A 52973-nucleotide genomic window follows, 5' to 3' on the forward strand; every position below is an offset into this window, starting at 1 on the left:
TTCACCCGGTTCGAAGGGGTGTCGATCGACCCCAAGCCGGTGCAGCCGGGCGGCCCGCCGATCTGGATCGGCGGGCGGTCGGACGCCGCCCTGACGCGGGCCGGGCGCCAGGGTGACGGGTGGGTGTCCTATGTCGTGACACCGGAGCGCTATGCCCAGAGCCTGGACAAGATCCGGGCCGCCGCCGCCGCCCACGGACGCTCGCTCGACGGCTTCGCGACGGCGCATCTGACGTTCATCACGGTGGGGCGCGATTACGAGCGGGCTCGGGCGGGGTGGGTCGCCCGGCTCAGCAAGCGCTACGCCCAGGACTTCGGACCGCTCGTCGACCGCTACGGGGTGGTCGGCACGCCCGCGCAGTGCATCGAGCGCCTGGAGGCGTTCCGGGCCGCCGGCTGCCGCCACTTCCTCCTGAACCCGATCTGCGAGCCGCCCGAAGAGCGGGAGCAGCTGGAGACGATCGCCGCCGAGATCCTGCCGCGCTTCCGAAGAGACTGACGTATCTCTTCGGGGGCGTTTCAGGCTCCGCCCCGCGGACTACAATGGGCGTGGGAGGCCAGGCGGCATGGGGCAGTTCTTTGTGCCTGTTCGGCTCACCGGGCCGACCGGGCGCACCGAGCAGGTCGAGTTGCTCGTCGACACGGGCGCTACGCTCGTGGTTCTGCCGCGTGACCTGGCCGGCCGGCTCGAAGTCGCCGTTCACCGAATGCAGCCGATCATCGTCGCCGGCGGGACCGAGGCGACGTGGCCAGTCGGCGAAATCCGGATAGCCATCGACGGGCGTGAAGTCACCACGCCGTGCTTCATCGCTCCGGATGGTCCCGCGCTGCTCGGCGCGGTCGCTCTCGAGAGCCTCTTTTTCGCCGTCGACCCCGTCGCCAAGCGGCTCGTTCCGACCCGGGGCCTGGTGGTCTGAGGACCACGCATGGCCGAGCCGACGGGCGGCGAGCTGGTCGCGAGGGTCCTCGAGCGGGCCGGCGTGGGGCACGTCTTCACCCTGTGCGGCGGACACGTGCTGCCCATCTACGACGGCTGCCTCGGCGAAGGCATCCGGGTGATCGATATGCGGCACGAGCAGGCCGCCGCCCATGCCGCCGACGCCTACGCGAGGCTCACCCGCAACATCGGCGCGGCCGTCGTGACGGCCGGGCCCGGGGTGACGGACGCCGTCACCGGGGTGGCCAACGCGCAGTCGGCCCGGAGCCCGCTGCTGCTCATCGGAGGCGCCGCCCCACTCGGGCTGCGGGGCCAGGGCGCCCTGCAGGAGATGGAGCAGGTCGCGCTCCTGCGGCCCATCACCAAGGGGGCGTGGTCGGTGACCGACACCCGGCAGATCCCGGAGGTGCTGACGGCGGCGATCCGGACGGCGCTCACGGGTCGACCAGGTCCGGTCTTCGTCGAGATACCGGTCGATCTGCTCATGAACCGCGTCGAGGATCGCCTGGCGCCCATCCCCGCGGGCTCGGTGCACCGGTCGGCGACGCCTCCGGATCCCGACCTGGTGGTCCGTCTCGCCCACCTGCTCGCGAGCGCGCAGCGTCCGGTGGTGATCGCCGGCGGCGGCGTGTGGTGGGACGAGGCGGCCAAGAGCCTGACGGTCTTCGCGGAGGCGGCCGGGGCTCCCGTCTTCATGAACGGCGCGGGCCGCGGGTGCCTGGCCTGGGACCACCCGCTGGCCTTTCCCCAGGCGAGGGGCTGGGCTCTGGCCAATGCTGATTTCGTCCTCGTCCTGGGCACGCCTCTGGACTTCCGACTGGGCTACGGTCGCTCACCGACGTTTGCCGAGGACGCGACCGTCGCCATGATCGACTGCGACCCGGCCGAGCTGGGACGCAACCGTCTCCTGCAGGTGGGGCTGTCCGCGCACATCGGGCGCGCCCTCGAGGCGCTGACCGACGCGCTACCGGCGGCGCTCGCCGGGCGGTGGGAGGGGTGGCGCCGGCAGGTCGCCGGCAAGGAGCGCGAGGGCCGGGACCGCCTGGCCGCCCTGTGCGCCTCCGACCAGGTGCCGGTGTCGCACTACCGCTGGGCGGCGGAGATCGCTCGCGTGGTGACGCCGGAGACCATCGTGATCGGCGACGGCGGCGACGTCGTCGGCTGCGCGGCGAAGGTCGTGGCGCTGTCCCGTCCCGGGCAATGGCTCGACCCCGGCCCGTTCGGGTGCCTGGGTGTCGGCCCCTCGTTCGCCATCGCGGCCAAGCTGCTTCACCCCGATCAGCGCGTGCTCCTGGTCGCCGGCGACGGCGCCTTTGGTCTGAATGGCATGGAGATGGAGACGGCGGTGCGCTTCGGGCTGCCGATCACCTGCATCGTGGGGAACGACGGCGGCTGGGGACAGATCCGGAATCCCCAGCTGGCCTTTTTCGGTGAGGCCCGGGCCGTGGCGACCTCGCTCCCCGTCACGCGCTACGACCTGATGGTGGAGGCCCTGGGGGGGCGGGGCGTCCTGGTCAGCGATCCCCGGCAGATCGCGCCGGCGCTGGAGCGCGCGCTGGCCTCCGATGACGTCTGGTGCGTCAACGTGCCGCTCGATCCGGCCGCCTATCGCCGAACGGGCCAGGTCTCGATGGCCATCTGACGCCGGAAGCGGAGCGCTAGTCCGTCGCCGGTGCTTCCGGGGAATCGAGCGACCCGGGGTCGAGCCGCGAGGTGAGCGACTGCAGCTCACTCTCGACTTCGCGGAGGCGACCCGCCAGCCGGTCACGCTCGTCTCGCAAAGAACGGGCCAGCGTGACGACCGCCTCGATCAACAGCCGTTCGCGATCGTCGAAGGCGGCGTTGCCGCTCTCGGTCTGGCCCGGGTCCGCGGGCTTCGTCCATCGCGCCTGTTGTCTCACGCCGGACTGGCTGAGCAAGAAGGGTGCCCGGGGTCAAACCTCTGACAGGACAGGGCGAATCGCTCCGCCGGTGTACATCGATTGACACCGGCGAGTCAGAGTGTCGGGCATCGAGACACTTCCCGCTGGTGCTAAGATTGCCTTCGCATGCCGATCTACGAATACGAGTGTCGGGACTGTCGTCGGGTGGTGAGCCTGCTCGTGCTCCGACCCAGTAGTGCGACCGCTCCAAGCTGCCCTCGCTGCGGAGGCTCCGCTCTGACCCGCCTGATGTCGCGCTTCGCCAGCCCCAAGTCCGAAGAGGCCCGCATGGAGGCCATGGCCGATGCGGCCAGCTTCGGCGACCTCGACGAGAACGATCCGGCGAGCGTGGCCCGCCTCATGAAGCGCATGGGGCGGGAGATGGGAGAAGACCTCGGCGACGACTTCGAGGAGGCCGTCGACGAAGCGATGGAGGAGTCGGAGCACGCCGACTCCGCCGACGAGTCCCCGGCAGCGACCGACTCCGTCTCGACCGACGACGCGTGAAGGTCCTCTCTCATCCCGGCTTCGACGGCGTCGGGGCGACCGCGTGGTCGCGCCTGCATGCCGGCAGCCGCCTGCGCTCGCCGTTCCTGACCTGGGCCTGGCAGACGGAGTGGGCGCGCGCGTTCGCTCCGGGCCGGCCGCTCGAGATCTGGCGCGTCGAGGACACTGACGGCCTGGTGGCCGTGCTGCCCCTGTGGGAGCGCGCGCCCGGCGTGCGGGAGCTGATCGGCGGCGCCGACATCTCGGACTACCTGGATCTGCTGGCCGCGGCCGGACGGGAAGAGGAGGCGTGGACGGCGCTGCTCGGCGCGCGGGCGGCGGCGCCGGTGACCTGGGAGCTGCACGCCGTGCCGGCGGCGTCCCCGACGGTGGGCGCGCTCCCCACGCTGGCGGCGGCGTTCGGGCTCCAGGCGGCGGTCGCGGTCGAGGAACGCTGCCCGGTGATCACGCTGCCCGGGTCGTGGGAGGCCTACCTGGAAGGCCTGACGAGCAAGCAGCGGCACGAGCTGACGCGAAAGATGCGGCGCCTGGCCCGGGAGGCGCCGGACGCCCACGTGACCCGGCTCGCCAGGCGGGACGAGATCGAGCTTCGCCTGGGTGACTTCCTGGACCTGCACCGGCGAGCCCGCACCGGCAAGGCGAAGTTCATGGACGCCCGCATGGAGGCCTTCTTCCGCCGGATCGTGGCGGCGTTCGGCGAGCTGGACATGGTCCGCCTGTGGCTGCTCGACAGCGCGGGCGGGCCGCTGGCCACCTTCCTCGTCCTCGAGTGGGACGAGACGGTCGGCGTCTACAATTCCGGCTTTCATCCCGAGCGCGCGTCGCTAGCCCCGGGGCTGGTCCTGCTGGGGCACATGGTCCGCGACGCCATCGCCCGCGGCAAGCGCCGCTTCGATTTCCTGCGCGGCGAGGAGCGGTACAAGTACGATTTCGGTCCGACGCCCGAGGACGTCTACCGCGTGGCCCTGGCGCCGGTCGGAGGCGCCCATGCCTGAGACGATCCGCGTGGCCATGTTGAGCGTGCACACCTGCCCCCTGGCGGCGCTGGGCGGCAAGGAGACGGGCGGCATGAACGTCTACGTGCGCGAGCTGAGCCGCGCGCTGGGACGCATGGGCCTGGAGGTGGACGTCTACACCCGCTCGCAGAACCCGGACATCCCGCGGGTCGTGCCGATGGGGGAGGGGGCCCGGGTCATCCACGTGGCGGCGGGCCCCGAGGCTCCGCTGTCGCGGCCGGTGGTCCACCGGCACCTCGAGGAGTTCCGCGAGGGGGTCGAGAGCTGGCGCATCGCCCGGGGCGTGGACTACGACCTCATCCACGCGCACTACTGGCTGTCCGGGGCCGTGGCCCTGGCGCTGCGGGAGCGGTGGGCCGTCCCGGTCGTCCAGATGTTCCACACGCTGGCCCGCCTGAAGAACGACGCCGCGCGCACGTCCCAGGAGCGAGAGCCGGAGCTCCGGCTCGCCGAGGAGGCGCGTATTCTGAAATCCGCCGACCGGATCGTGGCGGCCGCCCCCGCGGAGGCCGAATACCTCGCCCGCTACGGCGCCGTGGACCGCAGGCGGATCGCGGTGGTCCCGTGTGGCGTGGACACCGAGCTCTTCCGCCCGGGAGCGCAGATCGAGGCCCGGGCGGCGCTGGACCTGTCCCCCGGACCGGTGATCCTCTACGTGGGCCGGATCGCGCCGGTGAAGGGGCTGGACACCTTGCTCGATGCCGTGGCGCGCCTGCGCGATCGCGGGCGCGCCGTGCAGCTCCTCATCGTGGGCGGTGACGCGGACGAGCCGCTGGATGGCCACGAGGCCGCGCTGCGCCACCGGGCCGAGCGGCTGCGGGTCGGTGATCGCGTGCGCTTCGTCGGCGCCCGGACCCAGCCCGTGCTCCGCACGTATTACGTGGCCGCGGACGTCACCGTGCTGCCCTCCTACTACGAGTCGTTCGGCATGGTGGCGCTGGAGGCGATGGCCTGCGCCAGCCCGGTGATCGCCTCCCGCGTGGGCGGGCTGGTGACCACCGTGCGGGACGGCGTCACCGGCTATCTCGTCGCCGACGGTGACGCCGATGCCCTGGCCGGCCGGATCGACGCCGTGCTGGGCGACGCCGATCTGCGCTGGCGCCTGGGCCACGAGGGCGTCCGGTGGGCGGCGCGGCATCGCTGGGCCTGCATCGCCGAGGCGATCTGTCGTGAGTACGCGCGCCTCGAGCCGCGGGCCGGCGCCCATCTCGACGCGGCGCACTGCGCGTAGTCCGGCGCTGTCCCGATGTCGTGATAAACTCGCGCGGAAGTGGCGAAACTGCTCGACGTTCGCTCCCTGACGACCCAGTTCTTCACCAGCGCCGGTATCGTCCGCGCCGTCGACGGCGTGTCGTGGGACGTCGACGAAGGCGAGACGGTGGCCCTCGTGGGCGAGTCCGGCTGCGGCAAGAGCGTCAGTGCCCTGAGCATCATGCGGCTGGTGAGCGAGCCTGCCGGGCGGATCGTGTCCGGGGAGATCCTCTTCAAGGGCCGGAACCTCCTGGCCCTCTCGGACGAGGACATGCGGCACATCCGCGGCCGCGAGATCGCCATGATCTTCCAGGAGCCGATGACCTCGCTGAATCCGGTCCTCACGGTGGGCCGCCAGGTCACCGAAGGGCTCGAGATCCACCTGGGCATGACGCCGGCAGCCGCCCAGCAGCGCGCGGTGGAACTGCTGGCCATGGTCGGCATTCCGGATTCGGCCCGCCGCCTCCGCCAGTATCCGCACCAGTTCAGCGGCGGCATGCGCCAGCGGATCATGATCGCCATGGCGCTGGCGTGCAACCCGGCGCTCATCCTGGCCGACGAGCCCACGACGGCGCTGGACGTCACCATCCAGGCCCAGATTCTGGAATTGATGAAGGAGCTCTCGCGGCGGCTCGGGGTCGCCATGCTGGTGATCACCCACAACCTGGGCGTGGTGGCCCGCTACGCCGATCGGGTCAACGTGATGTACGCGGGGCGGATCATCGAGCGGGCCAGCGCGCGCGAGCTCTACGCCAACCCCCGCCATCCCTACACGCTCGGGCTCCTGCGCTCGGTTCCGCGTCTGGACGAGCCCCGGCGCGAGCGGCTGGCGCCCATCGAGGGACAGCCGCCCGACCTCACCCGGCTGCCTTCCGGCTGCGCTTTCGCGAGCCGCTGCGTGTTCCAGGTGGAGCGGTGTCTGCGCGAGGTTCCGCCCCTGCGCCCCCTTGGTGCCGACAGTCATGTCAGCGCCTGCTGGGAGGCCGAGCGAGTGAAAGCCCATGCGCACTGAGGCCCCGACGGCGGTGACCGGGCGAGCGCCCACCGCGGGCCCCGAGGTGCTCCTGGAGGTCCGCGATCTGGTCAAGCACTTCCCGGTCGGGGGTGGGGTCTTCACCGGTCCGCGGGCGGTGGTGCGTGCCGTCGATGGGGTGAGCTTCACGATCCGGCGTGGCGAGACGCTCGGCCTGGTGGGGGAGTCCGGGTGTGGCAAGACCACCACGGGACGCTGCATCCTGCGGCTGGAACGGCCCACGAGCGGCAGCGTCCTGTTCGAGGGGCGAGACCTCACGACGGCCGACGAGCAGGAGCTGCGGGGCATGCGCCGCAGGATCCAGGTGATCTTCCAGGATCCCTACAGCTCGCTGAATCCCCGCATGACCGTGGGGCAGATCATCGCCGAGCCCCTGGCCGTTCACGGGATCGTTCCCAGCGCCCCCGCCCGCCGCGCCCGGGTCACCGAGCTGCTGCGCCGGGTGGGGCTCCTGCCCCAGCACGCCAGCCGCTATCCGCACGAGCTGTCGGGTGGGCAGCGCCAGCGGGTGGGGATCGCCCGCGCCCTGGCCATGGAGCCCGCGCTCATCGTCTGCGACGAGCCGGTCTCCGCGCTGGACGTCTCGATCCAGGCCCAGATCATCAATTTGCTGGAGGACCTGCAGGCGGACTTCGGCCTCACGTATCTCTTCATCGCCCACGACCTGGCGGTCGTGAGGCACATCTCGGATCGGGTCGCCGTGATGTACCTGGGCAAGATCGTCGAGCTGGCCGACCGCAAGGCCCTCTACGAGGACCCGCTGCACCCTTACACGAAGGCCCTGCTGGCCGCCGTGCCGATCCCCGACCCCGAGCTGGAGGCCCGCCGCGCCCGGGTGGTGCTGAGGGGTGAGGTCCCGAGCCCGCTCAATCCCCCGTCAGGCTGTGTCTTTCACCCCCGCTGCCCGATCGCCATCGACCGGTGCCGGGGCGAAGTTCCCGCCCTCCGCGAAGTCAGGCCGGGCCACTGGGCCGCCTGTATCCTGGCTTGACAGGTCGGCGCACGCTCTTTAAGGTGGCTGGAACCTAAAGGGTTGCGAAACTTTCTGCCGTCGCTGCGGTTTTCAATCGAAACACCTGGAGGTGACTGATGCGCCGCGTCACGATGCTCCTCGTCCTGCTCGTCGTTGGTGCGCTGGCCCTGCCCGCTCTGGCTCAGGAGAAGCCGCGCCACGGTGGTGAGCTCGTCTTCCCCGTGCCCTCCGAGCCCCCATCCTACGACGGTCACCGGGAGGAGACCTTCGGGCTCATTCACCCCTTCGCGCCCTTTTACAACACGCTGCTCCGGGTCGATCCCAACGATCCTTCGGGCACCAAGCCGGTCGCGAGCTTGGCCGAGAGCTGGACGATCTCGAAAGACGGCCGCACCTACACCTTCAAGCTCCGGAGCGGGGTGAAGTTTCACGACGGCAGCCCGATGACCTCAAAGGACGTCAAGGCCTCGTACGACAAGATCATTTCCCCGCCTGCGGGTGTGGGCTCGAGCCGCAAGGGCCAGTACTCCGTGGTGGAGGCCGTCGAGGCGCCCGATCCCCAGACCATTCGTTTCCGCCTCAAGTGGCCCTCCGGCGCTTTCCTGACCTCCCTCGCTTCGCCCTGGAACTTCATCTACAAGGCCGACATCCTGGCCAAGGACATGCACTGGTTCGAGAAGAACGTCATGGGCACCGGCCCGTTCACCTTCGTAGAGCACGTCAAGGGTTCTCACGTGGTCGGCAAGAAGAACCCGGACTACTGGGATAAGGGCAAGCCGTATCTCGATGGATTCCGGGCCCTGTTCGTGCGGGATTCGGCCGCCCAGGTGGCGCTGGTCCGCGGCGAACGCGCCCACATCCAGTTCCGCAGCTTCACGCCCAAGGACCGGGACAATTTGAAAGCCGCGCTGGGCGACAAGATCACGGTCCAGGAGAGCCCCTGGGACTGCATCCTGCTCGTCGCCATGAACCACGAGAAGAAGCCCTTCGACGACAAGCGGGTTCGCCGGGCCCTGACCCTGGCGGTCGACCGATACGAGGGCTCGAAGGCGCTCTCGCAGATCGCCATCGTGAAGGCAGTAGCCGGGGTCCAGGTGCCGGGCACGCCGTTCGCGACACCGCCGGAGGAGCTCGAGAAGATCGCCGGCTACTGGAAGGACATCAAGAAGTCGCGGGCGGAGGCCAAGCGCCTGCTGAAGGAAGCCGGGGTCCCGGAAGGGTTTTCGTTCACGTTCAAGAACCGCGGCATCCCCATGCCCTATGAGCCGCTGGCCGTGTGGCTCATCGACCAGTGGAGGCAGATCGGGCTCAACGTGAAGCACGAGGTGGTGGAGTCGGCGGCCTACTTCGGGCAGGTGGTACGGCCGGGGAACTTCGAAGTCGCCATGGACTTCCAGTGCGGCTACATCGTCGAGCCCGACCTCGACCTCTACAAGTTCGTTTCGCGGGACAAGAACCCCGCGAACTACTCTCGCTACACGGATCGCGCGCTGGATGAGCTGTATGACAAGCAGTCGCGGGCGACCGATCCGGAGGAGCGGAAGAAGCTGATCCGCCAGTTCGAGAAGCGGCTGCTCGACGAAGAGGCCCGGTACATGATGACGCTCCAGTGGCACCGCATCGTGCCGCACTCGGCCAAGGTTCGGGGCTGGCAGATCACGCCTAGCCACTATCTGAACAACACGCTCGATGTGGTGTGGCTGGCCGAGTAACGGAGCAGCGGTAGTCACGGCGCTGATCGGGTGGTGAAGAAGCGCCGCGCGCGGTTCCGGCGGGGCATGGGCGGGCGGGAGCCCGGCCGCCCATGCCCTGTCCGATGATCATGCTGAAATACATCGTCAAGCGGTTCTTCCTGATGATCCCCACCCTGCTAGGCGTGGCGATCTTGACCTTCTTCCTGCTCCGGGTCGTCCCCGGCGACGTCGTGGAGGCCCGCTTCGTCGGGGCGGGCCAAGGACAATTCGTCGATCACGAGCTCTTGGCCATGGAGCGGGCCAAGCTCGGACTCGATCAACCGCTGTGGAAGCAGTTCGTCGATTTCATGTGGGGACTGGTTCGCTTCGATTTCGGGCTCTCGATGTGGACGGGGGCGCCGATCACGGAGGAGATCAGGCTGCGCTTCGCCCTTTCCCTGCAGCTCGCCCTGATGGCGACCATCGTGGCGACGCTCCTGGCCATCCCGCTGGGCGTGGTGGCGGCCCTCAAGCAGGACACCTGGGTAGACTACGCCGTTCGCGTCTTTTCCATCGCCGGCCTGGCCACGCCGTCGTTCTGGCTCGGGATCCTCATGATTCTGGCCTTCCTCATCATCTTCAAGTGGCTGCCCCCCATGGTGTACACGCCGTTCTGGGTCGATCCCTGGGCGAACCTGGCCCAACTGATCTGGCCGGCGCTGGCCGTGGGATACCGGTACTCCGCGGTGGCGACGCGGATGACGCGCTCGGCCATGCTGGAGGTGCTGCGCGAGGACTACATCCGGACGGCCCGGGCCAAGGGGCTCTGGCTCAAGCTGATCCTGGTCCGCCACGCGCTCAAGAACGCCATGCTGCCGGTCGTCACGGTCATCGGCTTGGAGTTCGCCTTTCTCCTGGGGGGCCTCGTCGTCACCGAGCAGGTGTTCAACCTGAACGGCATCGGCTTGCTCTTCGTGGAAGCGATCGCCCGGCGAGACTACACGCTCACCCAGGCCCTCGTGCTCCTCACCGCGTCGGCGTTCATCGTCGTCAACTTCCTGATGGACGTCATGTACGCGTGGCTGGATCCGCGGATCCGCTATCGCTGAACCCATGGCCGTCACCCGACCCGCCGAGCGCGCCGCCGATCTGCCGGAGGCCTCATCCCGCCGGGCCTGGCTGGCGTCCACCATGGACTTTGCCCAACGCCGCCCCCTGGGCGCGATCGGGGCGGCGATCGTCCTGCTGATGCTGGTCGTGGCCACCACGGCGACCGCCATCTCACCCTACGACCCGCTGGCCGTGGACTTCGGAGCCATGCTGGCGGCGCCGTCTGCCGACCACTGGCTGGGCACGGATGCCTTCGGCCGTGACGTCCTCTCCCGCCTGATCTATGGGTCTCGAACGGCGCTGATCGTGGGGTTCGGCGCCGCCTTCTTCGGCGCTACGGCGGGGGCGGTTCTCGGCGTGGCCAGCGCCTACTTCGGAGGCCGCATCGACCTCTACCTGCAGCGGGTCATGGACGTCTTCATCTCGTTTCCGCTGATCATCCTGGCCCTGGCCATGGTGTCCATCCTCGGCAACAACCTCCCGAACCTGATCACCGCCATCACCATCCCGATGATTCCGCGCGCCGCGCTCGTCATCCGCTCTAGCGCGCTGAGCGTGCGCGAAATGCCGTACGTGGATGCGGCGCGGGCGGCCGGGTTCGGCAATGCGAGGATCATCCTGCGTCACATGTTGCCCAACGTGATGGCGCCGTACCTGATCATCCTCACCGCGTTCCTGGGGCAGGCGATCCTGCTCGAGGCCTCCCTGTCTTTTCTGGGGCTGGGAGTGCAGGAGCCAATCGCGGCCTGGGGGCTCATGCTGCGTGGCGCGGCCGTGCAGTTCGCGGAGACGGCGCCGTGGATGGCCATCTTTCCCGGTCTGGCGATCAGTCTCTCCGTCTTCGCCTTCAATCTCTTCGGTGACTCGTTGCGCGACGCCCTCGATCCGAAACTGCGCACGCAGTAATCGCGACCGGGGGTCTGGTGCGCTGCCGCCAAACCCGCGTATTGGTTGACACGACGCAGGAAGTCATGTACAAATCCTCTCTGGTCTGACCGCAACTCAACCAGGCGCAATTACAGGGGGATTCGATGCCGTACATCATCGCTGAGCCGTGCATCAACGTGAAGGACAAGGCCTGCGTCGAGGTGTGCCCGGTCGATTGCATCTACGAAGGGCCGGACATGCTCTACATCCACCCTGACGAGTGCATCGACTGCGGAGCCTGCGAGCCCGTGTGCCCGGTGAAGGCGATCTTTGCGGAAGACGAGACCCCCGAGCAGTGGAAGCGCTTCATCGACGTCAACAAACAGTTCTTCAAGGACAATCCCGGCGTCCAGCCGGCGAAGAAGAACTGACGGCGGCGCGGCACTTTTCTTACCATCGAGGGCCCGGTTGCCGGGCCCTTTGCTTTTGCACAGCCCTCGGGGCACGGCGCTTGTTTCTCTGGGCAGCGCCAGCTCGAAGCGGCACTGCAATCGAGGGAAATCTCTAGCGTGAGGCGTGGCACAGCGGTTGCCTTTCCGACCGGGCATGGATATGACATCGCGAGCCAACGGAAGCGAGCCCTCCCAGGACCCGGCCGACCGCTCGTATCATGGCGCTGTCTGCGCGTTCAAGCGCCGGCTGATCGAGGCCACGCTGCACCAGGCGCACGGCAATCGGACCCATGCGGCCCGTACGTTGGGGCTGCAACGGACCTACCTGCTGCGCCTCATCCGCGACCTCGGGGTGGCGGCGCCACCGCCGCCGCCCCGTCGCGGGCGGCGCGCCAGCAGCGTCCCCCTCGCCTCCTGACCTCGGCGCCGCTGCTCCCCGCGCTGCCACAGCCCGCCGACCGGGGCCATCAGCCCCGGTCAGCCCACCCGCGGTGCTAGCCGGGCACGCGGCACCCGCTACAAACGCAGCCACCCGTGCCTGGAGCAGCCCACCCACGGTGCTCGCCGAGCACGCGGCACCCGATACAATATACTCACCATGCCTGACGTCTGGATCACGGGTGCCGCAATGACGAGGATCGGCCGGCGAGCCGAGTCGCTGCCTGGCCTCATGGCCGAGGCCGCCCATGCGGCTCTATCCGACGCCGGTCTGGAGCGCCCGGACGCCCTGGTCATCGCCGTCATGAACCCCGAGGAGTTCGTCGGTGACGGCAACTTCGCCTCCCATGTCGCCACGTACCTGGGCCTCTCCGATGTCCCTGCCATCCGGATCGAGACGGCGACCTCGTCGGGCGCCGCGGCCTTCTACACGGGCTTCGCCGAAGTGGCGGCCGGCCTGGCCCGCCACGTCCTCGTCGTGGGCGGCGAGAAGATGACGCACCTGGCCACCCCGCGGGTGTCCGAGCTCATCGGTCGCTCGATCGATCCCTACGAGCGCTCGTACGGCGCCACGATGCCGGCGCTGGCCGGTCTCATCACCCGCGCGATGATGGCCCGCCACGCCGTCACCGACCGGGAGCTGGCCCAGGTGGCGGTCAAGAATCACGCCCACGCCGCGCGCAACCCTTACGCGCACTTCCGGGAGCCGGTGACCGTCGAGCAGGTTCAGGAGAGCCGGATGGTCGCGGACCCCCTGCGCCTGCTGCACTGCTGTCCCATCTCGGACGGCGCCGCCGCCGTGGTGCTCACGGCCAAGCGCGGACCGGTCCGCGTGGCCGGCATCGGGCAGGGAATGGACACGCTGGCCGTGCGGCACCGGGACGAGCTGACGCACTTCAAGGCCACGCGCATCGCCGCCAGGACGGCCTTCGCCATGGCCGGATTCGGGCCGGCGCGGGTCGACTTCGCCGAGGTGCACGACGCCTTTGCGCCGTTCGAGCTGATCGCGCTCGAAGATCTCGGCCTCGTCCCGCCCGGCAAGGCCGGCCGGGCCACCCTCGACGGTGAGACGGCCCTGGACGGTCGGCTCCCCGTCAACCCATCGGGAGGCCTGAAGGCCCGCGGCCATCCGCTGGCCGCCACCGGGATCGCCCAGGTCGTCGAGTGTGTCTGGCAGCTCACCGGCCGCGCCCAGAGTCGCCAGGTCTCGGGCCGGGTGGCGCTCACGCACTCGATCGGCGGGCTCGCGACGAACAACTGGGTCATCCTGCTGGAAGCCGTCGAGGGCGCTCCCCGGCGGACCGCGTCAACGTGATCGAGACGATCGCCGCCTCCCGCTGCCCCCGCTGCCGGATGATCGTGGCGCCGCCGGCGCCGTTCTGCCCGCACCACCCGGTGGCGATGACGCCCACCACGGTCGCCGGCGTGGGGGAGATCGTCACCTTCACCACGCTTCACGCGCCCCCCGAGGGCTTCCGGTCGCCGCTGCACATCGCGGTGGTCGCGCTCGAAGGCGGGGCCCGGTTCGTGTGTCACGGGTCGGAGACCCGGGGCCTGAAGATCGGCTCCCGGGTGGCCATCGAGGCCGTGGACGACGTCTACTACTTCTCCCATCTCAACACGCTGGATCGGGCGCGCCTGTTCTGGCGCCGGGCGGGCCACGCCGGGGACCGCGTGACCGCCATCACGCGCAGCGTGTTCAAGCGCGTCCTGCGGAGGGGACCTGGTGGCGCAGGCAGCTAAGCCGCTCGGTGGCATTCGTGTGCTGGATCTCACCCGGGTGCTGGCCGGGCCGTTCTGCTCGATGATCCTCGCCGACATGGGCGCCGAGGTCATCAAAGTCGAGGAGCCGGGCAAGGGCGACGACACCCGACGCTGGCCCCCGTTCGTCGGTGGCGAGGCGACGTACTTCATGTCGGTGAACCGCAACAAGCTCAGCGTGACGGTCAACCTCAAGACGCCCGAGGGGCTGGACGTCCTCAAGCGCCTGGCCACCAAGAGCGACGTGCTCATCGAGAACTTCCGGACGGGCACGATGGAGCGCCTGGGCCTGGGGTACCGGGCCCTGAGCCGGCTGAGTCCGCGGCTCGTCTACTGCTCGATCTCGGGGTTCGGGGAGACCGGGCCCGAGGCGCAGCGGGCGGGCTACGACCTGATCGTGCAGGGGGAGTCGGGGATCATGGACCTCACGGGCTTCCCGGACGGCCCGCCGGTGAAGGTGGGGAACTCGATCGCCGACCTGGTGGCCGGGATGTCGGCCGCGCACGGCATCACCCTGGCCTTGCTGGCCCGGACGCGAACCCGGCGGGGGCAGAAGGTCGAGATCGCCATGCTGGACGTCATGGCGTCCCTGCTCACGTACCAGGCCGGCATCTACTTCGGCACGAAGCAGCGGCCGACGCGCAAGGGCAACCAGCATCCCTCGATCGTCCCCTACGAGGTCTTCAAGGCCGGCGACGCCTACGTGACGCTGGGCGTGGCCAACAACTCGCTGTGGCTGCAATGTTGCCGGGCCCTCGAGCGGCCGGACCTGGCCGCCGACCCCCGCTTCGACACCGAGGCCAAGCGCGTCGAGAACCGCGCCCTGCTGGTGCCCCTGCTGAACGAGATCCTGGGCACCCGCAGCGCCGACGAGTGGCTGAAGCGGCTGGAAGCGGCCGGCGTACCCGCGGGCCGCATCCGCACCGTGGCCGAGGTGTGCGAGAGCGAGCATCTCAAGGCGCGCGGCATGATCGCGGCCCTGCCGCACCCCACCGCCGGCTCCATCACCGTCATGGGCGTGCCCATCCGCCTGCACGCAACCTCCGGCTCCGTCCGCACGGCCCCGCCGCTGCTGGGCCAGCACACCGAGGCCGTCCTGCGCCGGGTGCTCGGGCTGCGGGCGGCGCAGATCGCCCGGTTGCGTCGCGCGGCGGCGATCTGATCCCGATCCCGACGGACGACCGGCGGTGAAGAACGAACCGGCCCCGGTCATGGGGTCATTGACACCGCCGCTGCCTCGCGCTGTGATTGACACCCCCGCGCGGGCGGCCGCATCATGGCGGGACGGCTGAGGCAGGAGGAGCGATGGCCCGATTGATCACGATCTACGACACGACCCTGCGCGACGGCACGCAAGGCGAGGGCGTGTCGTTCTCGATGGAGGACAAGGTCCGGCTGGCCAGCCGCTTCGACGCCTTCGGCATCCACTACATCGAAGGCGGCTGGCCCGGCTCCAACCCCAAGGACCTGCGCTTCTTCCGACGGATGCAGGACGTCCCTCTCAAGCACGCCAAGCTGGCCGCGTTCAGCATGACGCGGCGGGCCGGCGGCCAGGCCGAATCCGATCCCAACATGCAGGCCATCCTCGATGCCGGCGCGCCGGTGGCGACCATCGTCGGCAAGTCGTGGGATTTTCACGTCACCCATGCGCTGGAGACGACGCTGGCCGAGAACCTGGCCATGATCGCAGACACCATCGCGTACCTGCGCCCGCGGCTGGCGGAAGTCATCTACGACGCCGAGCACTTCTTCGACGGCTTCCGGGCCAACCGCGAGTACGCGCTGGCCACCCTGCGCGCGGCCGCCGAGGCCGGCGCGCGCTGGATCGTGCTCTGCGACACCAACGGCGGCACGCTGCCGTCCGCCCTGGTGGAGATCATCCGCGAGGTCAAGGGCGCGCTGTCCACACCGCTCGGCATCCACGTCCACAACGATGCCGAGTGCGCCGTGGCCAACTCGCTGGCCGCCGTGCTGGAGGGCGTGAATCAGGTCCAGGGCACGATCAACGGCTTCGGGGAGCGCTGCGGCAACGCCAACCTGGTCTCCATCATCCCCAGCCTGGTGCTCAAGCTGAAGCTCCCGTGCGTGCCCGAGGCCAACCTGCGCGAGCTCCGCGAGCTGTCCCGGTTCACCGCCGAGCTGGCCAATCGCAAGCCCTGGTCCTCTCAGCCCTATGTGGGCGACTCGGCCTTCGCCCACAAGGGCGGCATGCACGTCTCGGCCGTGCTCAAGCACCCCGACACGTACGAGCACGTCGCTCCCGGGGCGGTGGGCAACCAGCGGCGCGTGCTGGTCTCGGAGCTGGCCGGCAAGTCCAACATCCTCTGGAAAGCGCGGGAATTCGGGATCGATCTCGACCGCGACACTCCGGACTCGCGGCGGATCCTCGACGAGATCAAGATCCTGGAGGATCAGGGGTACTTGTTCGAAGGGGCCGAGGCCTCGTTCGAGCTGCTGATGGAGCGCGCCCTGGGCCGCTACCGGCCGTACTTCGAGCTCGAGGCCTATCGGGTGATCGTGGAAGAGCAGAACAGCCAGGGCGAGCCGGTCGCCGAGGCCACCGTGCGGGTGCGGGTCAAAGGCATCCTGGAGCACACCGCGGCGTCCGGCAACGGCCCCGTGAACGCGCTCGACCACGCCCTGCGCAAGGCGCTCGAGGAGTTCTACCCCGGCCTCAAGGAGATGCGCCTGCTCGACTACAAGGTGCGGATCCTGGACGAGGCCAAGGCGACCGCCGCCAAGACCCGCGTCCTCATCACCTCGGGCGACGGGCGCGAGACGTGGGGCACCGTGGGCGTCGCCGACAACATCATCGAGGCGTCCTGGCGGGCGCTGGTCGACTCCATCGACTACAAGCTGCGCGCCGACGCCAGACGCCCGGCCGCCGGCTGACGGCGCGTCAGATTCCGCGCGAGCGGCGCCAGGCGCGGACCTGGTCGCCGTGCTCCTTGTAGTGATGGGCGGTCGTGCTATCCACGATCTGCCACGCGGTCTTCCCCGGCTGGTACCGTTCGCCGGGCACCGCCATGGCCGCGTGCATGAAATCCTCGTGGGAGCGGTCCAGGTCCAGCATCACCTGGGCGACCGGCTTGTCCTTGACGGCGGCGGCGAAGTTGGCGTTCCAGCCGTCGACATCGTCGTAGCTGCTGCCTTCGGGAATCGGCCGCTCGCCCCGGGCCAGCCGCCGCAGCGCCGGCGCCATTTCCCGATGCCAGCCCGACATGTGGCCCACGATTTCGCGCACGCTCCAGATGCCCAGCCACCGCTCGCTCATCTGCTCCTCGTTCAGGCCGCGCAGGGCCTCGTGAAAGGCCTGGTACTCCCGGGCGGCCGCCTGCAGCAGGTCCTCCTTGGTCTTCACGGTGTGCTCCTTTCGCCGCGTGCCTACGGGGCCAGCCGCTTGTAGAAGAGCAGTTCGCGGTAGCCCTGGGGCAGGTTGTCGATGTGCCCGGACGGCGCGAAGCCCAGCGCCGTGTGCATGCGGATGGCTGGCGCGTTCGTCTCTTCGGCCGACGAGAACAGCCGCGGGCTCGGCGACATCCGCTCGACCGCCTGGAAGAGGGCGCGGGCGACACCGCGCCGGCGCAGGTCTTCCCGGACGCAGACCAGCGACACCAGCGTGCACTGGAACCAGTCGGTCCGGTACGCCAGCACGCCCGCCACATGGGCGTCGTCTTCGGCGACCAGCAGGTGATGCTGCTCCACGTGCGAGCGGATCACCGGGCCGGCCCGCTCCGGCCCGATGGCCTGGACGGCCAGCGCCATGACGCCGGCGAGGTCGGTCTGGTCCGGCTGCCGGATCACCATGGGGCCCAGTGTACCGCCGGCGGCCAGCCGCCCTGGCTCAGTAAGTGCCGGGGCGCACCTGCTTGTAGAGCTCCTTGAGCTTGTCCACGGTGAAGTCCGGGGCCTGGCAGCACGCGATGATCTTCCGCTCGTCGGCGTCGACCTTGGCCACCCCCTCGGGGATCCTGGGGGCCAGCTCGGGGGGAACGGTGACCACGCCGTGGTGGTCGGCGTGGATCAGGTCGCCGGGCTTCACCCACAGGCCGCCGACCTTGACGGGCAGGCCGAAGTCCACCATGTGGACCCAGGCGTGGGAGACGGACACGTGAGCGGCGGCGAACTGGAAGCCCAGCGCCCGCACCTCGTCCAGGTCGCGCACGGACCCGTCGGTGACCACGCCCACGCACCCGAGGGCCCGGTGGATGTTGGCCTGGACCTCTCCCCACTGCGCGCCCTGGCCGCGCGGATCGTCCAGGTCGTGGACGACCACGACGCGCGGAGCCGGGATGGATAGCACGTACTCCCACCAGGCGAACGTGCTCGAGCGGTGACCCTGCAGCGGCTGAGGCTCGGCACGGATGAGCGCCGTCACTGCGTAGCCCACCAGGGGACCCAGGTCGGGGAACAGACACCGGATGTCGGACGACATGAAGCCCTGGTGGCGGGGCCGCACGTCGAACGTCTCGATGGCATTGGCCACCGTGGGACTGGAGATCTTCTTGAGGGCATCGATCACGTCCACCTCCTGAAGGTGTGGTTCGTCAGATGGTGTCCTTGCGCTTCTGGATGAGGATCTCCCGCAGCAGCCGCACGGCCTCTTCGACCTGACTCAGATTGGGATTGATGGTCAGGGCTCGCTCGAAGTATCCGAGCGCTGTCTCGGGTTGACCCAGTCGCATGAAGATCATGCCGTAGCCGCTGAGGGCGCCGAAGTGATAGGGATTGCGTCTCATGACCTCGTCGCAATCGGCGAGGGAGCGCTCGTAATCACCCAGCAGGTAGTAGAGCGTGGCGCGTTTGTTCCACCCCTCGGCGAAGTCCGGGCGTCGCTGGATGATGCGAGAGAACGTCTGCACGGCCGCCTCGGCCTCGTGCGCGGTCATCTGCTCCACTCCCCGGGCGAACAGCCGGTCGATCTCCGCGTCGCCGGAGCGGCTCCAGATCTCCCACATGGAGGCCTCGCTCGACGCTCGCACCTCGGCGTCGGTGTCCCGCAGCGCCCGCACGAGGCTGGGCAGGTCGTCCATGGTGCCGGTCCGTCCCAGGCCCCGGGCGCCGCGTTGCCGGGCCTCCGCGCTCGTGCGGTCGCCGAGGTCGGCGAGGTCGCGCGCACGATCGGCGCCCGCTGCGGCCGGCGCCACGAGGAGCAGCGCGGCGACGAGCCCGAGGACGCCGGCCAGGGTCACGGCGTGTAGACCTCGTTCACGCCGGTGGCGGCGAACATCGGCTCACGCCCCCCACCCGGCACGTAGATGCGGCCGTCGAGCACGGCGGCGCCGATGCCGTGGCGCGGCGTGGGCATCGGGGCTTTGGCGATCCACCGGTTGCCAGCGGGCTCGTACATCTCGGTGGCGTTGAAGATCCTGAACGGCGCCTCGCCCCCGAACACGAAGATCCGGTCGGCCAGCACCGCGGCGGCCAGGCCGCCGCGCGCGGTGGGCAGCGGCGGTCCGGTCTGCCAGCTGTCGGTTGCCGGGTCGTAGACTTCGACGTTGTCGAACTGCTGGCCCATGAACGACGTCCGCCCCCCGACGGCCCATATCCGCCCCTGAAACGCCACCGCGGCGAAGTGATCGCGCGCCGTCGGCATCGGGTTGGCCGCGGTCCACCGGTTGCTCGCGACGTCGTACACCTCGTGGACGCCGGTGGTGTCGTCTCCGGTTCCGCCCAGGGCGTGGATGCGTCCGCCCAGGACCACTGCGGCCAGGGCGCCTCGCGGCGTGGGCAGGGGCGCGCGTGTGCTCCACGCATTGCGCTCCGCATCGTACTCGTACACCGTCGGGACGGCGGTCCAGCTCATGCGGCCGCCCGTGTAGCCTCCGAGGACGAAGAGCCGGCCGTCGACCACGACGGCCGCGGCGTGGTGAGTGGCCTCCGGCAGGGGCGCCTTCGTGGCCCATTCGTTCGTCGTGGGGTCGTAGGCCTCCACCGTGATCATCGGGAGGGCCGAAGGCCCGAAGCCGCCGATGACGTAGACGAGATTGTCGAGGGCCGCGACGGCGACCTCCTGGCGTGGGGTCGGCATGGGGGCCAGCGTGGTCCACGCGCCGGGCGAGGTGACGTCCAGCGGCGCGGGGGAGTCCGTGGTCGCGCCCAGGCAGCCGGCGACACCGGCCGCCAGCAACACGGCGCCGGCGAACGATGGCAGCCTCATCGGCCCACGAGGGCCAGGAAGGCCCCCTCGTCGAGGACAGGAACGCCCAGGCGCTTGGCGTCGTCCAGCTTGTTTCCGGGAGACTCGCCGGCGACCACGTAATCCGTCTTTTTCGACACCGATGTCGTCACGCGACCTCCTAGCTGCTCGACCAGCTCACGCGCCGTCTCGCGCGGGAGATTCGCGAGCGTGCCGGTCAGCACGAACGTCTTGCCCTCGAGTGGCCGGGGACCGGCGTCCTCGGGGGCCGTGTCGCCCAGGGCCACGCCCGCCCGTCGGAGCTTCTCGATGACGTCACGGTTGGCCGGGTCGTCGAAGAACTTGCGCACGGACTGCGCGATCTGGGGGCCGATCCCGCGCACCTCGGCCAGCTCGTCGGCCGAGGCCGACAGGAGCCGAGCCATGCTGCCGAACCGCCGGGCGAGCAGCGCCGCCGCCCGCTCGCCGACCATGCGGATCCCCAGGCCGTTCAGGAGCCGCGCCAGGCCGCGGCTCTTCGAGGCCTGAATGGCGCCGACCAGGTTCTGCGCCGATTTCTCGGCGAAGCGCTCCAGCCGGGCCACCTGCTCGGCGGTGAGATCGTAGAGGTCGGCGAAGTTGCGCACGAGGCCCGTGTCCACGAGCTGGTCGACGGCGGCCTCGCCCAGTCCCTCGATGTCCATGGCGTGGCGAGAGCCGAAGTGCCGGAGGCGCTCCTTGAGCTGCGCCGGGCAGGCGCTGTTCAAGCACCGCCAGTGCGCCTCGCCCGGCAGCCGCGCCGCCGCGTGGCCACAGACGGGACAGCGCTCCGGAAAGACGTAGGGCCGGGTCTTCTCCGGACGCCGGGACATGACGACCTGGACGACGTAGGGGATCACGTCGCCGGCGCGCTCGATGAGGACGGTGTCCCCCACACGGATGTCCTTGCGGCGCACCTCGTCTTCGTTGTGCAGGCTGACGTTGCGGATCGTCACGCCGGCCAGCTCCACCGGCTCCAGCTTGGCCACGGGCGTCAGCGCGCCCGTCTTGCCGACGTTGACGTCGATGGCGAGCACGGTGGTGGTGGCCTGGCGCGCGGTGAACTTGTAGGCGATCGCCCACCGGGGATGATGACTGGTGGAGCCGAGGTGGAGCTGGTGCTCGAGGCTGTCGACCTTCACCACGGCGCCGTCGGCGTCGTAGCCCAGGCTGTCGCGATCGGCCTCCAGGCGCGCGCAGTAAACCAGCACGGCCTCGATGTCGGGACAGCGCTCCGTGCGCGGATTGACGCGGAAGCCCGCCTCGCGCAGCGCGTCCAGCGTCTCGCTGTAGGAGGGAAAGCCCAGGTCACGCGCCCGGCTGACGTGGTACAGGAAGATCGCCAGCGGGCGTCGAGCCGTGACCGCCGGATCCTTCTGGCGGAGCGACCCCGCGGCGGCGTTGCGGGGGTTGGCGAAGGTCGGCTCGCCGGATTCCTCCAACGCCCGGTTCAGCGCCGCGAAGTCCTCGCCGGGCATGTAGACCTCGCCGCGCACCTCCACCTCGTCGGCCTCGGCCAGGCGCCCGCGCAACACCATGGGCAGGCTGCGGACGGTGCGGAGGTTCGCGGTGATCTCTTCGCCCACCCGGCCGTCGCCCCGGGTGGCGCCGCGCGCGAGACGGCCCCGGCGGTAGAGCAAGGCCACGCCCAACCCGTCGACCTTCGGCTCACAGACATAGCTGAAGCGCGCCCCGGGCAGGACCCGGGTCAGACGGGCCTCGAACTCGCGCAGCTGCTCGGGGGTGGTCGCATTGTCCAGCGAGAGCATGGCCTGGACGTGCTCCACCGGCTTGAACGCGTCCACCGGCTGCCCCGACACGCGTTGGGTGGGGCTGTCCGGCGTGACGAGGTCGGGGAACTCGGCCTCCAGCTCCCGCAGCTCGCGCACCAGCGCGTCGTACTCGGCATCGGCGATCTCGGGGCGGGCCTCGACGTAATAGAGATAGTCGTGATGGTGGATTCGCTCGCGCAGCTCGGCAATCCGCTGCGCCGCTTCCCCCCGATGCATGGGGGCGATGGTACCACGCAAGTTCCGCTCTCTACCGGCGGCCGCGGGTGGCGGCGCGGGGTGGTGGCGGGGGGCGGGAGGGGTTCGCGGACCACGCGGGTTGCGGTTCGCGGACCACGCGGGTGGCGCGCGAGTCCGACGTCGGCGCGACCCGGTTCAACGGGGGCGCTGGCTCCAGCGGATGGCCAGGAAGACGGGCAGGAGGCCCGCGGCGACGATGGCCAGGGCCGGCACGGAAGCGTCCTCCCACAGGGACTCCGCCGTCAGCTCCCAGACGCCCACGGCGAGGGTGTCGAAGCCGAACGGTCGCAACAGGAGCGTGGCCGGCATCTCCTTCATCGTCTCCACGAAGACGAGGATGAGCGCGGTGAGGAGGCCACCGCGAACGAGAGGCAGATGCACCCGGCGGAGGGTGCCGAGGACCGACGTGCCCAACGAGCGCGCCGCGTCGTCGAAGGTGCCGGGGATCTTGCCCAGGCTGGCGTCGAGGGTCTGGTAGCCGACGGCCAGGAACCGCACGACGTAGGCGTAGACGAGCGCGGCAATCGAGCCGGTGAGCACGAGGCCCAGCGGGTGCCCCAGCAGTCGCTCCAGACCGCTCACGAGGAAATGGTCGAGCACGGCGACGGGACCCAGCACGCCGACGGCAATCACCGAGCCAGGCAGCGCATAGCCCATCGAGACGAAGCGCGTGACGGCGCGGACCGTCGTTGACGGGTGCAAGCGCGCCGCGTAGACGAGGACGAGCGCCAGCACGCCGGTGATGGTGGCGGCCAGGCTGGCCAGGACGAGGGTGTTGGCGAGCAGACGGCCGAAAGGAAGGTGACTGCCCACGTCGGCCTCACGGGCCCACACGAGCAGCTGTCCCACCGGCAGCACGAAGGCCGCCGCGAGCACCACCGCGCAGGCCAGCGTCGCCGCGCCGGCGCGCCAGCCGCTCAGGGCGACGGGCGTGATGCCAGGCCCGCGGCGATGACTCTGCACGAAGCGCGCGCGGCCGCGGAGCGCCCGCTCGAGCGCCAGCAGGAGGGCGGCGAAGAGCAGCAGGACGCTGGCGAGCTGGACGGCGGCGTCGCGCTCGAACATCCCCAGCCACACGCGATAGATCGCTTCCGTCAACGTGCGGTAACCGAACGTGGCCACCGTACCGAAGTCGGCCAGGGCTTCCATCATGGCCAGCGATACCCCGGCGACCAGGGAGGGCCGCGCCATGGGGAGCATCACCTTCCAGAGAACCTGAAATCGTGTGTGCCCCAGGCTGCGCGCCGTCTCCAGGGTGGCCGCCCCCTGCTGGCGAAACGCGTCTCGGGCGAGCAGGTAGACGTACGGATAGAAGACCAGGGTCATGACGGCGACGATGCCCCCGTACGAGCGGATGTCGGGCAGGCGCGCCCATTCCCCCAGCTCGCGGCGCAGCGCCGACTGTACCGGACCGGCGTAGTCGAAGAGGCCCAGGAATGCGAAGCCGATGACGTAGGCGGGCACGGCGAGGGGCAGCATGAGCGCCCACTCGAACACGGCCCGGCCCGGGAAGCGGAAGCCGACGACGAGCCAGGCCAGCCCGGTGCCGAGGACCAGGGTGGTCGCGCCCACGCCGGCCAGCAGGAACAGGGTATTGGTGACGAGCTCCCCGAGCTGCGTCTGCCAGAGATGCTCCCACACCTCCAGCCGGGGGTGAGCCAGGGACGAGAGCACGGCGACGATCGGCACGGCCAGGATGGCCGCGACCGGCGCCACCGCGGCGACCCACGGTGACAGCTCGAGCTGGCGTGCCCCCTGGACCTCGATCTCGCGGGTGCGGACCCGCCTCGCGCCCATGTGGCCGCCGGCTACCGGTAGCCCACGCGATCAGCGAGCCGGGTCGCCGCGGCCTGGTACTCGCCGGCCGCGGCGATATTGATGTCGTCGTGCCTGAACTTGCCCCAGCGGGCGACCAGGGGGTGCAGGGAGGCCTGGGGGTTGGCCGGATACTCGAAGGACAGGTCGGCGAACATCTGCTGGGCTTCCGGGCTGGACAGGTACTCGAGGAACTTGATCGCCCCGGCGCGATGTCTGGCGTGGGCCGTCACGCCGGCGCCCGAGACGTTGACGTGCGTCCCCGTCGTCTGCTGATTGGCCCAGTAGATTCCCACCGGGAAGCTCGCATCCTTGGCGAGCCGGCGGGCCAGGTAGTAGTGGTTGGCAAGTCCCACGTCGCACTGGCCGGCGGCGATCGCCTCCAGGATCTTCGTGTCGCCGTTGATGAGGATCGGCTGGTTGGCCACCCAGCCCCGCACGATCTCCTCCGTGCGCGGCTCGCCGTGGCGCTTGATCATGGTGGCGAGCAGCGACTGGTTGTAGATGTAGCCCGAGGTGCGCAGGCACAGGCGTCCTTTCCAGCGGGGCTCGCCGAGCGCTCCGTAGGTGCTGAGCTCGGCCGGCTTCACCCGCTGGGTGCTGTAGACGATGGTGCGGGCCCGGACCGTCAGGCCCACCCAGCGCTGCTCCGGATCCCGCAGGTGAGCCGGAACGTTCGCCTGCAGCTCGGGCGAGTCCACGCGCGAGAGCAGGCCGGCCCGGGCTGCGTTCCAGAGGTTGCCGGCGTCCACCGTGAAAAGGACGTCGGCCGGCGTGCGATCGCCCTCGGCTTTGAGGCGTTCGAACAGCTCGCCGGTGTTGCCGTTGAAGATCTTCACGGGGATGCCCGTCCTGCGGGTGAACGCGTCGAAGGCGGCCTCGTGCCCGTAGTGCCGGGCCGAGTACGCGACGACCGCGTCGGACGCGCTCGTGATGGAGGCTGCGGGAAGCGCCGTGATGAGCACGAGGAGGAAAACGACCAGGATCAATCGCATCGCACGGTCCTTTCCGGGCTATACTGGCGCCAGGAGCAATCGAGCATTAGGTTTACCTAATATGAAGAGAACGTCAAGCCTAAAGAACGCAGGCGCCGCCTCCACGACCGCTTCGGTTCAGGACTACCTGGCCGCCATCTACGATCTGGGCGCCAGCAGCGGGCCTGTGATCGGCGCCCGGCTGGCCAAGCACCTGGGGATCTCCGCGCCCGCCGTGTTCGAGGCGATCCAGCGGCTCACGCGGGGGGGCTACGTCCGCGTAGGCCGGGGCAAGGCCGTCAGCCTCACGCCCAAGGGCCGGGAGATCGCCGAGGTGATGGCCCGGCGCCACCGGCTGCTCGAGCGGTGGCTGACCGACACGCTCGGGCTGAACTGGGCCGACGCCCACGAGGAAGCCCACCGGCTCGAGCACGCCATCTCGCCGCGCGTCGAGGAGCGGCTGGCCGCGCTGCTCGGCATGCCCAGCACCTGCCCCCACGGCAATCCGATTCCGGGCATGCCCTCAGCCGTCCGCGTCGAGCCGTTCCCGCTCGCACGCGCGAAGGCGGGGACGACGGTCGTGGTGGAGCGCATCACCGAAGAGGCCGAGGCCGACAAGGATCTGCTCGAGTATCTGTGGCGGGCCGAGGTCCGCCCGGGCCGACGCCTCCGCGTCGTGGAGGTCGCCCCGTGGGCGGGCACGATCACGCTCGCGGGCGACGGGCGCACGATCGCGCTCGGGCTCCCGGCGGCCGCCAAAATCTGGGTGTACCGGCCCGAGCGCGCCAGCGCCCCGGCCTGAGGCGGTTACTTTTTCGTCTTTGCCTCGGTGATCAAGCGCTTGACCCGCTCGTGATCCTCGCCGACGGGAACCACCTTCAGGAACTGCTCCCAGGAACGGATAGCGCCGGCCGTGTCACGCTTCGTCTCGTAAAGGACCTGCCCCCGGTACAGCAGGGCCGGCCCATAGTCCGGGTCGATGGCCAGCGCGCGGTCGAACGTCTCCAGCGCCGCGTCGGCGTGACCCCCGATCGCGACGATGAGTCCCAGATGGGTCATCGCGTCGACGTTGTCGGGATGACGCTTGAGCACCGCCTGGTAGGCAGCGATGGCCTCGCCGTAGCGCCCCTCGGCCAGGCTGTTCCGGGCGGCCTGTAGCATGCCCTGCAGCATCTCCGGGCTCACCGAGCCCGGTTGACGCGGCGGGGCGCCGGGAAGCGGATCCAGCCTGGCCAGAGGGCGCGAGCCCGGCATCGGCAGACCGGCGGTGGGATCGGGGCTCGTGTGGCGGCTGATCCCCGCCCCGAGCGCCACGCCGAAGCCGACCAGGGCCAGCGCCCCCGACGTGACGACGAGCGGATGGCGCCAACCGCGCGGCGCCGCCGGTACCGGGGTGGCCCCGGCGCTCGGTGCGACCGGGCCCATGCGGTCCAGTTCGGTGAGCACCCGCGCGGCCTCGGCCTCGTAGCGGGCGGCCAGCTCGGCATAGTCGTCGTCGGAGACGTGGCCGGCCTCGTGCTCGAACCGCAGCTCCCGGAGCGCTCGCAGCACGTGCCGCTTCTGCTCCTGCAGCTGCTCGCGAGCGTCGATGGGCAGCGGCAGGAACCTCGCGGCGCCCGTTCGACGCAGCGGCCACAGGGTGAAGGCGGCCAGGGGCAGCCCGAGGGCCAGAACCACGACGGCGATGCCGACGGCGCCCGTCACGGCTCGGCCTCCATCTCGCGCCGGATCCGCTCGCTCATCGCCGGATCCAGCCGGGGCGTGACGGCAGTCGGCGGGCGTGACCGCGTCCAGCGCACGATGAGCAGCGCCACGATCGCCAGACCGATCAGGGCCCCCAGCGGGGGAACGATCCACACCACCGCGGTGAAGCCTCGACGCCTGGGCTCCAGCAGGATCCATTCGCCGTACTTGTCCACGAAGTACTCGACGACCTGGTCCGGCTGCTCGCCGGCAGCCAGACGCTCCCGGATGACCGCACGCATCTGGTTGGCCATCTCGGACGGAGAGTCGGCGACGGAGAGGTTCTGGCAGACCACGCAGCGAAGCTGCCTGGCGATGGCGTGCACTTGCTCCTCGTCGACGTGCCGGGCCGGCTGCTGGGCCGACGCCGGGGCAAAGGCGACGAGCGTGAGCAGGGCTAGCGTGATCAGCAGCCCCTGGGGTGAGCGCGCCGTGCGCATCGGTCTAGACTACACCGCCGGGGGGCGCCCTCGCACGTACGCGGCCGGCCTCGAGAACTGCCGGCGGGGCTCCGGCAGTTCTCGTCGTGCTGTTATTCGAGTGCTTGCGCCTGCCGCCGGTCCACGTGCCACAGCACCACGTGGTACTGCGGGTCCCCCCCGCCCGGCTGGCGGTAGATGGAAATGTGATCGATACGGTGTTTGCCCGCCTGCAGCGTGGTGATACCCGAATCGCGAAACTCGGATGCCGGGACCGTGTATACGGTTGCCACCCTTTGCCCGCCCTGGTCATAGGCGGCGAACCGGCCCATGGTCGGAGCCTCGGCTTCCAGCCGGCTGAACTTCAGGCGCGTGGCCGGCGGTGGTGTCGCACTGGCCAGGTGCTGCTGACCCGCCTGGGCATCGGTCCTGGGCGAGGCGGCGGGGACCATCCCGCTGGCTGCCGCCTCCTCGCGCGTCGCCGTCGCCAGGACGAGGTTGCTCGTCACCGGCTTGCCATTGGCGGCTATGCGCGCCGCCTCCGCGATGCGCTGGCGCTCGCTGTCCGTGCTGGTCACTCCGGTGAGGAAGACGGTGCCGTTGCTGGTGTCGACGTCGACCCGGGTTATGCTCCCGATCTGCGTCGAGGCGACGGCGGCCTTCACTTTTGCTGTGGTGGTCTTGTCGTCGATCCACTGGCCAGCGCTTCGTCCCGTGGCTGTCCGGCAGCCGGCCATGATGAGAAGAATTCCCGAGAGCACGACGATGGCACGAGTTGGTGTTGGCATGGCTGTACTCCTTGCTCCCGTTGCTGTGCAAGGCGGAGGCCAGTGATCGCCCGCGATGGTGTAGTCTCCTACCGAGACCACCGGGGGGGCAGCATGGCCGAGCCGGCCAAGGGCCGGAAGTCCGCGATGGACAACGTGCGGGAGGTGACGGCCCGTGCCTTCACCCGGATCGAGGACCTCGTCTATGTAGGCCTGAGCATCCTGCTCGCCGGCAGCGCGATCGTGCTCCTCGGCACCAGCGTCGTCGACTTCGTCCGCCACGTCGTGGCCGGGACCCTCCCCGGTACCGTGGTGGAACTGCTGGACCGTATTCTGTTGATTCTTATGATCGTGGAGATTCTCTACACGGTGCAGGTGTCGTTCCGGGAGCACGCGCTGGTGCCCGAGCCGTTCTTGATCGTGGGACTCATCGCGGTGATCCGGCGGCTCTTGGTCCTCAGCGCCGAATCCGCGAAACTACTCGAACAGGGTCAGGTCGCCTTCCGCAGCGCGATGGTCGAGCTGGCCCTGCTGACCGTCACCATCGTGGCGCTGGTGGCCTCGCTCTTGATGCTCCGCCGGCGGGGGGCTCAGGCGGTCGCCGAGCGGAGCTAGCCGCCCCCGTCGAGCAGGCGCTCCACCGTCGAGCGGAAGACCTCCGGGGTGACCGCGCCCACGTGCCGGGCATGGATGCGACCCTGCCGGTCGATGAAGAACGTTTCCGGAACCCCGAAGACGCCGTAGTCGATCGAGACCTTGCCGGTGACGTCGCGCGCGTTGGGGAAGGTGAGGCCGAAGTCGGCGATGAACTTCTTCGCCTTGTCGTCGGTGTCCTGAATGTCCAGCCCCAGGACCACGACGCCCCGGTCGCGCCACTGCCGCCAACCCTGCTCCAGCACGGGGGCCTCTTCGTAGCAGGCGGGGTAGCACCACGAGGCCCAGAAGTTCAACACGACCACCTGGCCCCGGTGGGCGTCCAGCGAGAGGGGCTGGCCGCCGAAGGTGGTCAGCGTGAAGGCGGGGGCTGGCCGGCCCACCAGCGGCGAGGGGATGTCCCGCGGATTGGTGCGAAAGCCATAGGCGAGCAGGACCAGCACGGGAACAGTCGACAGCGGGATAAGCCAGCGGAGCAGTCGGGTCACGGCTTCCGACGCTCGGGCAGGATCGCCAGCGCCGCGCCGAGGGTGAGGACGAAGCCGCCGATCCAGATCCAGGTGACCAGGCGGTTGACCTGGACCTTGACGGTGGCCTGCCGCCCATCCCGCGTGAAGTCGCCCAGGACCAGGTAGAGGTCCTCCCAGAACCCCAGCCAGTAGTCCACGCCGGCGATCGGCGTCGTCTCCTGCGGGTAGAACTTCTTGGTCGGCTCCATGAGGGCCGGGGGCGAGCCGTTGCGGCTCACCGAGAAGCGGCCCACGACCTTGAAATGGTTGGACTCCTCGTTGGCCCGCAGCCCGTCGAAGCGCAGGCGGTAGCCGGCCAGCTCCGTGGTCTCGCCCACCGCCAGGGTCGACTCGCGCTGCACCGACCACGCCTGCGACCCGGTCACGCCGACCACGATCAGGAGAATCCCCAGGTGGACCACGAAGCCGCCGTAGCGTCGGTTGTGGCGTAGCAGCAGGCCGCCGAGGGCGGGGAACAGCGACTCGCCCGCGCGCAGCCGCGCGCGGGTGGCCCGGCTGACGTCGAGCCCGATGGTCGCGGCGACGAAGAGCGTCAGGGCCAGCGCCAGCACCGCCAGAGCGGAGCGGACACCGAGCAAGAAGAACACCGCCGCGCCGACCGCGCCCAGGGCGACCGGGACGAGAAAGTTCCGGCGCAAATTCTCGGGCGAGGCGCGGCGCCAGGCGATGAGCGGCCCCACGCCCATCAGGAAGACGAGGCCGAGGAACAGTGGCACGTTCACCTGATTGAAGAAGGGCGCGCCCACGCTGACCTTGACCCCGCGCACCGCCTCGGCCAGCAGCGGGAACACCGTGCCGAAGAAGACGGTGAACGTGACCGCGACCAGCAGCAGGTTGTTGAGCAGGAAGGCGGACTCCCGGGAGACGACGGAATCGAGCTGTCCCTGGGCGCGCAGCGCGTACCAGCGCCAGGACAGGAGGACCAGGGAGGCCAGCACGACCAGGGCGAGGAACGCCAGAAAGAAGACGCCGACCGTGCCCTGGGTGAAGGCGTGGACGGAGGCGATCACGCCGGAGCGGGTCAGGAAGGTGCCGAACATCGTCAGGCTGAAGGTGAGGATCACCAGCGTGATGTTCCAGAGCTTCAGCATGCGCCGGCGCTCCTGGATCATGACCGAGTGCAGGAAGGCCGTGCCGGTCAGCCAGGGCATGAAGGCGGCGTTCTCCACGGGGTCCCAGGCCCAGTAGCCGCCCCAGCCCAGCACGTGGTAGCTCCACCACCCCCCGATGAGCAGGCCGAGGGAGAGGAAGTACCAGGCGATGATCGTCCACCGGCGGGTCAGGGTGATCCAGGTATCGCCGACGCGGCTGGTCACCAGCGCGGCGATGGCGAACGCGAAGGGCACGGTGAAACCCGTGAAGCCCAGGTAGAGCGCGATGGGATGCGTGATCATGCCCGTGTCCTCGAGCAACGGGTTGAGGCCGCGACCGTTGGCGGGCGCCGGCGTGAGCCGGGTGAACGGTGGGGCGGCCACGGTCATGACCAGGAGGAAGAAGGTCAGGACGACGAGCATCACGGCGAGGACCCAGGGGTAGAGCTCGCGGGCCCGCTCCCGCTGGCCCAGCACGACGATCAGCGAGTAGAGGCCGAGCATCCAGGCCCAGAGCACCAGCGAGCCCTCGAGCGCGCCCCACACCCCGGTGATCCGGTAGTAGAACGGAGTGCCGAGGTTGGTGTTGAGGGCGACGTAACGCACCGAGAAGTCGAAGGTCAAGAACGCGTACACCAGCAGGGCGAAGGCCAGCGTGAGCAGCGCGAAGACGCCCACGACCGCATGCTGGGCCGACTCGACCAGAGCCGGACGCCCCGTCCTTCCGCCGGCGGTGGCGGCGGCGACGCCCCACAGAGTGAGGCCCAGCGCGACCAGGAGGATGCCCTGTCCCAGCTCGGGGGTCATTGGGGGGCCTGGAGCGACCGCATCAGCTCCCGGTACCCGGCCTCGCCGTCGGCAGGCGCTTGATACTCCTCCGAGTGCTTGGCCATGATCAGCGTGGCCTTGAAGTAGCCCTCGGGCGCCCAGGAGCCCTCGACCACGGCGCCTCGTCCCTCACCGAACAGGTCGGGCGCCGTCCCCTTGTGGCGGACTGCTACGGTGCTCTTGCCATCGGTCAGGACGAATCTGAGGTCCAGGGTCTTCGGCTCCCAGCTGAGGGAGCCGGGCGTGACGAGGCCTCCCAGGCGATACGCCTTGCCTGCCACCGGCGCCGCCGTCAGCTCCGATGGCGTGACGAAGTAGACGGCCGACTGCGTCACCCCGGAGTAGATGAGGTAAGCGAGGGCGAGCACGATCACGAGACCGCCGAACACGAACTTGGGCTTCATCGCGCCGACGCTCGTCGGGAGCGGGGACGCCCCGACGTCCCCAGCCGGTCGAGCTCTTTCTCGCGGCGGCGGAGGTAGCGCCAGTAGCCGCCGAGCACGAGCGCGGCCAGGGCGTAGGCGGCGGCCACGAAGGCCCAGTTGTCGGGCATCAGGCCAGGGCCTCCTGCTCCCGGCGCAGCAAGCGCACGCGCTTGGTCACGAACCACGCGTAGAGGAGGGTGAACGCGGCCAGATTGACGAGCAGCACGGCCACGAAGATGGGCGGCATCGTGCTTGGCCCCGGCTTGAGGATCGAGGGGGGCTGGTGCAGTGTCCGCCACCAGTGCACGGAAAAATGCACGAGCGGGATGTCGAGCGCGGCCAGGATACCGAGCACCGCCGAATAGCGGGCGGCGCGCTCGCGGTCCTCGATCATGGAGCGCAGCAGGAGATAGCCGAGATACATCACGAACAGGATGGCCACGGTGGTGAGACGCGCGTCCCACGTCCACCAGGTCCCCCAGGTCGGTTTCCCCCAGATGGCGCCCGAGCCGATCGTGATGCCGGTGAAGAGCACTCCGGCTTCGGCGGAGGCCTGGGCCAGACGGTCGGCACCCTCCCGCCGCCGGGCGAGGTACGCGATGGAGGCGACGAGGACCACGGCGAAGGCGAGGTAGGCGACCAGCACGCTGGGGACGTGCAGGTACATGATGCGCTGCACGTTGCCCTGGACCGCCTCTCGCGGCGCGACGGCGAAGGCCAGCACCAGCCCCGCGGCCAAACCCAGGGCGGCGAGCCATCCCAGAGGGCGAGTCACCCCTCAGCCCTCCAGCACCGCATCGAAGGTGAGAAGGCCCACCGTCAGGTAGACGACGTCAGCGGCGCCGAGGAGCTGGAGCCAGCGCGCGACCGTGGTCAGCGGCTCGCCGGCGAGCACGGCCTCGGTGGCCTTGACCGCCCCCAGCAGCACCGGCACCAGGATCGGCAGCAACAGGACGGGGAAGAGCACCTCGCGCGCGCGCACGTTCGCGGTCATGGCGGCGAAGAGAGTGCCGACGGCGGCCACGCCCACCGTGCCAAGCACCACGACGGCGACGAGAGCGCCCAGGTGCCCGGCCACGTCGACGTTGAAGAACACGGTGAAGAGCGCGAGGATGATCGCCTCGACCACCAGCATCAGGACGAGGTTGCCGCCGACCTTCCCCAGGTAGATCGCCGACTTGTCCCCCGGCGTCATGACCAGCCCTTCCCAACAGTCGTGCTCGCGCTCGCTGAGGAAGGCGCGGCCCAGGCCGACCAGCCCGCTCAGGATGAACCCGAGCCAGAGCAGCCCGGGTAGCGCCGCGGCCAACCGCTCGCGATCGTCACCCAGCGCGAACTGGAACAGGAACAGGAGGAGCATCGCGAAGAAGAGGAGCGCGTTGAACGTCTCTTTGGAGCGCCGTTCGGTCAGCAGGTCCTTCCACAGCACGATCCAGGCCCGTCGCGCGTACGTCACGCCGGCTCCTCCGCGTGCAGCTCGTAGAGGTGGCGGATGTCCTCGGCGCTGAGAGCGGCGACCGCCGCGTCGTGAGCCACGCGCCCGCCGGCCATGATGGCCACACGGTCGGTGACGCCGAGGCCACGGCTGAAGCTGTGTGTCGCCATGACGATGGCGCCTCCGCCCGCCTTCACGGCGGCCAGGTGCCCATCCAGCCACTTGCTGGCCCGCGGGTCGAGACCGGCATAGGGCTCGTCCAGCAGCAGGACGCGGGGAGCGGCCAGCACCAGCCGGGCCAGCGATAGCCGGCGTCGCATCCCGAGTGAGAAGGTGCGCACCCTCTCGGCGGCCAGCCGTTCGAGGTCGACGGCGGCCAGCGCGGCGTGCAGCTCGTCGGCCCGGGCGGGGCGGCCCCTCAGGCTGCTCCAGAAGATGAGGTTCTCTCGCGCCGTCAGATCCTCGTAGACCCAGACCCCATGGGCCAGCAGGCCGACCTGGGCGCGGACACGGTCGGGCTCGCGCGCGCAGTCGAAGCCGGCCACCAGAGCGCGGCCCCGGCTGGGCCGCAGCAGCGTGGCCACGATGCGGAGCAGCGTCGTCTTGCCGGCGCCGTTGGCTCCCAGCAAGGCTACGGCCTCGCCGGCGCGGACGTCGAGGTCGATACCGTCCAGCACCAGCGTGCCGCCGAAGGCTTTGCTGAGACCGGCCAGGTGAACGAGAGGTTCAGCCGTCACCGGTTTCCGGGCCTCGGGAACGAGACGCCGCGCGCGCTGCCGCTGTCAGATCCGCATCGCGCGCAGCCGGGCGATCCGCTCCTCGAGCGGCGGGTGCGTCGAGAACAGTTTCATCATCGCCTGCCCGCTCAGCGGGTTGACGATGAAGAGATGCGCGGTGGCGGGGTTGGCGTCCATGGGAACGGCGTGCTGCGCCATGTGAAGCTTCTCCAGCGCCTTGGCCAGACCCCAGGTCTTGCCGGCCACCCGGGCGCCGGTCGCGTCGGCGTGAAACTCGCGCGATCGGGAGACGGCGAGCTGAACCAGCATGGCCGCCAGGGGCGCCAGCACGGCCAGCAGGATCATGACCATCGGGTTGCTGCCGTGCTCCTCGTCATCGCCGCGGTGCCCGCCGAAGATCGCCGCCCACTGCGCCATATGGGCCAGGTACGTGATGGCCCCGGCCAGCGTCGCCGCGAGCGTGGAGATCAAGATGTCTCTGTTGGCGACGTGGGCCAGCTCGTGGGCCAGGACGCCTTCGAGCTCTTCCTCGTCGAGCAGGCGCATGATGCCCTCGGTCACGGCCACCGCGGCGTGCTGAGGGTTGCGGCCGGTGGCGAACGCATTGGGAGTCTCGGACGGGATCAGGTACACGCGAGGCATCGGGATCCCGGCGCGGGTAGCCAGCCGGCGCACGACCGCGTACAGACGGGGGGACTGGCCCTCATCGATGGGCTGCGCTCGGTACATCCTGAGCACGATCCGGTCGGAGAACCAGTAGGAGAAGAAGTTCATCGCCAGGGCCAAGACGAAGGCCACCAGCATGCCTTGCTCGCCCCCGATCGCTCCGCCGACCACCACGAGTATCGCGGTAAGGACCGCCAGCAGCAGCGCCGTTCTGAAGATGTGCGACATCGGGTTTCCCTCCCCGTCGTAACTGCGCCCCAAAGCGTAGCAAAGGGCCCGGCACCGGTCAAACAGTGGTCAAATTCCTTGACTTGCCCTAGACCCGCCGATACACTGGGCCGGTTTAGGGGAAAACTCTCTAAACGACAACAACTTACGCAATTCCCGCGAGACGGAGTCATGATCATTCGAGTGTCCGACCTCCAGGACGACGGGCTGCTGGTGGCCAATGCCGGCGAGTTCGTCGCCCCCTTCACCGATCGTTCCTGGCGGCTCGACGCCGTGCGGCTGCACGTCAGCCGGGACGGCGAGGACGTCGTCGTCGTCGGCGACCTGGCGGCCTCCGTTCCCCTCGTGTGCGGGCGCTGCCTGGAGGAGTTCCGCGTCGATGTCCGCCCGCGGGTGGACCTCCGGTACGTGCCGCGTCCGTCGCTCGTTGACGACGCGGAGCTCGGGGCCGACGATCTGGATCTGGACTTCTACGAGAACGACGAGCTCAACCTGGCCTCGCTCGTAGAGACGGAAACCACGCTGGCGTTGCCGATGAAGCCGCTCTGCCGGGCGGACTGCCGCGGGCTCTGCCCCACCTGCGGGGCCAACCGGAACGCCGCCGGCTGTGCGTGTCCGGCTCCGTCCGCCGATCCCCGCCTGGCCGTGCTCAAAGACCTGACCAGCCGACTCAATCACTGAGGCGAGAGAGGAACCCGGATGCCGCTGCCGAAACGCCGTCACTCGAGAACGCGGGGCCGCAAGCGCCGCACCCACTGGAAGCTAGACGCGCCGGCTCACGCGGTGTGCCCCCAGTGCCGCGAACCCAAGCTGCCGCACCGCGTGTGTCCCCACTGCGGGTACTACAAGGGTCGGGAGATCATTGCCGTCGAGGGTGAGTAGCTGCCCATCGACATGAAGATCGCCGTCGACGCCATGGGCGGCGACTACGGCCCGGCCGTGGTCGTCGAGGGGGCGGTCGCCGCCGCGCGCGAGTACGGGTCCCCCGTGATCCTCATCGGGGACAAGGCTGCGATCGAGCGCGAGGTGATGCGTTTGCGCGCCGAGAGTTCGGCGATCGAGGTCCGTCACGCCTCCCAGGTCGTCAGCATGGCCGAGAGCCCGTCCCAGGCGCTTCGCCGCAAGCGCGACTCCTCCTTGCGGGTGGCCGCTCAGCTCGTCAAGGACGGGGAGGCGGCGGCGTTCGTCTCGGCCGGCAACACCGGCGCGGCGATGGCCATCGCGATGTTCGTGATCGGGGTCCTGCCCGGCGTCGACCGGCCGGCGCTGGCCGCGGTCCTGCCCAACCTGCGGCGGTTCACGGTGCTGCTCGACGTCGGCGCCAACGTCGATCCCAAGCCCTGGCACCTCCTGCAGTTCGCCGTGATGGGTCACATCTACGCGCGCGACATCCTGGGCTACGACAATCCTCGCGTCGGCCTCTTGTCGGTCGGCGAGGAAGAGGGCAAGGGCAACGAGCTCACCAAGGAAGCCTACGAGCAGCTCAAGGAGTCGTCGTTGAACTTCGCGGGCAACGTGGAGGGCCGTGACATCTACAACGGCCGCTGCGACGTCGTGGTGACCGACGGCTTCACCGGCAACGTCGCCCTCAAGATCTCCGAGAGCCTGGCCGAGATGCTGGGGGCCATGATCAAGGAAGAGCTCATGCGGGACCTGCGCTCGAAGGTGGCCGCCTCGCTGGCGATGCCGGCCTTCGCGCGGTTCAAGCGGCGGGTGGACTATACCGAGATGGGCGGAGCCCCCCTGCTCGGCATCGACGGGGCCGCCATCGTCTGTCACGGCGCCTCGCCGGTGAAGGCCATCAAGAACGCCGTCCGCGTGGCCGGCGAGTGGGCCGCCGCCGGCGTGAACGAGCACATCAAGGCCGCGCTGGAGGCGGAGGTCGAACGCGCCGATCGAGAGGGAGGCCGCGAATGACGCGGGCAAAGATCGTCGGGATGGGAGCGTACGCGCCCAAGCGCGTCCTCAGCAACGCCGACCTCGAGGCGATGGTGGAGACCAACGACGAGTGGATCGTCCAGCGCACGGGGATCCGAGAACGGCATATCGCGGAAGAGGGCGAGGCTACCTCGGACCTGGCCGTGCGGGCGGCCCAGCAGGCCCTCGAGCGAGCCAACCTCGTTCCCGAGGACATCGATTTCATCGTCGTCGGCACCACCACCCCCGACATGTTCTTTCCCACCACCGCCAACCTCGTTCAGCACCGGCTGGGCTGCCGCCGGGCCGGCTCGGTGGACGTGCTGGCCGCGTGTGCGGGCTCGATCTACAGCCTGACCATCGGCGCCCGGTTCATCGAGGCCGGCAAGTATCGTCGCGTGCTGTGCATCGGCGCCGAGACCCTGTCCAAGATCACCGACTTCACCGACCGCGGCACCTGCATCCTCCTGGCCGACGCCGCCGGCGCCGCCGTTCTCGAAGCCACCGACGAGGGGAACGGGCTGCTCGACGCCGACCTGTACTCCGATGGGCAGTACTGGGACCTGCTCTACATGCCCGGGGGCGGGGCGCGTCATCCGGCCACCCGGGAGACGGTCGACGCCGGCCTGCACTACGCGAAGATGAAGGGCAACGAGGTGTTCAAGGTCGCCGTGCGCATGTTCGTGGACTGCGCGGAGACGATTCTGACCCGCCACGGCCTGAGCGTCCGCGACATCGACCTCTTCGTCCCCCATCAGGCCAATCTGCGGATCATCGAGGCCGCGGCCAAGCGGGTGGGGCTGCCCATGGACAAGGTCTTCGTCAACGTCGACCGCTACGGCAACACCGGCGCAGCCTCCGTGTACGTCGCCCTGGAGGAAGCCCTGGCGGCCGGGCGCATCCGGCGCGGCGATCTCGTGCTCATGGCGGCCTTCGGCGGCGGCTTCTCCTGGGGCGCCGCGCTCATGCGGTGGTGATGTCGATCGCCTTCATCTTCCCGGGGCAGGGCTCGCAGGCGGTGGGCATGGGCAAGGCCTTCTACGAGGCCTCCCCGGCCGCCAAGGCCGTCTTCGAGGAGGCCAACGACGTCCTCGGTCTCGATCTCACCCGCCTGGCCTTCGAGGGGCCGGAAGCGGACCTCGCGCTGACCGCCAACACGCAACCCGCGGTCCTGACCGTCAGCGTGGCGGCCGCCGCCGTGTGCGCCGAACACGGGCTCACCCCCCGCTTCGCCGCCGGCCACAGCCTGGGCGAGTACTCGGCCCTGGTCGTGGCGGGCGCGCTGGCCTTCCGCGACGCCGTCCGCCTCGTCCGCCGCCGCGGCGAGTTCATGCAGGCGGCGGTTCCGGTCGGTGTGGGGGCCATGGCGGCGATCATGGGGCTGGAGTTGTCGGCGGTGGAGGCGCTGTGTGCCGAGGCGGGCCAGGGCGAGGTGGTGGAGGTCGCCAACGTCAACGCGCCGCTGCAGATCGTCATCGCCGGCCACCGAACCGCCGTCGAGCGGGCGGTGGCGCTGGCGGCCGGCCGGGGCGGGCGCAAGAGCGTCGTCCTGCCCGTGAGCGCGCCCTTCCACTGCGGTCTGATGGCGCCAGCCGCCGAGCGGCTCGCCGGTGAGTTGCACGGCGTCGCCGTGAGCGATCTCCGGATCCCGGTGATCCGCAACGTCGACGCCGGCGTGACCCGGACGGCGGCCGAGGTGAAGCCGGCGCTCGTGCGCCAGGTGGCGAGCCCGGTGCGCTGGACGGAGTGCGTGCGCCGCCTGGCCGCCGAGGGCGCCAGCGCCTTCGTGGAGATGGGGCCGGGGCGGGTGCTGACGGGCCTGCTCAAGCGCATCCTCGACGGTGCCCGTGGCCACGCCATCGAGGATCCGGCCGGCCTGGACAAGACGCTCAGCGAGCTCGGCGTCGGGCGGAGAGCGTCGGCCGGATGAAGTCCCTGGCCGGCCGCGTGGCCATCGTCACCGGCGGAAGCCGGGGAATCGGCGCCGCCATCACCGCATTGCTGGCGGAGGACGGAGCGAGCGTGGTAGTCTCGGGTCGCGACGCCGACCGTCTGGAACGGGCCGTGAAGGGGTTGGGGGCGGACGGCGCCACGATTGTCGGTGTGGCCGCCGATGCCGCCAGCCGCGATGACGCCGAGCGCCTGGTCGACACCGCCAGGCAACAGTTCGGACGTCTCGACGTGCTCATCAACAATGCAGGCATCACCCGGGACGCGCTCCTGGTACGGATGAAGGACGAGGACTGGGATCGTGTCATGGACGTCAACCTCCGCGGTGCCTTCTACATGATGCGCGCCGCCGCCAAGCTCATGATGCGGCAGAAGAGCGGACGCATCGTCAACATCGCCTCCACCGCGGGCGCCATGGGCAATGCCGGCCAGGCCAACTACTCGGCGGCCAAGGCCGGGCTCATCGGCCTCACCAAGTCCGCGGCGCGCGAGCTGGCCCACTGGTCGATTCTGGTCAATGCGGTGGCGCCCGGTCTGATCGAGACGGACCTCACGGCCGCGGTTCCCGAGACAGCGCGTCAGGCGCTGCTGGCCCAGACCCCGCTCGGGCGGATCGGCACCGCCCGCGAGGTGGCCGAGGTGGTACGATTCCTCGCCGGGGACGGGGCTACCTACATCACGGGGCAGGTGTTTCACGTCAACGGGGGACTCTACATCTGAACGCAGTCTTCCTCCGCGGAGGGCACGGGTCGATGGCGAAGTCGGTCGAAGACAAGGTCAAGGAGATCATCATCGAGCAGCTCGGCGTCGAAGAGGACGACGTGACCTCGAACGCGCGGTTCATCGAGGACCTCGGCGCTGACTCGCTCGACACGGTCGAACTCGTGATGGCGCTGGAGGAGCACTTCGACATCCAGATCCCCGACGAAGACGCCGAGAAGATCGTCACCGTCGGCGACGCCATCCAGTACATCAAGGACAACTCCTGACGGTGGCGCGTCGGCGCGTCGTCGTGACCGGGGCGGGCGCCGTGACGCCCCTGGGCAACACGGCCGAGGAGTTGTGGGCGGGCCTGACCAGCGCGCGCTCTGGAATCGGCCCCATCACCAAGTTCGACGCCTCGGAGAGGGACGACGCCGGCCACTACCGGTACGAGACCCGGATCGCCGGCGAAGTGCGGGACTTCGATCCGCTTCGCTTCATCGACAAGAAGGAAGCGCGGCGACTCGACCCGTTCTTGACATACGCCATCGCCGCCTCCGTGATGGCGGTCGCCGACGCCGGGCTGGACGTGGGCAAGGTCGCCGGGCACCGGTTCGGCGTGCTCATCGGTTCGGGCATCGGGGGCATCCAGACTTTGCTCGAGGGCGAGCGGGTGCGTCTGGAAAAGGGGCCCGAGCGCGTCTCGCCGTTCATCATTCCCATGCTCATCATCAATATGGCCTCCGGCCTGGTGTCCATGCGCTTCGGGGCCAAGGGGCCGAACTCCGCCGTGGTCACGGCCTGCGCCACCGGAAACCACGCCATCGGCGACGCTTCCAAGATCATCCAGCGGGGCGATGCCGACGTGATGATCGCGGGGGGCGCGGAGGCCATCATCCTGCCGCTGACGATCGCCGGGTTCTGCACCATGAAGGCCATGTCGACCCGGAACGACGAGCCCGCGAAGGCCTCGCGGCCCTTCGACGCCGGCCGGGACGGGTTCGTGCCCAGCGAGGGCGCGGGAGTCGTCGTGCTGGAGTCGCTCGAGCACGCGCAGGCCCGCGATGCCCGCATCTACGCGGAGGTCCTCGGCTACGGGATGACGGCCGACGCCCATCACATGACGGCGCCCGACCCCGAGGGCGACGGGGCGTCTCGCGCGATGACGGCCGCCCTGCATGACGCCGGGCTCGCGGCCAGCGAGGTGGGCTACATCAACGCTCACGGCACGTCCACCCCCTACAACGATCGCTTCGAGACCCTGGCCATCAAGCGGGTGTTCGGCGAGCACGCCCGGCGGATTCCCGTCTCCTCGACGAAGTCCATGACCGGCCACCTGCTGGGGGCGGCCGGCGGAGTGGAGACCATCGCGACCGTGCTCGCTCTCCATCACGGCCTGCTGCCGCCGACCATCAACTACGAGACGCCCGACCCCGACTGCGACCTGGACTACGTGCCCAACCAGGCGCGCAAGCAGGACGTGGAGGTCGCGCTCAACAACGCCTTCGGTTTCGGCGGTACCAACGCCACGCTGGCCTTCCGCAAGTTCCGCGGCTAGTGCCGGACCGTGAAGTCGCCCCCTCCGACTATCAGGTGGATCCCGCCCGCATCGCCCAGCTCGAACGTCGGCTGGAGCACCAGTTCCAGGATCGTGAGCTCCTCGCCCGCGCTCTGACGCATGCCTCGTACGCCAACGAGCATCTGCCGCTGGCCCACAACGAAGGGCTCGCGCTGCTCGGCGACGCCGCCCTGGCCCTGATCGTGGCCGAGCGCCTGTTGCAGACCGATCCCACCGCCCCCGTGGGGGTGATGACGCCGGAGCGGGCGCGCATCGTGTCGGGAGCGAACCTCGCGCGATGGGCGACCAGCCTCGAGCTCGGTGAGCTTCTCCGCCTGGGACGCGGTGAGGATCGGACCGGCGGTCGGGAACGCGAGTCCGTCCTGGCCACAGCGCTGGAGGCGGTGCTGGGCGCGCTCTACCTGGAGGGCGGGCTGGAGGCGGTGCGGCGGGCCATTCGTCGTCTGGCCGTGTGGTAGGCTGCGTTCATGCGTTTCTGGCCTGCGCGGCGACGGTGGGTGGCTGCGCCATTCTCTGTGGACGACGCGTTGCTCAGCGACGAGCTCGTGCGGCAGCGGGTCGACGACGTCCTGAAGCTGGAGGCGCCCCGGCCCGGCGGCAAGGCTCTCGTGTACCGCGGCCGGCTCCTGATGGCGCCCGCTCGGGCGCGGGAGCTCCTGCAGGCCCGTCTGCGTCCCCTCGGGTTGACGCCCTTTCTGACGAGCGAGGGTGACGATGTCGTCCTGCAAGCGCTGCCGCTGGCCGAGGGCGGCGGCCAGCGGCGGGTCCGCCTCAACGTGGTGCTCTTCATCCTCACGTGTCTATCCACGCTGCTGGCGGGCGCCTTCTTCTCTGGCTCGCCCACGTTCGATGCGTTCCGGACCACGCTCCTGGGGACACTCTTCGTCAGCGGCATTCCCTTCGCGAGCACGCTGCTGGGTATCCTCGCCGTCCACGAGTTCGGGCACTACTTCACGGCGCGTCACTATCGAGCCTCCGTCAGCCTACCCTACTTCATCCCCGCGCCTCCGCCCTTGTTCCTCTTCGGCACGCTGGGCGCGCTCATCCAGATGCGGTCTCCGGCCCGGGACCGCAACGCGCTCTTCGACATCGCCGCCGCCGGGCCCCTGGCCGGCCTGGTCGTGGCCGTGCCCGCGCTGCTGGTGGGCCTGCAGTGGTCGGCGGTGGTCCCGACGCCGCCGACCGAGCACGTGGTGTTCGGGCAATCCCTGCTGATGCGGTGGCTCGTGCAGGCCCAGTTCGGCGTCGTGCCCGACGGCATGATGCTCTTCACGCATCCAGTGGCCGATGCGGCGTGGGCCGGGTTCTTCGTGACGGCCCTCAACCTGTTCCCGGTCGGCCAGCTCGACGGCGGGCGCATCGCCTACGCGCTCTTCGGGCGGCATCACCGCACGGTGGGCGTCGCCACGGTGGTGGCGACGATCGGTCTCGGATTGATCACGTGGTCGCCCAACTGGTTCGTGTGGTCGGCGCTCGTCGTGTTCCTGATCGGCCTGCACCACAGCCCCCCGCTGGATGACGTGACGCCGCTGTCGCCGGGACGCCGGGCCGTAGGCGCCCTCTGCCTCATCCTGTTCGTTCTCCTGATCCCGCCCGTCCCCATCGATATTTCTTAACAGGGCCCGGGCCCTGTCCAACAGTCGGCCCTCCGCCCGGAACGCGGGCGAGCAGCGCGAAGCCGACCACGAAGAACGACCCCACCGCCACGATGGCGGCACGCTGGTTGCCACCCAGGGCCCAGGAGACCCCGCCGAACACCAGTGGGCCCAGGATGGCGCCGGTCTTGCCCACCAGCTGAAAGAAGCCGAAGAATTCGGCCTCTCGGCCGGCGGGAATCAGCGTCGCCATGAACGTCCGGCTCGCCGCCTGGATAGCGCCGAGTCCCGTCCCCGCCAGCACGGCCACCGCCCAGAACTGCCACCGGGCCTGCACGAAGTAGGCGAGCACGGTGACCGCGGTCCACTGCACCAGCGTCACCGCGACGACGACCTTGGGACCGCGGGTGTCCGCCGGACGCGCCCAGGCAGCGGATCCGGCCAGCGCGGAGAGTTGAACGAGCATGAACAGGCCGATGATTTCGGTGAAGCTGAAGCCCAGGGTCTTGGCCGCGAAGACGGCGGAGAAAGTGACGACGGTGTTCACGCCGTCCTCGTAGATCAGGTACGCGGCGAGAAACCGGCGCATGGCTCGGCGCCCGGGATCGTGGACGATCTCCCGTAGCGTGGCCAGCGTGTCGGCCACTCCGCGGCGCACGGCCTGGTTCAGCGGCACTGACCCCCGCGTGTCGGCGGGGAGCGCCAGCAGGGCCGGCATCGCGAAGAGACCGAACTGGGCCGCGGCCGTGAGGAAGCAGGCCCAATACGCTTCGGCCGCCGCCGCCGGATAGGCAGCCACGAACGCCACCAGCGAGCCCGCGTACCCCACGGCGAAGCCGGCGGCCGAGACCCGCCCGAGGTGATCGGGCTCGACGATGCGCGGCAGGTAGGAGTTGTAGCAGACGAAGGCGGTCTCGAACGTGACGATGCCGATGACGGCCAGCGTGAAGCCCCACAGCACGGCGTCCGGCCCGACGGTGGCCAGCAGGGCGGTGGCGGCCACCGAGGCCAGCGTCAGCCCGACCAGAAAGGGCTTGCGCGCGCCGGCGTGATCGGCGATTCCTCCGAGGACGGGGGCGGCCAGCGCGACCAGCGCCATCGACGTCGACACCGCCAGGCCCCACCAGAAGTCCCCGCGCCCCGCGGCGTTGCCGACCACGATGCCGGCGTAGTAAGCGGGGTAGACGGTGGCCAGGACGATGGCCGCGAAGGCCGAGTTCGCGAAATCGTAGAGGGTCCACGCGATGATCGTGCGACGCGGCGACCCGGCCACGGCCAGAGCATGACACAGCCCGCGAACGCTTGGCGAGACGCGTCGCACCTTTCCCGGAGCCCCGACGATGCGCTAGTATCCGCGCCATGCCCGGCCGGCTCGATCTCCGGACGCTGGGAGGTCTCGTCCGCCGCGGTGCCATCGACACGGTGCTCACCGTATTCCCCGACGGCTACGGCCGACTCCTGGGCAAGCGCGTCGTGGCCCGCCACTTCCTCGATCACGTCGCCGGCGACGGCGTGCACGCGTGCATCTACCTGTTCACGGTGGACATGGAGATGGAGCCCTTGCCGGGTTTCACCCTGACCTCCTGGCAACGCGGGTACGGGGACATGAAGATGGTCCCCGATCTGGCCACGCTGCGGCTGATCCCGTGGCTGCCCAGGACGGGGCTCGTCTTCTGCGATGTCTATTCCGAGGAGGGGGAGCCGATCGAAGAGGCGCCGCGCTGGGTCCTCAAGCGCCAGGCCGCGCGGGCCCGGAGCCTCGGGTACGTGGTGAAGACGGCTGCCGAGCTCGAGCTGTACTGCTTCAAGGAGTCGTTCGACGAGGCGCGGGCCAAGCGCTACTACGGCCTGACCCCGATGGCGACCTACCTGGAGGACTATCATATTCTACAAACGACGAAGGAGGAGCCGCTCATCCGGGCCATCCGCAACGGGATGGAAGGCGCCGACGTTCCGGTGGAGACTTCCAAAGGCGAGTGGGGACGGGGTCAGGAGGAGATCAACCTGGTGTACGCCGAGGCGGTCGAGATGGCCGATCGCGCCACGCTCTACAAGCACGGGGCCAAGGAGATCGCCCACGCGCAAGGCTGCTCGATCACGTTCATGCCCAAATACGACGTGGCCGCCGCCGGCTCGTCGTTTCACCTGCATTCATCGCTCTGGGACCGAGCCGGGCGCAAGCCGCTGTTCGCCCCCGCCGCGCCGCCCCGCGGCGGGCGGCCTGCGCTGAACGCGCTCTTCGGCACCTGGCTGGGTGGCCAGATGGCCACGGCGCGGGAGCTCGCCTACTTCTACGCGCCGACGGTCAACGCCTACAAGCGCTATCAGGCCGGCTCCTTCGCGCCGACGCGGGTGGCGGCGGGATGGGACAATCGGACGTGCGGCTTCCGTTTGTGCGGCGAGGGCGGCTCGCTGCGCGTCGAGAACCGGATCCCCGGCGCCGATGCCAACCCTTACCTCGCGTTCGCGGCGACCATCGCCGCTGGCCTGCACGGTCTCAGCAACAAGCTGAAGGCCCCCAAGCTCTACGAGGGCAATGCGTACGAGGACGCGACGCTGCCCCAGGTGCCCAAGACGCTCCGCGAGGCGATCGCCGAGCTGGAGCGCTCCAAGGTGGCCCGAGTAGCCTTCGGCGAGCGCGTCGTCGAGCACTATCTGCATGCTGCCCGCCTGGAGCAGCAGGCCTTCGATCAGGCGGTGACCGACTGGGAGCTGCTGCGCTACTTCGAGCGAATCTAGTGATGTCGCGCATCAGATGGGGCCGGAGAATGACCAGCGCGGGGGATCGCGGCGGGGCACGGGCGTGGCGATAGCCCGGGGCCCGTGCCCAGTGAAGTGGCGCCGCTCGCCACGGGGCAGAATTACCGCGGCGGGGGATCGCGGCGGGGCACGGGCGTGGCGATAGCCCGGGGCCCGTGCCCAGTCCAATGACCAGACTCGAAGGCAAGATCGCGTTCATCACGGGCGCCGGCATGGGGATCGGCCGGGAGGCCGCCGCGCTCTTCGCGGCCGAAGGGGCCCGCGTGGTGGTGGCCGACATCGACGCGGCTGCGGCCAGGGAGACGGCGCGTCTGGTCGAGGGGGCCGGGGGGCAGGCCCTGGCGACGGTCGGTGACGTCGCGGTCGAAGCCGACGTCCGCCGGATGATCGAGGAGGGCGTCCATCGGTTCGGGGTCCTGCACGTTCTCTACAGCAATGCCGGCGTCCTGTGGAAGGACCGCGACCGCTCGGTGCTCGAGACGAACGAGCAGTGGTGGGACCGGGTCGTCGCCATCAATCTCAAGTCGGTCTTCTGGGTCACCAAGCACGGAATCCCACACGTGCAGCGAGCCGGGGGCGGCTCCATCATCCTCATGGGCTCGGTCTCGGCGCTGGCCGGTTTCACCCGGGCTCAAGACGCCTACACGGCCGCCAAGGGTGGCCTGATCTCGCTGACGAAGTCCCTGGCCATCCAGTTCGCCAGGGACGGAATCCGCTGCAACATCATCCATCCCGGCATCGTGGACACCCCGCTGCAGGCGCCCTACCTGACCGACGCGCTTCGCCGGGAGTTCGAGACCGGGATCCCCCTGGGGCGCATCGCCCATCCCCGGGAGATCGCCCGGGTGGCACTCTTTCTGGCCAGCGAGGAGTCCTCGTACATGACGGGCGCCGAGCTGGTGGTCGACGGCGGTTTTACCGCCGCCTGACGCACAGCGACGCGTGCCCCGAGCAGGCCCCCGCAGCGCACGTTGACCGCCGAGCCGTCGTCACGATGAACCGGCTGCTTGGCCGCCCGGTCATCTTACCCCGCCCTCGGCTCGCCGCGGGCGTCCTCGTGGCCTCGCTGCTGCTCGTCTTCGTCTTGTGGCCGGTGCTGCGGGTCCTCTGGGCGAGCCTGGCCGGGCCGGCCGGCCCGTCGCTGGCCGGCTACCGGGAGTTCTTCGGTAGCCGCCGCCTCCTGGGAATCCTGATCAACAGCCTGGTGATGGCCGGCCTGTCCACGGTGCTCACCGTGCTGCTGGCCCTCATCCTCGCCTACGCGATGACCCGCACGACGGTCCCGGGCAAGCGACTCATCTCGCTGGTGGCCTGGTGGCCGCTCGTGTCGCCACCGTTTCTGGCGGCGCTGGCCTTGATCCTCCTCTTCGGCCGCGACGGCGCGGCTGGCCGCTGGCTGGGCCACGAATGGTCGATCTACGGTGTTCACGGCATCGTGATCGCGCAAGTCTTCACCTTCCTCCCCCAGGCCTGGATGCTCCTCGTGCGTGTGCTGGCCGATATCGACCCGTCGCTGGAGGAGGCCGCGGAGAATCTGGCGGCGCGGCCGCTCGACGTCCTGCGCCGCGTCACGCTCGCGCTGGCCCGCCCGGGCCTGGCCTCGGCCGCCCTCATCGTGTTCGTCCTCTGCCTGAGCGACTTTGCGAATCCATTCCTGGTGGGTGGCCACTTCACCGTGCTGGCGACCGAGATCTACGCACGCGTCATCCGCGCCAACGACCTGCCGGGCGCCGCCACGCTGAGCGTGATCCTCTTCTTGCCCTGCCTGCTGGCCAGTGTCTTCAACGCTCGGTGGATCGGGGCGTGGCCCGGCGCCTTCACGGGCGCGGCGGCGCCGCCCACGGCGCTTCGGCCGACGCCGCCTGCGCTGCGCTGGCCGCTGGCCGCGGTGACGGTGAGTGTCGTTCTGCTGACCGGCGTCGTGTATGGCCTGATCGTCCTGGCGTCCTTCGTCAGGCTCTGGGGCAGCGACTGGTCGCTCGGCCTGGCGCACTATCGATTCGCGGCCACCGGCGCAGGGGCCTGGGCCGTGTGGAACAGCCTCGAGCTGGCGGTCCTGTCGGGCGTGGTGGGGACGGCGCTGGCCCTGCCCACCGCCTATCTGCTCGAATGGAAGCGGGCGAGCCTGGCCTCCGGGGCCCGCGTCATCGAAGGCCTCGGCCTGTTGGCAGCCGCCCTGCCGGGCACGGTGCTCGGCGTAGGGTACCTCCTGGCCTTCGACGTGCCGTCGCTTCCGGCGGCCGGGACGATGTGGATACTGGTCGCCAGCGTCGTGTTCTGGACGCTGCCCGGTGCCGTCGGGACGGGCGTCGCGGCGCTGAGACGTCTCGACCCGGCCATCGAAGAGGCTGCGGTGAGCCTGGGCGCCGGTCCCGCCCGGACCGTCCGGCGAATCCTGGCACCGCTGCTCACGGGCACCGCGTTGTCGCTCTTCGTCTACTTCTTCGTCAACGGCATGGTCACAGTGTCCGCGGTCATCATCCTGGTCTCGCCTCACTTCAGCCCGGCCTCGGTGGCGGTCCTGGCCCAGGCGGCGAACGGCTTGCCCGGCGCGGCCTGCGCGCTCGCGACGATCCTCGTGAGCGTCGTGGTCGGCACCGTCGTCGCGGCGCGCGCCTTCCTGGGCCCTGATCGGCCGCCCTCTTGAAATGGCAAAATTTCCGCCCTCACCACCGGTGGCACGGGGTCCAGGACGGGCCCCCTGTATCGTGAGTAGCGTTGACAGCCACGGGCACGCGCCCTATCCTCATCAGCATCATGTCGCGTGAGCCCCACATCGACGTCCTCATGAAGAAGCTGTTGCGAGTCGTTGAAGTGTCGTTGGGCGCCACAGATGCCGCCCGCGACGCCGTGCAGGAGATCCTGCGGCGCGGCGCCGACACCGGCATCTTTTTTGCGGGGAGCCGGGGCCGAGGCAATCCCTCCTTCGAGCTGACGGGGCAAGATCGGGAGTTTCTGCGCGCGGTCTCGATTCGCCCCGACCGCTGAGGCTCGATGCGGCTGGTTCTGATTCTGGCGTGGGTCCTCGTCGTCCTCGTGATCCTCTGGCCACACCTCCGCCGCGCGTGGACCACGACTCGCTCGCGACGCCCCGTGTTGCCGGATCAGCTCGTGAAGGACCCGGTCTGCCAGGTGTACCTGCTGCGCTCACGCGCCATCCGCTCCGAGCAGCACGGCGTGGCAGTGTACTTCTGTAGCGTCGAGTGCGCCCGCCAGTTCGAGCGCTCGGGGGCATGAGCGCGCCCCATTGCGATCCGTTTCGGGAGGCCGACGCCCAGCCCGATCCCGAGCAACTGGCCGCCGCCCTGGAGCTCCGCGGGCGAAACGCCAGCCATACTCGGCTGACCCGTCGGTTTCTCGCCTTCACCGGCGTGAAGGCCGGGGACAGGGTGCTGGAGGTCGGTTGTGGAACCGGCGTCGTGCTCCGGGCCCTGGCCGCCCGGGTAGGCCCGCGCGGTCGGGTGGTCGGCGTCGATCCCAGCCGGACGATGCTCGCGGCCGCGGCGCGCATCCTGAAACCGCGCCTCCGGCGTCGCTCCATCGTGCTGCGCGCCGGCGACGGCGCGCGGCTGCCGTTCGGGACGGACCGCTTCGACGCCACGCTGGCCCTCACGGTGCTGCTCCACGTCGCCGATCCGCTGGCCGTGGTGAAGGAGATGACGCGCGTGACCCGACCGGACGGCGTGGTCGGGGTTCAGGACCAGGATTTCGGCACCGTGGCCATGACGCATCCCGATCGGGCGCTCACCGGGCGCATCATGGACGGCGTCGCCGGCCGGATGTACGAAGAGCCCTGGAGCGGCCGGCGCCTGCCCGCACTGCTGCTCGCAGCTGGCCTGGAACGGGTCCGCCTGCAGACCGCGGTCTTCCAGGACACCACGCTGGAGCCGTACACCAAGCGCTTCCTGGAACGCCGGGCCGAAAATGCCGTGCGCTTCGGCATCGTCGACGCGTCGACCGCCCAGCGCTGGCTCGATGACACCACCGCGGTCGTCGCCGCCGGCGCCTTCGTGCTGACCGTGAACTATTACGGCGCCGTCGGCGTGAAGCCCGGCCGTCCACGCGGGAGGAAGCGCCGATGAGGCTCGCCGTCGCCATCGTCGTCCTGGTCGCGGCGTCCGTCGTCGAGGCGGACCCGGCGCCGGCGACTCGACGTGCCGGGTTCGACGGAGCCCGAGCCTACCGGGACGTCGAGCGCCTCGTGGCCATCGGTCCTCGGCCCGCCGGGTCCCCGGGCTCGGCCCGAGCCCGGGAGTACATCGTGGGTGAGCTCAAGAAGGCCGGCGTCCAGGCGCGGGTCGAGCCGTTCGAGGCCGAGACGCCTCACGGTCGGCTGTCCATGGCCAACGTGGTGGGCGTCCTGCCCGGCCGGCGCCCCGAGGTGATCCTCATCGGCGGTCACTACGACACCAAATGGTTCTCGGACATCCGCTTCGTGGGCGCCAACGATGGGGGCTCGAGCACGGCGCTGCTCCTGGAGCTGGCCCGGCAGCTCCGAGGCCGGACGCGCGACTACACATACTGGATCGTGTTCTTCGACGGGGAAGAGGCGCGGGAGACGTGGACGGCCGGGGACAGCCTCTACGGCTCTCGCCGCATGGCCGCCGAGCTGCGCCGCGCCGGCCGGCTCCCCCGCGCGATGATCGTCGCCGATATGATCGGCGACCGTGATCTCGGGATCCGCCGCGAGGCGCTTTCCACGTCCTGGCTCACCGAGCTGGTGTGGGGCAGCGCCGCTCGCCTCAACCATCAAACGCACTTCCTGGCCGATCAGCTGGCCGTGGAGGACGATCACGCCCCCTTCCTGGAGGCCGGCGTGCCCGCCGTGTTGCTGATCGACTTCGACTTCCCGCCGTGGCACACGGCTGCCGACACGCTGGACAAGGTCTCGCCGCGCAGCCTGCAGATCGTGGGGGAGGTGCTGCTCGACGCCCTGCCGGCGGTGGAGGCCCGCCTGGCCAGGGGCGACGGCGTGCGCCGAGCGCGGTAGAATCGCGCCATGCCACGCATCAGCGAGATCGAAAATCCTGGCGACGATCCCATCCTGGCCGAGACCTTCGCCCGCGAGCAGGAGGCCTTCGGCTTCGTCCTCAACACCACGCGGGTCCAGGCTCATCGACCCGGCATCATGCGCGCAGCCAAGGCGCTGGGCGCCGCTGTCGAGAAGTCCGGTCTGCTGGCGCCCGAGCTGCTGGCGCTCGTGTACCTGCGCGTCGCCCTGATCAACGGCTGTCCCTTCTGAATCGACATCAACGCATCCCGGGGGATGCAGGCGGGTGCCTCGGAGGAGAAGATCCGTCAGATCGAGGGGGCCGGGGCCAGCCCGCTCTTCGCGGACCGCGAGCGGGTGGCGCTGGAGTTCGCCGAGGCCATGACGGTGACGGGCCGGAAGGTGAACGATGAGCTGTTCCAGCGGGTGCGCCGGCATTTCTCGGAGCCGGAGATCGTCGAGCTGACCGCAGCCGTCGCGCTGGAAAACTTCCGCAGCAAGTTCAACGTGGCCCTGGGGATCGAGGCCCAGGGCTTCTGTGCGCTCAGGAAAGAGATGCCTTCACAGGAGACGCGATGAGGAGGATGAGAGGGTTCGCTGTCGTCGGGCTGCTCCTCGTGCTGGGGCTGGGTCTCGGCACGGCGCTGGGACAGCCGAAGCGTGCCGGGACACCGACGGCCGACGTTCTGCGCGGCAAGTATCTGACGCAGGTCGGCGGCTGCAACGATTGCCACACGCCCGGCTACATCGCCAGCAACGGGACGGTGGACGAGAAGCTGTGGCTGACCGGCGACAAGCTGGGCTGGCGCGGGCCGTGGGGGACGACCTATCCCGCCAATCTCCGGCTGTCGGCGCGGACGTATACGGAGGACGCCTGGCTGGGTCGGGCCCGCAGCGAGCTGCGGCCGCCCATGCCGTGGTTCAACCTGCGCGTCATGACGGACCGCGATCTGAGAGCGATCTACCGCTATCTGAAATACCTGGGCCCCGCGGGCGAGCCCGCCCCCGCCTACGTTCCGCCGGACAGGGAGCCGGCTCCGCCGTTCGTCCAGTTCCCGGCGGCGCCCTAGTGGAGTGGACGCCGCCTCCTCGGTAAGCAGCCGGCCGCTGGTCGATGTCCGTCTGGAGGATCTCTCCACCCGGACGGGTCAGCTCCCGTACCTCACGAACGTCTCGGTGCACATCCGTTACGGGGAGTTCTTCACCTTTCTGGGACCAGCGCAATCGGGCAAGACCGCGGTCCTGAGGGCGATCGCCGGGTTTCTTCCCCTGAGCGGCGGTCGTGTGCGCGTGGACGACGAAGATGTCGGGCACCTGCCGCCGGGGCGGCGCGGCATGGGCTACGTCTTCCACCTGGGCGCGCTGTGGCCCCACCTGACCGTCTACGAGCATGTCGAGTTCGGACTCCGCCAGCGGGCCCTGCCGGCCGCCGACGTGGGCCGCCGCGCCCGCCTGGTGACCCGACGGCTCGGGCTGGCCGACGTCGTGGATCGCCGTCCTGACGAGCTGGCGCTGCACCAGAAGCGGCGTCTGGCGCTCGCCCGCGCGTTGGCCGTCGAGCCTCGCGTGCTGCTGCTGGACGAGCCCCTGGCCCATCTCGATCCGATGCCACGCAAGGCCCTGCGTCTGGAGCTGGCCCGGCTGCACCGCGACCTCGCTGTCACCACGGTCTGCGCCACCCGGGACGCCGCTGACGCCCTGGCCCTGTCCGACCGCATCGCGGTGATGGAGGGCGGGCGGGTGCTGCAGGTCGGCGACCCCGAGGAGCTCTACCGGCGGCCGGTGGCTCGCGCCGTGGCCGAGGCCCTGGGCCCGGCCAACTTCGTCCCCGTCCAGGTGGTCGAGGTGCGCGACCTCGGCGTCGTCGTGGAGACCGAGGGGGGCGCCCGTCTGCCCGTGGCCGGCGTGGGCGCCTTTCGGCAGGGCAGCCGCGGGGTCCTGGTGCTCCGGCCCGAGACGCTCGCGCTGGTGGAGTCGGCCGAGGCACGCGGTCCCGGAATCCCGGGCAAGGTGGCCTTTCGCGTCTTCGAAGGCTCGCGCTACCTGTACGAGATCGACATCCGGGGGAGCGTGGCTGTCAGGGTCGAGCTGCCCGCCATCGAGACGGCGATCTTTCGCCTGGGCGACCAGGTGCGCGTGGAGGTCTCGAGCGACACCGTCGTCCTGCTGCCGGCCGAGGCGGCGAGCGCCGCGCCGGCCTCCGCCGCCGGCTACAGCTCGTAGGTCTTGTCTTGCTCCACGACCGTGAGACGGCCGCCGTCGATCCGGGACAGCTCCTCGGTGATCTCCTGCTGGAATTGCGGCTTGATGTGAAAGATCCAGACGGGAACGCCGGGCGGCAGCTTGTCGATCTCCCGGCGGACCAGCTCGGGGGTGAGGTGGCGCGCCGTATCGGCCAGAGCGCGAAGCCGGTTGGGGAAGGCGCACTCCAGGATGACGGCCCGGAGCCCCCTGAGGCCGCGGGCCGCGGCCCACAGGGCCTGCGTCGGCCCGGTGTCGCCCGAGTAGATGAACCCGCGAGCGCCGTCGTGGATGATGAATCCGGTGGTGGGGACGGAATGGCTCACGCCCACCGGCGTCACCCATAATTCTCCCAGCCGCTGCTCGGCCCCTTCGACGAGGCTGCGGTACTTCAGCACGGGAGCGGTGGGCGAGGGGATCTGGGCGAAGTCGGGCCACACCACGCTGTTGAAGACCGACGTCCGCAGGGCCTGCACCACCGGTTCCACCCCGGCCACGGTCACGGGCCGGGCGGCCGGCGCACAGGCCAGTGTTTCGGTGAGGAAGGCCAACCCCGCGATGTGATCGAGGTGGGCGTGGGAGACGAGGACGTGCTCCACCTCGAGCTGCTCGGCCACGCTGAGGGCGCCGGTGACGGTGCCGGCGTCGACCAGGATCCGGTCGTCCACGAGGAACGCCGACGGGCGCTGGGCCAAGCCTTCGGCCCCGTAGGCGCCGAGCACGCGGATTTTCACCGTGAATAGGGTAGCATAGGTTCTAGGTGTCCTCCCGCATCCTCGCGGCTCGCGCCCTCGTGAGTGG

General features: G+C 69.9%; 62 protein-coding genes. 40 read left to right on the forward strand and 22 right to left on the reverse strand.

Going from position 1 to position 52973, the window contains the following annotated elements; all coding sequences use genetic code 11:
* From VFR64_03040 to VFR64_03050, 3 genes are all read left to right on the forward strand, one after another.
* The coding region (locus VFR64_03040) for an LLM class flavin-dependent oxidoreductase (protein ID HET9488720.1) at nt 1–498 on the forward strand (498 nt) is incomplete at its 5' end.
* A gap of 67 nt (nt 499–565) precedes the next feature.
* Complete coding sequence (locus tag VFR64_03045; GenBank protein ID HET9488721.1) at nt 566–916, forward strand: retroviral-like aspartic protease family protein; 351 nt, start codon at nt 566–568, stop codon at nt 914–916.
* Between the two features lie 9 nt (nt 917–925).
* Nucleotides 926–2578: a thiamine pyrophosphate-binding protein gene (locus VFR64_03050; GenBank protein HET9488722.1), complete on the forward strand. Its 1653-nt coding sequence runs from the start codon at nt 926–928 to the stop codon at nt 2576–2578.
* Between the two features lie 16 nt (nt 2579–2594).
* Here VFR64_03050 and VFR64_03055 read toward each other — a convergent pair whose 3' ends face one another.
* Nucleotides 2595–2837, reverse strand: coding sequence for a hypothetical protein (locus tag VFR64_03055; GenBank protein ID HET9488723.1), 243 nt, complete (start codon nt 2835–2837; stop codon nt 2595–2597).
* Between the two features lie 147 nt (nt 2838–2984).
* Here VFR64_03055 and VFR64_03060 point away from each other — a divergent pair, with 147 nt between their 5' ends.
* The 14 genes from VFR64_03060 (at nt 2985) to cimA (ending at nt 16831) form a co-directional block, all read left to right on the forward strand.
* The gene (locus VFR64_03060) at nt 2985–3365 is read left to right on the forward strand and encodes a zinc ribbon domain-containing protein (protein ID HET9488724.1); all 381 of its coding nucleotides are present in this window, start codon (nt 2985–2987) and stop codon (nt 3363–3365) included.
* Complete coding sequence (locus VFR64_03065; GenBank protein ID HET9488725.1) at nt 3362–4360, forward strand: GNAT family N-acetyltransferase; 999 nt, start codon at nt 3362–3364, stop codon at nt 4358–4360. The genes VFR64_03060 and VFR64_03065 overlap by 4 nt, the downstream gene beginning before the upstream one ends.
* Entirely contained in the window at nt 4353–5612 is a 1260-nt protein-coding gene (locus VFR64_03070) for a glycosyltransferase (protein ID HET9488726.1), read from the forward strand. The genes VFR64_03065 and VFR64_03070 overlap by 8 nt, the downstream gene beginning before the upstream one ends.
* A 39-nt stretch (nt 5613–5651) precedes the next feature.
* Nucleotides 5652–6644 carry an ABC transporter ATP-binding protein gene (locus VFR64_03075; GenBank protein HET9488727.1) on the forward strand — a complete coding sequence of 331 codons (993 nt, stop codon included), beginning with the start codon at nt 5652–5654 and terminating at the stop codon, nt 6642–6644.
* Nucleotides 6634–7656: a dipeptide ABC transporter ATP-binding protein gene (locus VFR64_03080; GenBank protein ID HET9488728.1), complete on the forward strand. Its 1023-nt coding sequence runs from the start codon at nt 6634–6636 to the stop codon at nt 7654–7656. The genes VFR64_03075 and VFR64_03080 overlap by 11 nt, the downstream gene beginning before the upstream one ends.
* 98 nt (nt 7657–7754) lie before the next feature.
* Entirely contained in the window at nt 7755–9350 is a 1596-nt protein-coding gene (locus VFR64_03085) for an ABC transporter substrate-binding protein (protein ID HET9488729.1), read from the forward strand.
* Nucleotides 9351–9442: 92 nt separating this feature from the next.
* The gene (locus VFR64_03090) at nt 9443–10420 is read left to right on the forward strand and encodes an ABC transporter permease (protein HET9488730.1); all 978 of its coding nucleotides are present in this window, start codon (nt 9443–9445) and stop codon (nt 10418–10420) included.
* A 4-nt stretch (nt 10421–10424) separates the two neighbouring features.
* Complete coding sequence (locus VFR64_03095; protein HET9488731.1) at nt 10425–11327, forward strand: ABC transporter permease; 903 nt, start codon at nt 10425–10427, stop codon at nt 11325–11327.
* A gap of 125 nt (nt 11328–11452) precedes the next feature.
* Nucleotides 11453–11719 carry a ferredoxin gene (fdxA, locus tag VFR64_03100; GenBank protein HET9488732.1) on the forward strand — a complete coding sequence of 89 codons (267 nt, stop codon included), beginning with the start codon at nt 11453–11455 and terminating at the stop codon, nt 11717–11719.
* Nucleotides 11720–11900: 181 nt separating this feature from the next.
* Complete coding sequence (locus VFR64_03105) at nt 11901–12158, forward strand: helix-turn-helix domain-containing protein (GenBank protein HET9488733.1); 258 nt, start codon at nt 11901–11903, stop codon at nt 12156–12158.
* A 180-nt stretch (nt 12159–12338) separates the two neighbouring features.
* Nucleotides 12339–13493, forward strand: a complete 1155-nt coding sequence (locus tag VFR64_03110; protein ID HET9488734.1) for a thiolase domain-containing protein — start codon at nt 12339–12341, stop codon at nt 13491–13493.
* The gene (locus VFR64_03115) at nt 13490–13921 is read left to right on the forward strand and encodes an OB-fold domain-containing protein (GenBank protein ID HET9488735.1); all 432 of its coding nucleotides are present in this window, start codon (nt 13490–13492) and stop codon (nt 13919–13921) included. The genes VFR64_03110 and VFR64_03115 overlap by 4 nt, the downstream gene beginning before the upstream one ends.
* Complete coding sequence (locus VFR64_03120; protein HET9488736.1) at nt 13905–15101, forward strand: CoA transferase; 1197 nt, start codon at nt 13905–13907, stop codon at nt 15099–15101. The genes VFR64_03115 and VFR64_03120 overlap by 17 nt, the downstream gene beginning before the upstream one ends.
* 143 nt (nt 15102–15244) lie before the next feature.
* On the forward strand, nt 15245–16831 hold the full coding sequence (gene cimA, locus VFR64_03125) for a citramalate synthase (GenBank protein ID HET9488737.1): 1587 nt from the start codon (nt 15245–15247) through the stop codon (nt 16829–16831).
* A 7-nt stretch (nt 16832–16838) separates the two neighbouring features.
* Here cimA and VFR64_03130 read toward each other — a convergent pair whose 3' ends face one another.
* The 8 genes from VFR64_03130 to VFR64_03165 all read right to left on the reverse strand — a co-directional run bounded on the left by VFR64_03130 (nt 16839) and on the right by VFR64_03165 (nt 24936).
* A complete protein-coding gene (locus VFR64_03130) occupies nt 16839–17300 on the reverse strand; it encodes a ClbS/DfsB family four-helix bundle protein (GenBank protein ID HET9488738.1) in 462 nt (153 codons plus the stop codon).
* Between the two features lie 23 nt (nt 17301–17323).
* Nucleotides 17324–17746, reverse strand: coding sequence for a GNAT family N-acetyltransferase (locus tag VFR64_03135; protein HET9488739.1), 423 nt, complete (start codon nt 17744–17746; stop codon nt 17324–17326).
* Between the two features lie 37 nt (nt 17747–17783).
* Complete coding sequence (locus VFR64_03140; protein HET9488740.1) at nt 17784–18461, reverse strand: RraA family protein; 678 nt, start codon at nt 18459–18461, stop codon at nt 17784–17786.
* 25 nt (nt 18462–18486) lie between these two features.
* A complete protein-coding gene (locus VFR64_03145; GenBank protein ID HET9488741.1) occupies nt 18487–19131 on the reverse strand; it encodes a tetratricopeptide repeat protein in 645 nt (214 codons plus the stop codon).
* On the reverse strand, nt 19128–20099 hold the full coding sequence (locus VFR64_03150) for a kelch repeat-containing protein (protein ID HET9488742.1): 972 nt from the start codon (nt 20097–20099) through the stop codon (nt 19128–19130). The genes VFR64_03145 and VFR64_03150 overlap by 4 nt, the downstream gene beginning before the upstream one ends.
* Nucleotides 20096–22105 (reverse strand): NAD-dependent DNA ligase LigA, encoded by a 2010-nt coding sequence (gene ligA, locus VFR64_03155; protein HET9488743.1) that lies wholly within the window; start codon nt 22103–22105, stop codon nt 20096–20098. Before ligA ends, VFR64_03150 begins: the two co-directional genes overlap by 4 nt.
* A gap of 156 nt (nt 22106–22261) precedes the next feature.
* Nucleotides 22262–23923, reverse strand: a complete 1662-nt coding sequence (locus tag VFR64_03160; GenBank protein HET9488744.1) for an iron ABC transporter permease — start codon at nt 23921–23923, stop codon at nt 22262–22264.
* An 11-nt stretch (nt 23924–23934) separates the two neighbouring features.
* Nucleotides 23935–24936, reverse strand: coding sequence for an extracellular solute-binding protein (locus VFR64_03165; protein HET9488745.1), 1002 nt, complete (start codon nt 24934–24936; stop codon nt 23935–23937).
* Between the two features lie 61 nt (nt 24937–24997).
* On the opposite strand from VFR64_03165, the gene VFR64_03170 reads away from it, so the two are divergent.
* Nucleotides 24998–25717 carry a metal-dependent transcriptional regulator gene (locus VFR64_03170; protein HET9488746.1) on the forward strand — a complete coding sequence of 240 codons (720 nt, stop codon included), beginning with the start codon at nt 24998–25000 and terminating at the stop codon, nt 25715–25717.
* Between the two features lie 5 nt (nt 25718–25722).
* Here the strand turns inward: VFR64_03170 and VFR64_03175 are convergent, their stop codons facing one another.
* The 3 genes from VFR64_03175 to VFR64_03185 form a co-directional block, all read right to left on the reverse strand.
* Nucleotides 25723–26619, reverse strand: a complete 897-nt coding sequence (locus VFR64_03175) for a tetratricopeptide repeat protein (protein ID HET9488747.1) — start codon at nt 26617–26619, stop codon at nt 25723–25725.
* On the reverse strand, nt 26616–27098 hold the full coding sequence (locus VFR64_03180; GenBank protein ID HET9488748.1) for a cytochrome c-type biogenesis protein: 483 nt from the start codon (nt 27096–27098) through the stop codon (nt 26616–26618). Before VFR64_03180 ends, VFR64_03175 begins: the two co-directional genes overlap by 4 nt.
* Nucleotides 27099–27190: 92 nt before the next feature.
* Nucleotides 27191–27865, reverse strand: coding sequence for a BON domain-containing protein (locus VFR64_03185; GenBank protein ID HET9488749.1), 675 nt, complete (start codon nt 27863–27865; stop codon nt 27191–27193).
* Nucleotides 27866–27907: 42 nt separating this feature from the next.
* Here VFR64_03185 and VFR64_03190 point away from each other — a divergent pair, with 42 nt between their 5' ends.
* Entirely contained in the window at nt 27908–28459 is a 552-nt protein-coding gene (locus VFR64_03190; protein HET9488750.1) for a phosphate-starvation-inducible PsiE family protein, read from the forward strand.
* Here VFR64_03190 and VFR64_03195 read toward each other — a convergent pair.
* Genes VFR64_03195 through htpX form a run of 8 tightly spaced genes read right to left on the reverse strand, consistent with a single transcriptional unit; the run spans nt 28456 to nt 34438 of the window.
* On the reverse strand, nt 28456–28986 hold the full coding sequence (locus VFR64_03195; GenBank protein ID HET9488751.1) for a TlpA disulfide reductase family protein: 531 nt from the start codon (nt 28984–28986) through the stop codon (nt 28456–28458). The two genes, VFR64_03190 and VFR64_03195, sit on opposite strands and share 4 nt — an antisense overlap.
* A complete protein-coding gene (locus VFR64_03200; protein ID HET9488752.1) occupies nt 28983–30926 on the reverse strand; it encodes a heme lyase CcmF/NrfE family subunit in 1944 nt (647 codons plus the stop codon). The genes VFR64_03195 and VFR64_03200 overlap by 4 nt, the downstream gene beginning before the upstream one ends.
* A complete protein-coding gene (locus VFR64_03205) occupies nt 30923–31351 on the reverse strand; it encodes a cytochrome c maturation protein CcmE (GenBank protein HET9488753.1) in 429 nt (142 codons plus the stop codon). Before VFR64_03205 ends, VFR64_03200 begins: the two co-directional genes overlap by 4 nt.
* A complete protein-coding gene (locus VFR64_03210) occupies nt 31348–31500 on the reverse strand; it encodes a hypothetical protein (protein ID HET9488754.1) in 153 nt (50 codons plus the stop codon). The genes VFR64_03205 and VFR64_03210 overlap by 4 nt, the downstream gene beginning before the upstream one ends.
* Nucleotides 31500–32147, reverse strand: a complete 648-nt coding sequence (gene ccsA / locus VFR64_03215) for a cytochrome c biogenesis protein CcsA (GenBank protein HET9488755.1) — start codon at nt 32145–32147, stop codon at nt 31500–31502. The genes VFR64_03210 and ccsA overlap by 1 nt, the downstream gene beginning before the upstream one ends.
* A gap of 3 nt (nt 32148–32150) precedes the next feature.
* Nucleotides 32151–32828, reverse strand: coding sequence for a heme exporter protein CcmB (locus VFR64_03220; GenBank protein HET9488756.1), 678 nt, complete (start codon nt 32826–32828; stop codon nt 32151–32153).
* Entirely contained in the window at nt 32825–33544 is a 720-nt protein-coding gene (ccmA, locus tag VFR64_03225) for a heme ABC exporter ATP-binding protein CcmA (protein ID HET9488757.1), read from the reverse strand. The genes VFR64_03220 and ccmA overlap by 4 nt, the downstream gene beginning before the upstream one ends.
* Before the next feature lie 45 nt (nt 33545–33589).
* Entirely contained in the window at nt 33590–34438 is an 849-nt protein-coding gene (gene htpX / locus VFR64_03230) for a zinc metalloprotease HtpX (protein ID HET9488758.1), read from the reverse strand.
* A 171-nt stretch (nt 34439–34609) separates the two neighbouring features.
* Here htpX and VFR64_03235 point away from each other — a divergent pair, with 171 nt between their 5' ends.
* Genes VFR64_03235 through VFR64_03280 form a run of 10 tightly spaced genes read left to right on the forward strand, consistent with a single transcriptional unit; the run spans nt 34610 to nt 42202 of the window.
* Complete coding sequence (locus VFR64_03235) at nt 34610–35119, forward strand: DUF177 domain-containing protein (protein HET9488759.1); 510 nt, start codon at nt 34610–34612, stop codon at nt 35117–35119.
* A gap of 18 nt (nt 35120–35137) precedes the next feature.
* On the forward strand, nt 35138–35320 hold the full coding sequence (gene rpmF / locus VFR64_03240; GenBank protein HET9488760.1) for a 50S ribosomal protein L32: 183 nt from the start codon (nt 35138–35140) through the stop codon (nt 35318–35320).
* A 12-nt stretch (nt 35321–35332) separates the two neighbouring features.
* The gene (gene plsX / locus VFR64_03245) at nt 35333–36355 is read left to right on the forward strand and encodes a phosphate acyltransferase PlsX (GenBank protein HET9488761.1); all 1023 of its coding nucleotides are present in this window, start codon (nt 35333–35335) and stop codon (nt 36353–36355) included.
* Nucleotides 36352–37332 (forward strand): beta-ketoacyl-ACP synthase III, encoded by a 981-nt coding sequence (locus VFR64_03250; GenBank protein ID HET9488762.1) that lies wholly within the window; start codon nt 36352–36354, stop codon nt 37330–37332. The genes plsX and VFR64_03250 overlap by 4 nt, the downstream gene beginning before the upstream one ends.
* Nucleotides 37329–38285, forward strand: a complete 957-nt coding sequence (gene fabD / locus VFR64_03255; protein ID HET9488763.1) for an ACP S-malonyltransferase — start codon at nt 37329–37331, stop codon at nt 38283–38285. Before VFR64_03250 ends, fabD begins: the two co-directional genes overlap by 4 nt.
* Nucleotides 38282–39025, forward strand: coding sequence for a 3-oxoacyl-[acyl-carrier-protein] reductase (gene fabG, locus VFR64_03260; GenBank protein HET9488764.1), 744 nt, complete (start codon nt 38282–38284; stop codon nt 39023–39025). Before fabD ends, fabG begins: the two co-directional genes overlap by 4 nt.
* Nucleotides 39026–39057: 32 nt before the next feature.
* Nucleotides 39058–39294 carry an acyl carrier protein gene (gene acpP, locus VFR64_03265; GenBank protein HET9488765.1) on the forward strand — a complete coding sequence of 79 codons (237 nt, stop codon included), beginning with the start codon at nt 39058–39060 and terminating at the stop codon, nt 39292–39294.
* Nucleotides 39291–40565 carry a beta-ketoacyl-ACP synthase II gene (gene fabF, locus VFR64_03270; GenBank protein HET9488766.1) on the forward strand — a complete coding sequence of 425 codons (1275 nt, stop codon included), beginning with the start codon at nt 39291–39293 and terminating at the stop codon, nt 40563–40565. Before acpP ends, fabF begins: the two co-directional genes overlap by 4 nt.
* Nucleotides 40565–41044: a ribonuclease III domain-containing protein gene (locus tag VFR64_03275; protein ID HET9488767.1), complete on the forward strand. Its 480-nt coding sequence runs from the start codon at nt 40565–40567 to the stop codon at nt 41042–41044. Before fabF ends, VFR64_03275 begins: the two co-directional genes overlap by 1 nt.
* A 9-nt stretch (nt 41045–41053) precedes the next feature.
* A complete protein-coding gene (locus VFR64_03280; protein HET9488768.1) occupies nt 41054–42202 on the forward strand; it encodes a site-2 protease family protein in 1149 nt (382 codons plus the stop codon).
* On the opposite strand, the gene VFR64_03285 is transcribed toward VFR64_03280, so the two are convergent.
* Nucleotides 42153–43454: an MFS transporter gene (locus tag VFR64_03285; GenBank protein HET9488769.1), complete on the reverse strand. Its 1302-nt coding sequence runs from the start codon at nt 43452–43454 to the stop codon at nt 42153–42155. The genes VFR64_03280 and VFR64_03285 overlap by 50 nt on opposite strands.
* Nucleotides 43455–43540: 86 nt before the next feature.
* Here VFR64_03285 and VFR64_03290 point away from each other — a divergent pair, with 86 nt between their 5' ends.
* The 11 genes from VFR64_03290 to VFR64_03340 all read left to right on the forward strand — a co-directional run bounded on the left by VFR64_03290 (nt 43541) and on the right by VFR64_03340 (nt 52154).
* Nucleotides 43541–44920, forward strand: a complete 1380-nt coding sequence (locus tag VFR64_03290; GenBank protein ID HET9488770.1) for a glutamine synthetase family protein — start codon at nt 43541–43543, stop codon at nt 44918–44920.
* A 188-nt stretch (nt 44921–45108) separates the two neighbouring features.
* Nucleotides 45109–45870 carry an SDR family NAD(P)-dependent oxidoreductase gene (locus VFR64_03295; protein ID HET9488771.1) on the forward strand — a complete coding sequence of 254 codons (762 nt, stop codon included), beginning with the start codon at nt 45109–45111 and terminating at the stop codon, nt 45868–45870.
* Between the two features lie 65 nt (nt 45871–45935).
* Nucleotides 45936–47588 (forward strand): ABC transporter permease subunit, encoded by a 1653-nt coding sequence (locus VFR64_03300; protein ID HET9488772.1) that lies wholly within the window; start codon nt 45936–45938, stop codon nt 47586–47588.
* A 110-nt stretch (nt 47589–47698) separates the two neighbouring features.
* Complete coding sequence (locus VFR64_03305) at nt 47699–47929, forward strand: hypothetical protein (protein ID HET9488773.1); 231 nt, start codon at nt 47699–47701, stop codon at nt 47927–47929.
* Between the two features lie 6 nt (nt 47930–47935).
* A complete protein-coding gene (locus VFR64_03310; GenBank protein HET9488774.1) occupies nt 47936–48178 on the forward strand; it encodes a hypothetical protein in 243 nt (80 codons plus the stop codon).
* Complete coding sequence (locus tag VFR64_03315; GenBank protein HET9488775.1) at nt 48175–49023, forward strand: methyltransferase domain-containing protein; 849 nt, start codon at nt 48175–48177, stop codon at nt 49021–49023. The genes VFR64_03310 and VFR64_03315 overlap by 4 nt, the downstream gene beginning before the upstream one ends.
* Nucleotides 49020–49931, forward strand: a complete 912-nt coding sequence (locus VFR64_03320; protein HET9488776.1) for a M28 family peptidase — start codon at nt 49020–49022, stop codon at nt 49929–49931. The genes VFR64_03315 and VFR64_03320 overlap by 4 nt, the downstream gene beginning before the upstream one ends.
* Before the next feature lie 9 nt (nt 49932–49940).
* Nucleotides 49941–50183 carry a hypothetical protein gene (locus VFR64_03325; protein ID HET9488777.1) on the forward strand — a complete coding sequence of 81 codons (243 nt, stop codon included), beginning with the start codon at nt 49941–49943 and terminating at the stop codon, nt 50181–50183.
* A 24-nt stretch (nt 50184–50207) separates the two neighbouring features.
* Nucleotides 50208–50510 carry a hypothetical protein gene (locus VFR64_03330; GenBank protein HET9488778.1) on the forward strand — a complete coding sequence of 101 codons (303 nt, stop codon included), beginning with the start codon at nt 50208–50210 and terminating at the stop codon, nt 50508–50510.
* A 5-nt stretch (nt 50511–50515) separates the two neighbouring features.
* Nucleotides 50516–51001, forward strand: a complete 486-nt coding sequence (locus tag VFR64_03335) for a hypothetical protein (protein HET9488779.1) — start codon at nt 50516–50518, stop codon at nt 50999–51001.
* Between the two features lie 4 nt (nt 51002–51005).
* A complete protein-coding gene (locus VFR64_03340) occupies nt 51006–52154 on the forward strand; it encodes an ABC transporter ATP-binding protein (GenBank protein ID HET9488780.1) in 1149 nt (382 codons plus the stop codon).
* Here the strand turns inward: VFR64_03340 and VFR64_03345 are convergent.
* On the reverse strand, nt 52142–52906 hold the full coding sequence (locus VFR64_03345; protein HET9488781.1) for a 3',5'-cyclic-nucleotide phosphodiesterase: 765 nt from the start codon (nt 52904–52906) through the stop codon (nt 52142–52144). The two genes, VFR64_03340 and VFR64_03345, sit on opposite strands and share 13 nt — an antisense overlap.
* Nucleotides 52907–52973 lie beyond the last annotated feature (67 nt).

The sequence above is a fragment of the Candidatus Methylomirabilota bacterium genome, assembly GCA_035709005.1.
Lineage (GTDB): Bacteria > Methylomirabilota > Methylomirabilia > Rokubacteriales > CSP1-6 > 40CM-4-69-5.

Excerpts from the sequence above, each read along its gene's own strand:
- VFR64_03045 (HET9488721.1), top strand. The coding sequence starts at position 566 with ATGGGGCAGTTCTTTGTGCCTGTTCGGCTCACCGGGCCGACCGGGCGC.
- VFR64_03050 (HET9488722.1), top strand. The coding sequence starts at position 926 with ATGGCCGAGCCGACGGGCGGCGAGCTGGTCGCGAGGGTCCTCGAGCGG.
- VFR64_03060 (HET9488724.1), top strand. The coding sequence starts at position 2,985 with ATGCCGATCTACGAATACGAGTGTCGGGACTGTCGTCGGGTGGTGAGC.
- VFR64_03070 (HET9488726.1), top strand. The coding sequence starts at position 4,353 with ATGCCTGAGACGATCCGCGTGGCCATGTTGAGCGTGCACACCTGCCCC.
- VFR64_03080 (HET9488728.1), top strand. The coding sequence starts at position 6,634 with ATGCGCACTGAGGCCCCGACGGCGGTGACCGGGCGAGCGCCCACCGCG.
- VFR64_03085 (HET9488729.1), top strand. The coding sequence starts at position 7,755 with ATGCGCCGCGTCACGATGCTCCTCGTCCTGCTCGTCGTTGGTGCGCTG.
- VFR64_03090 (HET9488730.1), top strand. The coding sequence starts at position 9,443 with ATGCCCTGTCCGATGATCATGCTGAAATACATCGTCAAGCGGTTCTTC.
- VFR64_03095 (HET9488731.1), top strand. The coding sequence starts at position 10,425 with ATGGCCGTCACCCGACCCGCCGAGCGCGCCGCCGATCTGCCGGAGGCC.
- fdxA (HET9488732.1), top strand. The coding sequence starts at position 11,453 with ATGCCGTACATCATCGCTGAGCCGTGCATCAACGTGAAGGACAAGGCC.
- VFR64_03105 (HET9488733.1), top strand. The coding sequence starts at position 11,901 with ATGACATCGCGAGCCAACGGAAGCGAGCCCTCCCAGGACCCGGCCGAC.
- VFR64_03110 (HET9488734.1), top strand. The coding sequence starts at position 12,339 with ATGCCTGACGTCTGGATCACGGGTGCCGCAATGACGAGGATCGGCCGG.
- cimA (HET9488737.1), top strand. The coding sequence starts at position 15,245 with ATGGCCCGATTGATCACGATCTACGACACGACCCTGCGCGACGGCACG.
- VFR64_03135 (HET9488739.1), bottom strand. The coding sequence starts at position 17,746 with ATGGTGATCCGGCAGCCGGACCAGACCGACCTCGCCGGCGTCATGGCG.
- VFR64_03150 (HET9488742.1), bottom strand. The coding sequence starts at position 20,099 with ATGAGGCTGCCATCGTTCGCCGGCGCCGTGTTGCTGGCGGCCGGTGTC.
- ligA (HET9488743.1), bottom strand. The coding sequence starts at position 22,105 with ATGCATCGGGGGGAAGCGGCGCAGCGGATTGCCGAGCTGCGCGAGCGA.
- VFR64_03160 (HET9488744.1), bottom strand. The coding sequence starts at position 23,923 with ATGGGCGCGAGGCGGGTCCGCACCCGCGAGATCGAGGTCCAGGGGGCA.
- VFR64_03165 (HET9488745.1), bottom strand. The coding sequence starts at position 24,936 with ATGCGATTGATCCTGGTCGTTTTCCTCCTCGTGCTCATCACGGCGCTT.
- VFR64_03170 (HET9488746.1), top strand. The coding sequence starts at position 24,998 with ATGAAGAGAACGTCAAGCCTAAAGAACGCAGGCGCCGCCTCCACGACC.
- VFR64_03180 (HET9488748.1), bottom strand. The coding sequence starts at position 27,098 with ATGCGCACGGCGCGCTCACCCCAGGGGCTGCTGATCACGCTAGCCCTG.
- VFR64_03185 (HET9488749.1), bottom strand. The coding sequence starts at position 27,865 with ATGCCAACACCAACTCGTGCCATCGTCGTGCTCTCGGGAATTCTTCTC.
- VFR64_03200 (HET9488752.1), bottom strand. The coding sequence starts at position 30,926 with ATGACCCCCGAGCTGGGACAGGGCATCCTCCTGGTCGCGCTGGGCCTC.
- VFR64_03205 (HET9488753.1), bottom strand. The coding sequence starts at position 31,351 with ATGAAGCCCAAGTTCGTGTTCGGCGGTCTCGTGATCGTGCTCGCCCTC.
- VFR64_03210 (HET9488754.1), bottom strand. The coding sequence starts at position 31,500 with ATGCCCGACAACTGGGCCTTCGTGGCCGCCGCCTACGCCCTGGCCGCG.
- htpX (HET9488758.1), bottom strand. The coding sequence starts at position 34,438 with ATGTCGCACATCTTCAGAACGGCGCTGCTGCTGGCGGTCCTTACCGCG.
- VFR64_03235 (HET9488759.1), top strand. The coding sequence starts at position 34,610 with ATGATCATTCGAGTGTCCGACCTCCAGGACGACGGGCTGCTGGTGGCC.
- rpmF (HET9488760.1), top strand. The coding sequence starts at position 35,138 with ATGCCGCTGCCGAAACGCCGTCACTCGAGAACGCGGGGCCGCAAGCGC.
- plsX (HET9488761.1), top strand. The coding sequence starts at position 35,333 with ATGAAGATCGCCGTCGACGCCATGGGCGGCGACTACGGCCCGGCCGTG.
- VFR64_03250 (HET9488762.1), top strand. The coding sequence starts at position 36,352 with ATGACGCGGGCAAAGATCGTCGGGATGGGAGCGTACGCGCCCAAGCGC.
- fabG (HET9488764.1), top strand. The coding sequence starts at position 38,282 with ATGAAGTCCCTGGCCGGCCGCGTGGCCATCGTCACCGGCGGAAGCCGG.
- acpP (HET9488765.1), top strand. The coding sequence starts at position 39,058 with ATGGCGAAGTCGGTCGAAGACAAGGTCAAGGAGATCATCATCGAGCAG.
- VFR64_03280 (HET9488768.1), top strand. The coding sequence starts at position 41,054 with ATGCGTTTCTGGCCTGCGCGGCGACGGTGGGTGGCTGCGCCATTCTCT.
- VFR64_03290 (HET9488770.1), top strand. The coding sequence starts at position 43,541 with ATGCCCGGCCGGCTCGATCTCCGGACGCTGGGAGGTCTCGTCCGCCGC.
- VFR64_03295 (HET9488771.1), top strand. The coding sequence starts at position 45,109 with ATGACCAGACTCGAAGGCAAGATCGCGTTCATCACGGGCGCCGGCATG.
- VFR64_03300 (HET9488772.1), top strand. The coding sequence starts at position 45,936 with ATGAACCGGCTGCTTGGCCGCCCGGTCATCTTACCCCGCCCTCGGCTC.
- VFR64_03305 (HET9488773.1), top strand. The coding sequence starts at position 47,699 with ATGTCGCGTGAGCCCCACATCGACGTCCTCATGAAGAAGCTGTTGCGA.
- VFR64_03310 (HET9488774.1), top strand. The coding sequence starts at position 47,936 with ATGCGGCTGGTTCTGATTCTGGCGTGGGTCCTCGTCGTCCTCGTGATC.
- VFR64_03315 (HET9488775.1), top strand. The coding sequence starts at position 48,175 with ATGAGCGCGCCCCATTGCGATCCGTTTCGGGAGGCCGACGCCCAGCCC.
- VFR64_03320 (HET9488776.1), top strand. The coding sequence starts at position 49,020 with ATGAGGCTCGCCGTCGCCATCGTCGTCCTGGTCGCGGCGTCCGTCGTC.
- VFR64_03325 (HET9488777.1), top strand. The coding sequence starts at position 49,941 with ATGCCACGCATCAGCGAGATCGAAAATCCTGGCGACGATCCCATCCTG.
- VFR64_03330 (HET9488778.1), top strand. The coding sequence starts at position 50,208 with ATGCAGGCGGGTGCCTCGGAGGAGAAGATCCGTCAGATCGAGGGGGCC.
- VFR64_03335 (HET9488779.1), top strand. The coding sequence starts at position 50,516 with ATGAGAGGGTTCGCTGTCGTCGGGCTGCTCCTCGTGCTGGGGCTGGGT.